Source organism: Streptomyces sp. NPDC053474, from assembly GCF_044544845.1.
GTDB lineage: Bacteria > Actinomycetota > Actinomycetes > Streptomycetales > Streptomycetaceae > Streptomyces.
In genome coordinates this window covers 1-57,426 of record NZ_JBITXV010000027.1, presented here as the reverse complement: position 1 = coordinate 57,426, position 57,426 = coordinate 1, and the positions used below count along the sequence as shown (strand labels likewise).

The 57,426-nt window shown below is 72.2% G+C and carries 46 protein-coding genes, 1 tRNA gene and 1 rRNA gene (1 of these 48 only partly in view); 18 read left to right on the top strand and 30 right to left on the bottom strand.

Annotated features, from left to right (window positions below):
- From ACIG3E_RS39205 to miaA, 4 genes are all read right to left on the bottom strand, one after another.
- On the bottom strand, positions 1–1,218 hold the 5' portion of the coding sequence (locus ACIG3E_RS39205) for a RelA/SpoT family protein (protein WP_399625629.1). Its footprint begins 951 nt before the window's first position; 1,218 of the gene's 2,169 nt are visible here — the first part of the coding sequence; it begins with the start codon at positions 1,216–1,218; its stop codon lies off the left edge, out of view.
- Positions 1,219–1,669: 451 nt separating this feature from the next.
- Positions 1,670–2,560, bottom strand: coding sequence for a diaminopimelate epimerase (dapF, locus tag ACIG3E_RS39200; RefSeq protein ID WP_399625627.1), 891 nt, complete (start codon positions 2,558–2,560; stop codon positions 1,670–1,672).
- A gap of 61 nt (positions 2,561–2,621) precedes the next feature.
- Positions 2,622–3,113: a hypothetical protein gene (locus tag ACIG3E_RS39195; protein WP_399625666.1), complete on the bottom strand. Its 492-nt coding sequence runs from the start codon at positions 3,111–3,113 to the stop codon at positions 2,622–2,624.
- A gap of 107 nt (positions 3,114–3,220) precedes the next feature.
- A complete protein-coding gene (gene miaA, locus ACIG3E_RS39190; protein ID WP_399625624.1) occupies positions 3,221–4,159 on the bottom strand; it encodes a tRNA (adenosine(37)-N6)-dimethylallyltransferase MiaA in 939 nt (312 codons plus the stop codon).
- A 181-nt stretch (positions 4,160–4,340) separates the two neighbouring features.
- On the opposite strand from miaA, the gene ACIG3E_RS39185 reads away from it, so the two are divergent.
- On the top strand, positions 4,341–4,646 hold the full coding sequence (locus tag ACIG3E_RS39185) for a hypothetical protein (RefSeq protein WP_399625623.1): 306 nt from the start codon (positions 4,341–4,343) through the stop codon (positions 4,644–4,646).
- A gap of 24 nt (positions 4,647–4,670) precedes the next feature.
- On the top strand, positions 4,671–4,946 hold the full coding sequence (locus ACIG3E_RS39180; protein WP_399625620.1) for an antitoxin: 276 nt from the start codon (positions 4,671–4,673) through the stop codon (positions 4,944–4,946).
- A gap of 432 nt (positions 4,947–5,378) precedes the next feature.
- Here the strand turns inward: ACIG3E_RS39180 and ACIG3E_RS39175 are convergent, their stop codons facing one another.
- The gene (locus tag ACIG3E_RS39175; RefSeq protein ID WP_399625618.1) at positions 5,379–6,104 is read right to left on the bottom strand and encodes a class III extradiol dioxygenase subunit B-like domain-containing protein; all 726 of its coding nucleotides are present in this window, start codon (positions 6,102–6,104) and stop codon (positions 5,379–5,381) included.
- A gap of 122 nt (positions 6,105–6,226) precedes the next feature.
- Positions 6,227–7,735, bottom strand: a complete 1,509-nt coding sequence (gene miaB / locus ACIG3E_RS39170) for a tRNA (N6-isopentenyl adenosine(37)-C2)-methylthiotransferase MiaB (RefSeq protein WP_399625664.1) — start codon at positions 7,733–7,735, stop codon at positions 6,227–6,229.
- Positions 7,736–8,039: 304 nt separating this feature from the next.
- On the opposite strand from miaB, the gene ACIG3E_RS39165 reads away from it, so the two are divergent.
- Positions 8,040–8,825 (top strand): SAM-dependent methyltransferase, encoded by a 786-nt coding sequence (locus ACIG3E_RS39165; RefSeq protein ID WP_399625662.1) that lies wholly within the window; start codon positions 8,040–8,042, stop codon positions 8,823–8,825.
- 64 nt (positions 8,826–8,889) lie between these two features.
- Here the strand turns inward: ACIG3E_RS39165 and ACIG3E_RS39160 are convergent, their stop codons facing one another.
- Complete coding sequence (locus ACIG3E_RS39160) at positions 8,890–9,822, bottom strand: MBL fold metallo-hydrolase (protein WP_399625616.1); 933 nt, start codon at positions 9,820–9,822, stop codon at positions 8,890–8,892.
- Between the two features lie 128 nt (positions 9,823–9,950).
- On the opposite strand from ACIG3E_RS39160, the gene ACIG3E_RS39155 reads away from it, so the two are divergent.
- Together ACIG3E_RS39155 and ACIG3E_RS39150 are read left to right on the top strand one after the other, a co-directional pair.
- The gene (locus tag ACIG3E_RS39155; RefSeq protein ID WP_399625613.1) at positions 9,951–10,448 is read left to right on the top strand and encodes a MarR family winged helix-turn-helix transcriptional regulator; all 498 of its coding nucleotides are present in this window, start codon (positions 9,951–9,953) and stop codon (positions 10,446–10,448) included.
- Between the two features lie 84 nt (positions 10,449–10,532).
- Positions 10,533–11,528 carry a TAXI family TRAP transporter solute-binding subunit gene (locus ACIG3E_RS39150; RefSeq protein ID WP_399625611.1) on the top strand — a complete coding sequence of 332 codons (996 nt, stop codon included), beginning with the start codon at positions 10,533–10,535 and terminating at the stop codon, positions 11,526–11,528.
- Here ACIG3E_RS39150 and ACIG3E_RS39145 read toward each other — a convergent pair.
- Positions 11,518–12,948, bottom strand: coding sequence for a sensor histidine kinase (locus ACIG3E_RS39145; protein WP_399625609.1), 1,431 nt, complete (start codon positions 12,946–12,948; stop codon positions 11,518–11,520). The genes ACIG3E_RS39150 and ACIG3E_RS39145 overlap by 11 nt on opposite strands.
- Positions 12,949–12,957: 9 nt before the next feature.
- Positions 12,958–13,650 carry a response regulator transcription factor gene (locus ACIG3E_RS39140; RefSeq protein ID WP_399625607.1) on the bottom strand — a complete coding sequence of 231 codons (693 nt, stop codon included), beginning with the start codon at positions 13,648–13,650 and terminating at the stop codon, positions 12,958–12,960.
- 382 nt (positions 13,651–14,032) lie between these two features.
- Between ACIG3E_RS39140 and ACIG3E_RS39135 the strand changes: the two genes are divergently transcribed.
- The 8 genes from ACIG3E_RS39135 to ACIG3E_RS39100 all read left to right on the top strand — a co-directional run bounded on the left by ACIG3E_RS39135 (position 14,033) and on the right by ACIG3E_RS39100 (position 20,731).
- Positions 14,033–14,809, top strand: coding sequence for an amino acid ABC transporter ATP-binding protein (locus tag ACIG3E_RS39135; protein ID WP_030680539.1), 777 nt, complete (start codon positions 14,033–14,035; stop codon positions 14,807–14,809).
- 96 nt (positions 14,810–14,905) lie between these two features.
- Complete coding sequence (locus tag ACIG3E_RS39130) at positions 14,906–15,745, top strand: glutamate ABC transporter substrate-binding protein (protein ID WP_399625603.1); 840 nt, start codon at positions 14,906–14,908, stop codon at positions 15,743–15,745.
- Positions 15,746–15,837: 92 nt separating this feature from the next.
- Entirely contained in the window at positions 15,838–16,503 is a 666-nt protein-coding gene (locus ACIG3E_RS39125; RefSeq protein ID WP_399625600.1) for an amino acid ABC transporter permease, read from the top strand.
- Positions 16,500–17,438, top strand: coding sequence for an amino acid ABC transporter permease (locus tag ACIG3E_RS39120; RefSeq protein WP_399625597.1), 939 nt, complete (start codon positions 16,500–16,502; stop codon positions 17,436–17,438). The genes ACIG3E_RS39125 and ACIG3E_RS39120 overlap by 4 nt, the downstream gene beginning before the upstream one ends.
- Positions 17,439–17,631: 193 nt before the next feature.
- Positions 17,632–19,416, top strand: coding sequence for an FAD-dependent monooxygenase (locus ACIG3E_RS39115; RefSeq protein ID WP_399625594.1), 1,785 nt, complete (start codon positions 17,632–17,634; stop codon positions 19,414–19,416).
- A gap of 139 nt (positions 19,417–19,555) precedes the next feature.
- Positions 19,556–19,642, top strand: a complete 87-nt coding sequence (locus tag ACIG3E_RS39110) for a putative leader peptide (RefSeq protein WP_361832679.1) — start codon at positions 19,556–19,558, stop codon at positions 19,640–19,642.
- 70 nt (positions 19,643–19,712) lie between these two features.
- Complete coding sequence (locus ACIG3E_RS39105; RefSeq protein ID WP_399625592.1) at positions 19,713–20,264, top strand: cysteine dioxygenase; 552 nt, start codon at positions 19,713–19,715, stop codon at positions 20,262–20,264.
- A 14-nt stretch (positions 20,265–20,278) separates the two neighbouring features.
- Positions 20,279–20,731: a rhodanese-like domain-containing protein gene (locus ACIG3E_RS39100; RefSeq protein WP_399625659.1), complete on the top strand. Its 453-nt coding sequence runs from the start codon at positions 20,279–20,281 to the stop codon at positions 20,729–20,731.
- A gap of 83 nt (positions 20,732–20,814) precedes the next feature.
- Here the strand turns inward: ACIG3E_RS39100 and ACIG3E_RS39095 are convergent, their stop codons facing one another.
- The 6 genes from ACIG3E_RS39095 to ACIG3E_RS39070 all read right to left on the bottom strand — a co-directional run bounded on the left by ACIG3E_RS39095 (position 20,815) and on the right by ACIG3E_RS39070 (position 28,149).
- The gene (locus tag ACIG3E_RS39095; RefSeq protein ID WP_399625590.1) at positions 20,815–23,361 is read right to left on the bottom strand and encodes an FtsX-like permease family protein; all 2,547 of its coding nucleotides are present in this window, start codon (positions 23,359–23,361) and stop codon (positions 20,815–20,817) included.
- A complete protein-coding gene (locus ACIG3E_RS39090; protein WP_399625587.1) occupies positions 23,358–24,149 on the bottom strand; it encodes an ArsR/SmtB family transcription factor in 792 nt (263 codons plus the stop codon). The genes ACIG3E_RS39095 and ACIG3E_RS39090 overlap by 4 nt, the downstream gene beginning before the upstream one ends.
- A gap of 243 nt (positions 24,150–24,392) precedes the next feature.
- Positions 24,393–25,115 (bottom strand): recombination regulator RecX, encoded by a 723-nt coding sequence (gene recX / locus ACIG3E_RS39085; RefSeq protein ID WP_399625584.1) that lies wholly within the window; start codon positions 25,113–25,115, stop codon positions 24,393–24,395.
- A gap of 3 nt (positions 25,116–25,118) precedes the next feature.
- A complete protein-coding gene (gene recA / locus ACIG3E_RS39080) occupies positions 25,119–26,243 on the bottom strand; it encodes a recombinase RecA (protein ID WP_399625581.1) in 1,125 nt (374 codons plus the stop codon).
- A 306-nt stretch (positions 26,244–26,549) separates the two neighbouring features.
- Entirely contained in the window at positions 26,550–27,740 is a 1,191-nt protein-coding gene (locus ACIG3E_RS39075) for an AI-2E family transporter (RefSeq protein WP_399625657.1), read from the bottom strand.
- A gap of 214 nt (positions 27,741–27,954) precedes the next feature.
- On the bottom strand, positions 27,955–28,149 hold the full coding sequence (locus tag ACIG3E_RS39070; protein WP_138962164.1) for a DUF3046 domain-containing protein: 195 nt from the start codon (positions 28,147–28,149) through the stop codon (positions 27,955–27,957).
- Between the two features lie 79 nt (positions 28,150–28,228).
- On the opposite strand from ACIG3E_RS39070, the gene ACIG3E_RS39065 reads away from it, so the two are divergent.
- Positions 28,229–29,185 (top strand): hypothetical protein, encoded by a 957-nt coding sequence (locus tag ACIG3E_RS39065; protein WP_399625578.1) that lies wholly within the window; start codon positions 28,229–28,231, stop codon positions 29,183–29,185.
- A 28-nt stretch (positions 29,186–29,213) separates the two neighbouring features.
- On the opposite strand, the gene ACIG3E_RS39060 is transcribed toward ACIG3E_RS39065, so the two are convergent.
- Genes ACIG3E_RS39060 through ACIG3E_RS39050 form a run of 3 tightly spaced genes read right to left on the bottom strand, consistent with a single transcriptional unit; the run spans position 29,214 to position 31,194 of the window.
- Complete coding sequence (locus ACIG3E_RS39060; RefSeq protein ID WP_138962162.1) at positions 29,214–29,522, bottom strand: AzlD domain-containing protein; 309 nt, start codon at positions 29,520–29,522, stop codon at positions 29,214–29,216.
- Positions 29,519–30,331: an AzlC family ABC transporter permease gene (locus tag ACIG3E_RS39055; protein WP_399625576.1), complete on the bottom strand. Its 813-nt coding sequence runs from the start codon at positions 30,329–30,331 to the stop codon at positions 29,519–29,521. Before ACIG3E_RS39055 ends, ACIG3E_RS39060 begins: the two co-directional genes overlap by 4 nt.
- A complete protein-coding gene (locus ACIG3E_RS39050; protein ID WP_399625573.1) occupies positions 30,286–31,194 on the bottom strand; it encodes an AraC family ligand binding domain-containing protein in 909 nt (302 codons plus the stop codon). The genes ACIG3E_RS39055 and ACIG3E_RS39050 overlap by 46 nt, the downstream gene beginning before the upstream one ends.
- A gap of 172 nt (positions 31,195–31,366) precedes the next feature.
- Between ACIG3E_RS39050 and ACIG3E_RS39045 the strand changes: the two genes are divergently transcribed.
- The 3 genes from ACIG3E_RS39045 (at position 31,367) to ACIG3E_RS39035 (ending at position 37,921) form a co-directional block, all read left to right on the top strand.
- A complete protein-coding gene (locus ACIG3E_RS39045) occupies positions 31,367–36,088 on the top strand; it encodes an ATP-dependent helicase (RefSeq protein ID WP_399625572.1) in 4,722 nt (1,573 codons plus the stop codon).
- Between the two features lie 194 nt (positions 36,089–36,282).
- Positions 36,283–37,113 carry a DNA-formamidopyrimidine glycosylase family protein gene (locus ACIG3E_RS39040; protein WP_399625569.1) on the top strand — a complete coding sequence of 277 codons (831 nt, stop codon included), beginning with the start codon at positions 36,283–36,285 and terminating at the stop codon, positions 37,111–37,113.
- Positions 37,114–37,144: 31 nt separating this feature from the next.
- Positions 37,145–37,921, top strand: coding sequence for an SDR family NAD(P)-dependent oxidoreductase (locus ACIG3E_RS39035; RefSeq protein ID WP_399625567.1), 777 nt, complete (start codon positions 37,145–37,147; stop codon positions 37,919–37,921).
- A 474-nt stretch (positions 37,922–38,395) separates the two neighbouring features.
- Here the strand turns inward: ACIG3E_RS39035 and ACIG3E_RS39030 are convergent, their stop codons facing one another.
- The 9 genes from ACIG3E_RS39030 to ACIG3E_RS38990 all read right to left on the bottom strand — a co-directional run bounded on the left by ACIG3E_RS39030 (position 38,396) and on the right by ACIG3E_RS38990 (position 53,383).
- Positions 38,396–38,866 (bottom strand): Dps family protein, encoded by a 471-nt coding sequence (locus ACIG3E_RS39030; protein WP_399625565.1) that lies wholly within the window; start codon positions 38,864–38,866, stop codon positions 38,396–38,398.
- A gap of 232 nt (positions 38,867–39,098) precedes the next feature.
- Positions 39,099–39,473 carry a helix-turn-helix domain-containing protein gene (locus tag ACIG3E_RS39025; RefSeq protein ID WP_030688912.1) on the bottom strand — a complete coding sequence of 125 codons (375 nt, stop codon included), beginning with the start codon at positions 39,471–39,473 and terminating at the stop codon, positions 39,099–39,101.
- Positions 39,474–39,582: 109 nt separating this feature from the next.
- Positions 39,583–40,197 carry a CinA family protein gene (locus ACIG3E_RS39020; protein WP_399625654.1) on the bottom strand — a complete coding sequence of 205 codons (615 nt, stop codon included), beginning with the start codon at positions 40,195–40,197 and terminating at the stop codon, positions 39,583–39,585.
- A 38-nt stretch (positions 40,198–40,235) separates the two neighbouring features.
- Complete coding sequence (gene pgsA, locus ACIG3E_RS39015; RefSeq protein ID WP_399625562.1) at positions 40,236–40,994, bottom strand: CDP-diacylglycerol--glycerol-3-phosphate 3-phosphatidyltransferase; 759 nt, start codon at positions 40,992–40,994, stop codon at positions 40,236–40,238.
- Complete coding sequence (rimO, locus tag ACIG3E_RS39010; protein WP_399625561.1) at positions 40,991–42,490, bottom strand: 30S ribosomal protein S12 methylthiotransferase RimO; 1,500 nt, start codon at positions 42,488–42,490, stop codon at positions 40,991–40,993. The genes pgsA and rimO overlap by 4 nt, the downstream gene beginning before the upstream one ends.
- Positions 42,491–42,583: 93 nt before the next feature.
- Positions 42,584–43,480 (bottom strand): helix-turn-helix domain-containing protein, encoded by an 897-nt coding sequence (locus ACIG3E_RS39005; protein ID WP_399625559.1) that lies wholly within the window; start codon positions 43,478–43,480, stop codon positions 42,584–42,586.
- A gap of 292 nt (positions 43,481–43,772) precedes the next feature.
- Entirely contained in the window at positions 43,773–46,541 is a 2,769-nt protein-coding gene (locus tag ACIG3E_RS39000; protein ID WP_399625556.1) for a DNA translocase FtsK, read from the bottom strand.
- A gap of 343 nt (positions 46,542–46,884) precedes the next feature.
- Complete coding sequence (locus ACIG3E_RS38995; protein ID WP_399625554.1) at positions 46,885–47,568, bottom strand: two-component system response regulator; 684 nt, start codon at positions 47,566–47,568, stop codon at positions 46,885–46,887.
- Between the two features lie 301 nt (positions 47,569–47,869).
- A complete protein-coding gene (locus ACIG3E_RS38990; RefSeq protein WP_399625551.1) occupies positions 47,870–53,383 on the bottom strand; it encodes a HAMP domain-containing protein in 5,514 nt (1,837 codons plus the stop codon).
- Between the two features lie 256 nt (positions 53,384–53,639).
- Between ACIG3E_RS38990 and ACIG3E_RS38985 the strand changes: the two genes are divergently transcribed.
- Positions 53,640–56,300, top strand: coding sequence for a SpoIIE family protein phosphatase (locus ACIG3E_RS38985; protein WP_399625548.1), 2,661 nt, complete (start codon positions 53,640–53,642; stop codon positions 56,298–56,300).
- Positions 56,301–56,393: 93 nt separating this feature from the next.
- Here ACIG3E_RS38985 and ACIG3E_RS38980 read toward each other — a convergent pair.
- From ACIG3E_RS38980 to rrf, 3 genes are all read right to left on the bottom strand, one after another.
- Positions 56,394–56,469, bottom strand: a tRNA-Thr gene (locus ACIG3E_RS38980).
- 87 nt (positions 56,470–56,556) lie between these two features.
- Entirely contained in the window at positions 56,557–57,234 is a 678-nt protein-coding gene (locus ACIG3E_RS38975) for a DegT/DnrJ/EryC1/StrS family aminotransferase (RefSeq protein WP_399625546.1), read from the bottom strand.
- Between the two features lie 100 nt (positions 57,235–57,334).
- Positions 57,335–57,426 (bottom strand): 5S ribosomal RNA (gene rrf / locus ACIG3E_RS38970); the annotation flags it as partial.

The following is a 57,426-nucleotide window of genomic DNA, read 5'->3' as shown; positions in this document are numbered from 1 at the left end:
CTCGCCGTCGGCGGGCTGGTCCTCCACGGGGGGCGCGTACGGGCTGCGCAGGGCGACGACGCCCGCCTCGGCGACGCGGTGCATCTTGTGGGTGCGGATGAGGACTTCGGCGACCTCGCCGTCCGGGCGCGCGACGGCCGTGTGCAACGACTGGTAGAGGTTGAACTTCGGTACGGCGATGAAGTCCTTGAACTCCGCGACGACCGGGGTGAAGTAGGTGTGCAGCTCGCCGAGCACCCCGTAGCAGTCGGCGTCCTCATTGACGAGGACGAGCAGGCGCCCGAAGTCGGCGGGGCGCAGCCCGCCGCGTTTGCGGTGCACGCGGTGCACGGAGACGAAGTGGCGCGGCCTGATGAGCACTTCGGCCGCGATCCCGGCCTCGCGCAGCACGCCGCGTACCTCTTCGGCGATGTCCGCGAGGGGGTCGGAGCCGTCGGCGTTCTTCGCGGCGATGAGGCCCTCGACCGCGGCGTACTCCTCGGGGTGGAGGATCGCGAAGACGAGGTCCTCCAGCTCGGTCTTGAGGGCCTGTACGCCGAGCCGCTCGGCGAGCGGGATGAGCACGTCGCGGGTGACCTTGGCGATGCGTGCCTGTTTCTCGGGGCGCATCACGCCGAGGGTGCGCATGTTGTGCAGGCGGTCGGCGAGTTTGATCGCCATCACGCGGACGTCGTTGCCGGTGGCGACGAGCATCTTGCGGAAGGTCTCGGGCTCGGCGGCCGCCCCGTAGTCCACCTTTTCCAGTTTGGTGACGCCGTCGACCAGATAGCACACGTCCTCGCCGAACTCGGCGCGCACCTGATCGAGCGTCACGTCCGTGTCCTCGACCGTGTCGTGGAGTAGGGACGCGGTCAGGGTGGTCGTCTCGGCGCCCAGTTGGGCCAGGATCAGGGTGACGGCGAGCGGGTGGGTGATGTACGGCTCGCCGCTCTTGCGCGTCTGGCCGCGGTGTGAGGACTCCGCGAGGACGTAGGCGCGGCGCAGCGGCTCCAGGTCGGCGTCCGGGTGGTGGCCGCGGTGGGCCTCGGCGACGTGGCTGATCGCGTCCGGGACGCGGCCGCGCGCGGCGGTTCCGAGGAGCGCGGCCCAGCCGAGTCTGCGCAGGTCGAGCCGGGGGCGGGCGCGGCGCCGCTGGCCCGTGGAGCCCGCTGTCGCCGGGATCGAGCCCGTGGGCGTTGTGGGGCCGGGCGTCGCGGGATTCGTGGCCTCCGCACTCATGGGCACCTCCGGCAGCTCCGACCGGCGGTGTACGAACGGCAGCCTGCTCCGTCCGGGCCGGTGCTTGATGCTACCGAGCCCATCACGCGGTGCTGACCCGCTCTCGCCGAGCGTGAAACGGATCACCCATTCGAGCGACAGTTCTGTGAAGTGCTGTTTCGAGTGATGATTCGACTGGGACGAGTACTGTTTCGACACCGAGGAGCGCCATCGTGACGGGGCAGGCCCCCGTTTCGACTGTTTCCACCGCCGGACAGGCGCCCGGCGGCGCCTGGAGGCGTTGCGCGAGGTGGGTGCGGCCACGTGGCGCACAGGTGGCGCCCTGACGCTCGTGCCGCGGGCTGGAGGGCCGACACGGCCCCCCTCAGGCGCCCGGGCCTCGGAGAGCCTGCCGCCCCGCGCGCGGCAGGCCCAGCGCTCCACCGGGCGGTCAGCGGCCCGCCCCTCGCCCTCAGCGCGTGACCGCGGCCAGCCACTCCGGGGCGATCTCGCCTTCGGCGACGATCACGGCGGGGCCCGTCATCTCGATCTCGCCGTCGGGCCGCTCGGTGATCACCAGGCTGCCGCCGAGCACGTCCACGGTGTACGTCACCGGGGTGCCGGTCGCCGCGGGGTCCAGGCCGTCCCTGCGGGCCGCCGCGACGGCGACGGCGCACGCGCCCGTGCCGCACGAGCGGGTCTCGCCGACGCCGCGCTCGTGCACGCGCATGGCGACGTGGCGGGGGGCGCGGTCGACCACGAACTCCACGTTCACCCCGTCCGGGTACGCGGTGGCAGGGGCGAACGGCGGCGGCTCGTAGAGGTTCCCCGCGTGCGCCAGGTCGGTGACGAAGGCGACGGCGTGGGGGTTGCCCATGTTCACGTTGCGCGCGGGCCAGTGGCGGTCGGCCACGGACACCGTGACGTCGCCTTCGGGGAGCACGGCCTTGCCCATGGCGACGGTGACGTCCCCGGCCGGGCCGCCGGGGGTGGCGGGCTTGGCGATGTGCACGCGCTTCACGCCGCCGCGGGTGGCCACGGCCAGGTCGCCCTCGGCGACGAGCCCTGCGCGCTGGAGGTAGCGCGCGAACACGCGCACGCCGTTGCCGCACATCTCGACGATCGAGCCATCCGCGTTGCGGTAGTCCATGAACCATTCGGCCTCGTCGGCCAGATGCCGCGCGTCCGGGTGCGCGGCGGAGCGCACGACGTGCAGCAGGCCGTCGCCACCGATGCCCGCGCGCCGGTCACACAGGGCCGCCACGGCGGCCGGGGACAGCTCGATGGTGTTGTCGGCGTCGGGGACGATCACGAAGTCGTTCTCGGTCCCGTGCCCCTTGAGGAAGGCGATCGGCGTGCTCATCCCTCGATCGTACGGGGTGGGTACGACACCGCCGGAAGAGCGGCCCCGCGCGGCCTCCGGCTCAGCGGAGCCGGGCCACCCGCCACACCGCGAGGACGGCGGCGGTGGCGACGACCAGGGTGTACGCGCCGACCACCCGCCAGTCCGGGCGCCGCCCCGAGCCGCGCTCCGGCAGACCCGGCCAGGTGTAGCCGACGCGGCGGGCGGCCATCATGCCCCAGCCCGCCGCGCAGGAGCTGATGAGCAGCCCGAGCATGGCGACCACGGCACCGCCGTCGCCGAACTCGAAGGCCAGCGGGAAGGCGAACATCAGGGAGCCGACGGCGGCGAGGATCACGATCGGCGCGAGCTGCCAGATGCGCAGCCGGCGCTGGGGGCGCAGTTCGACCTCGACCTCGGGCTCCGCGGCGAGCTCCGCCTCGGAGGGTCCGTCGTCGGTCACGCCGCCCGCGGTGACGTCCTGGCTGTCCGGGCCGTCGGGGCTGAGCCGCGCTCCGTCCGGAGCGGTGTGCCGCTCGCCGTCATGTGCGGTGTCACGAGGGCCGGCCTCCATCGCCACGCGCCCTCCCACTTCGGACTCCACTGGTCGATCGATGGTCGATGATGGCACGGCGTCAGGTGCCGCGATGACCGGCGGAGCGTCCCGATGCCATCACGTGATCAGGCTGTGACCGCTCGTTCGACCAACGCCGCTGCTCGCCCGGGGAGTTCCCCGCGGTCGACGGCGGCTCCGCTGAGCCAGTGCACCCGGGGATCACGGCGGAACCACGAGTCCTGACGGCGCGCGAAACGCTTGGTAGCGCGTACGGTTTCGGCGCGCGCCTCTTCCTCGGTGCACTCCCCCGCGAGCGCCGCGAGGATCTGCTGGTAGCCGAGCGCGCGGGACGCCGTGCGCCCCTCCCGCAAGCCCTGCGCCTCCAGCGCGCGCACCTCGTCGACGAGCCCCGCCTCCCACATGCGGTCCACGCGCACGGTGATGCGCTCGTCCAGCTCGGGACGGCCCACGTCGACGCCGATCTGCACGGTGTCGTACACGGACTCGTGGCTGGGCAGGTTGGCGGTGAAGGGCTTCCCCGTGATCTCGATGACCTCCAGGGCGCGGACGATACGGCGGCCGTTGCCGGGCAGGATCGCTCGGGCCGCTCCGGGGTCGGCGGCGGCGAGCCGGGCGTGCAGCACGCCGGGGCCGTGCTGCTCCAGCTCGTCCTCCAGGCGGGCGCGCACGGCGGGGTCGGTGCCGGGGAAGTCCAGGTGGTCCACGGCCCCCCTGACGTACAGGCCCGAGCCGCCGACGAGGATCGGCCAGCGGCCCTCGGCGAGCAGCCGGTCGATCTCGGCGCGCGCCAGCTTCTGGTACTCGGCGACGCTCGCGGCCTCGGTGACGTCCCAGATGTCCAGGAGGTGATGCGGGACGCCGGCGCGCTCGGCCACCGTCAGCTTGGCGGTACCGATGTCCATCCCTCGGTACAGCTGCATCGAGTCGGCGTTGACGACTTCGCCGCCGAGGCGCTGTGCCAGGAAGACTCCCAGATCGGACTTTCCGGCCGCTGTGGGCCCGACGACGGCGATGACCCGCGGGGCGGGGGCTGCACTACTCACCGCCCCAGTCTCGCAAACCACGCCGCGACTGCCCGAACGAGCTACGTGACGGCACGGCTGCGGGTTCGTTGCCTGTTGCGAGGTCCCGGCCGCCGGTTTCGAGGCCGGTAACCCGGGCGACGCAATCGGACGCACCGGGCGGCGCGGGATTTCGCCCACACGAGTAACGTATGGAGTAGTTATGGGTGTCTTTTCACGGTTCCGCCGCAAGAAGTCCGAGGCCTCGACCGAGGAGGCAGCGGCGGCGACGCTCACGGCGGAGCCGGAGGGTGCCGCCGGGTCTTCCGATGCCACGGAGACCGCCGAGGCCGAGGCAGCCGCCTCGGACGATGCCACGAGCGAGGCGAAGGCCGAGGACGGCAAGGACGATACGGGCGACAAGGCGGAGGCCACCGAGGCGGCCGCCGCGGAGAACGTGGAGATCCCCAAGCAGCAGTCCGCCCAGGAGGCGGCCGACAACGAGGCCGGTGAGGGCGCCCGCAAGTGACTCCCGGTGAGGCAAGGTGAACCGATGGGCTTCCTGCAGAACCTGAAAGCCAAGCTCGCCCCCGCGAAGGACAAGGTCTCCGGCCTCGCGCAGCAGCACGGGGACAAGATCGACCAAGGCCTGGACAAGGCCGCGAAGATGGTCGACAGCAAGACCAAGGGCAAGTACAGCGACAAGATCCAGACGGGGACGGGCAAGGCGAAGGACGCCCTGGATCGCCTCGCCGGGAGCCACGACGGCAAGGGCACGGGGGGCGGCACCACTCCCCCGTCGTCGCCGTCACCCCCGTCGGCCTCCTGAACACACCGACGGACGGCCGTGAAGCGCGCTGAGCTTCACGGCCGTCGGCGTGTGCGGTGGGCCGAGGGCGGCGGGTGGGGTCGCAGGGGGCGCCTCGCCACGTATGCCTCGTGAGGCGTGTCGTGTGCCGTGTGTCGATGCGTGTAGTCGACGTGTACGGAGACCGTCGTCGGCAGGTGCGGGGACCTCGTCGGGGTGTCCGCCGGGGGCCGTGACGGGCTTGCCGAAGCGGTCGGGTGTCGGCCAGATCCAGGTGGGCTCGCCGAAGCCGTCGGCGGGCCACCGAGGTCGCTCACGGCCCGCCACAGCTGCTTGACGCCCCACACGGACACAGCGCCTGCCTGGGCTGCTGACCGGCCCGCCCAGGGCACCGGCGACCTGCGGGCGCCGCGCCCTGAGCACCGCTCACAGCCTGGCGGCCGCCAGGCCCGCCTAGGACCAGGTCGCCACCAGATACCCCACCCCGTAGGGCGCGTCGTCGAAGAGCAGGGCTCCGCGCAGGCCCGCGCCCTCGGCGGCGCCCGCGAGCACCTGCCAGGGGGCGCGGCCCGCGGCCTTCAGCTCGTACGCGAGCTCGGCGTCCAGGGACTTGAGGGCCGCCACGTCCGCCGCGCCCAGCGCCTCGGCGACGCGCGCGTCGAAGCCCTCCGCCCGGTCGTCGAGATAGCCGGGCGCCTTCAGCGTGCGGCAGGCGCTGGAGTCGCCCATGACCAGCAGTGCCACCCGGTCCGCGCGGGCGGCGATCGCCTCCCCGCTCTGGATGCACCGCTCGGGCTCGAGCGGTTCCCCCACGCCGAGGCCCTCCACGGGCGCGGCCGACCACTTCGTGCGGCCGAGCAGCCACGCGCCGACGGCCAGGGACGTCGGGAGCTCGCGCTCCGGCGCCGTAGCGCCCTGCCCGGGGGACGCCTCGCCCAGTGTGACGTCGAGGTCCACACCGAAGCCGCGGAACGACCCGGGGGCGCCTTGCGCATGGGGGCCTCGGCCGCTCCGGTCGGCAGGGCCGACGACCACCAGGAGGTCCGGCCGGGAGGCCGCGAGGACGGCGATCGCGTCCGAGCAGGCCGCACGCGCGGCGTCGAGCTCGGGCGCGGCGCCCGCGGCCACCTCGGGCACGAGCAGCGGCGGGCAGGGGCAGACGGCAGCGGCGACAAGCATGATCCGCAGCGTAACGCTCCCCACGGACAGCGGGGAGGGCGACCGCCGGGGCGCGGTGGAGTCGGGCAGGCCGGGAGACAGGGCGGGCCGGGTGCCCGTGCGGGGCACCCGGCCGCGAACCGTCAGTCCAGGCTGCAGCCGCCGCCCGTGGCCACCGGCAGGGGCTCCGGGACACCCACCTTGGGGAGGCCGAGCAGGACACCGGCCGGCTTCGCGGCCTCGGTGGTGTTGCGCTTCTCCCAGGCGTCGCCCGCGCGCGTGCGGCGCACGTCGAGCACGGGTCCCTCGGCGAGCAAGTGGTGCGGCGCCGCGTACGTCACCTCGACGGTCACCACGTCGCCGGGGCGCACCTCGGTGTCCGGCTTGGTGAAGTGGACCAGGCGGTTGTCGGGGGCGCGGCCGGAGAGGCGGTGCGTGGCGCCGTCCTTGCGGCCCTCGCCCTCGGCGACCATGAGCTCCAGGGTGCGGCCGACCTGCTTCTTGTTCTCCTCCCAGGAGATCTCCTCCTGGAGGGCCACCAGGCGCTCGTAGCGCGCCTGCACGACCTCCTTGGGGATCTGGCCGTCCATCTCGGCGGCGGGGGTGCCGGGCCGCTTGGAGTACTGGAAGGTGAAGGCCTGGGCGAAGCGGGCCTCGCGGACCACGTGCAGGGTCTGCTCGAAGTCCTCCTCGGTCTCCCCGGGGAAGCCCACGATGATGTCCGTGGTGATGGCCGCGTGCGGGATGGCGGCGCGGACCTTCTCGATGATGCCCAGGTAGCGCTCCTGGCGGTAGGAGCGGCGCATCGCCTTCAGGACGGGGTCCGAGCCGGACTGCAGCGGCATGTGCAGCTGGGGCATCACGTTCGGCGTCTCGGCCATCGCGGCGATCACGTCGTCCGTGAAGTCGCGCGGGTGCGGCGAGGTGAAGCGGACCCGCTCCAGGCCTTCGATCGCGCCGCAGGCGCGCAGGAGCTTGCTGAAGGCCTCGCGGTCGCCGATGTCGGAGCCGTACGCGTTGACGTTCTGGCCGAGGAGCGTGATCTCGGAGACGCCCTCGGCGACGAGGGCCTCGATCTCGGCGAGGATGTCGCCGGTCCTGCGGTCCTTCTCCTTGCCGCGCAGGGCGGGCACGATGCAGAAGGTGCAGGTGTTGTTACAGCCGACGGAGATCGACACCCAGGCCGCGTACGCGCTCTCGCGGCGCGTGGGCAGCGTCGAGGGGAACGCCTCCAGGGACTCGGCGATCTCGATCTGCGCCTCTTCCTGGACGCGGGCGCGCTCCAGGAGGACCGGCAGCTTGCCGATGTTGTGCGTCCCGAAGACGACGTCGACCCAGGGGGCCTTCTTGACGATGGTGTCCCGGTCCTTCTGCGCCAGACAGCCGCCGACGGCGATCTGCATGCCGGGGCGCGAGGCCTTCCTCGGGGCGAGGCGGCCGAGGTTGCCGTACAGGCGGTTGTCGGCGTTCTCACGCACCGCGCACGTGTTGAAGACCACGACGTCGGCGTCGCCGTCGGAGCCTTCGGGGGCGCGCACGTACCCCGCGCCCTCCAGGAGCCCGGAGAGGCGCTCGGAGTCGTGGACGTTCATCTGGCACCCGTAGGTGCGCACCTCGTAGGTCTTCAATCCGTCCACTGCTCCACCAGCCACGTCGTCACCGCTCACCCGTCCAGGGTAAGGGCTTGGATCAGTACACCGTGCGGAGCGGCCCGGCGGCCCCGGCCGGGCGGCGACAGCCCTGCGGGGCGGCGCCCTCCCGGCCGGGCCGGGCGCCCCCTTGTGGCGGTCCGGTCCTGAGCACCCAACTCACCCCGCTAGATTGCGTGTTGGCAACCGCACCGGCCCACCCCTCGCGCCAGGAGGCGATCACGTGACCGGGAACCCTTCCCCTGAGGTTCCGCCGAGCACCCAGGAACCGTCCCCCAAGGACGCCGCCGACGCCGTACGGAGCCGGATCAACACCGCGCAGCCGCACACGGCGCGGATCTGGAACTACTGGCTCGGCGGCAAGGACAACTACGCGGTCGACCGGGAGGCGGGCGACCGCATCCGCGAGCTGCACCCCGGGATCGGTGACTACGCGCGCGCGGACCGCCTCTTCCTGGGCCGTGCGGTGCGCCACCTGGTGACGGACCTCGGAGTGCGCCAGTTCCTCGACGTCGGCACCGGCCTGCCGACGGCCGACAACACGCACGAGGTGGCCCAGCGGATCGCCCCGGAGTCACGCATCGTCTACGTAGACAACGATCCGCTGGTCCTCACGCACGCGCGTGCTCTGCTGACCAGCTCCCCGGAGGGGCGCACCGACTACCTGGACGCCGACATGAGGGACGTTGAGAGCGTCCTGAAGCACGCGGCGCGGACCCTGGACTTCAGTGAGCCGGTCGCACTGATGCTCCTGGGGGTCGTGATTTTCATCGACGACGACCAGGAGGCCTACGGTCTCGTGCGCCGCCTCATGGACGCCCTGCCCGCCGGGAGCCATCTGGTCCTTTCGCACACGATCACCAGCCCGGCGATGCCGGACGTGGACGCGGCGGTGGCCTTCTGGAACGAGCACGGCACTCCGAAGCTGACGCAGCGCACGCCCGACCAGGTGGCCCGGTTCTTCGAGGGTCTCGATCTGCTGGATCCCGGTGTGGTCTCGTGCTCGCGCTGGCGCCCGGAGGGGACCGACGGCGATCCGGCGGCACTGCCGGACGAGGTGGCCATGTACGCGGGCGTGGCCCGCAAGGGCTGAGCCGCACACACAAAGGCCCGCACGCACAACGGGCCGCCCGGACAATGGGCCCCCGCGCGGCCCGTCAGGGCAGCGGGACCCAGACCGTGCGCCCCCGGGAGTCCCGTTCCGCCCGGCCGAAGACCACGTCCGCGAAGTGGATGCCGAAGCCCAGCGTGTCGGGCTCGGTCAGCTCGTTCACGAGCCAGTGGCGGTACTCGGCCGCGACGCCGGGGTCGTGGTCGACGGCCGCCGACCACTCCGGGTGGGTGACCTGGACCGGCGAGTGCAGGGCGTCGCCGAAGGCCAGGAGCCGCTGCCCGCCCGAGGTGATCTCGAAGGTCACGTGCCCCACGGTGTGGCCCGGCCGCACGAGGGCGCGTACGCCGGGGAAGACCTCCTCGCCGTCCGTGACCGTGCGCACCTTGGGCGCGAGGACGGCCAGGACCTCCTCGGTCGCGCCGTGGCTCGCGGCCAGGTGGCGCTGGTCCCACTCAGGCCGCGCGAAGAGGTAGGCGGCGCGCGTGAAGGCGGGTTCGGTGCCGCCCGGGGCGGGGTTCCAGGCCCACCCCAGGTGGTCGCCGTGCAGGTGTGTGAAGGCGACCGCCTCGATCGTGCCGGGGTCGCGGCCCAGCTCGTCGAGGCTGTCGAGGAGCCTGCCGCTGCTCAGGGCGCCTATCAGGGGGTTGTCCGGGGCGTCCGCGAAGGCCTGCGGGCCGAATCCGGCGTCGATCAGCAGGGCACGGTCGCCGTGCTCGACGAGCAGCCCGCCGACGCTCGCCACGAGGTGTCCGTGCTCATCCAGGTGGTCCGCGTACGTCGCCCAGTCGCTGTCGGTCGCGGCGGGCAGCCAGCCACCGGGCTTGAGGCCCACGGCCCCGTCCGCCACATAGCTGACGCGCAGTTCGCCGAGGTGGAACGTGCGGGTGCGGGCGGGCCTGCGGAGCCGCTCGGCCTCCGCACGCGGCGGCGCGACGGCGTCGACGGGCGCGTCAGCGGTGTTCTCGGGCGTGGGCATGGGGCCTCCAGGGCGGTCGGTTCAGCCGTCGGTGCGACGGTCGCGCCGCCGCACCGAGAGAAACGTTAGAGCTAGAACCATTCGAGTTGCAACCATTCGAGTTGCATGGAGTGAGTAGGCTGGGAGCCATGGCGAACACGCGCGGGAACGCTCAGGAAGCCGACCAGGCGGGCCGTACGGCGGTCGCGAGCGCGGAGACGGACCCGGCGGCGCCTGCGGACCTCCCAGCGGCCGACTGGCGCGTCTGCGGCCTCGTGAACGCCCTCGCCCGGCGGATCGAGACGCACGTGCGCGAGCACGCCATCGCCCTCGGCCTGACCGCGCCGCAGGCGATCGCGCTGCGGGAGCTGACCGGGCCCCTGACCCTGCGCGAGCTGGCACAGCGGATGAGCTGCGAGCCGTCCAACGCCACGTTCGTCTCCGACCGCCTGGAGGAGCAGGGCCTCGTCGAGCGCCGCCCCCACCCCAGCGACCGCCGCGCCAAGCAACTCGTCCTCACTCCCCAAGGCACCGCCCTGCGCGAGCGTCTGATGGCGTCGCTCTCCAAGGAGTCCCCTCTCAGCCCCCTGTCGGACCGGGAGCAGGACACGCTCCGCGACCTCCTGACGCGGGCCGTGGTGCGCTGAGTCACCCCTCCGGAGAGGGCGCCTTTCCCGTCGGGCCGCTCGGGCCCTGGTCACCACGGCGAGGCGAATGGCAGGATCGCGCCCATGTTCGCGGCCCTGTCCCACCTCACCCGACGGCGCGCCCTCCAGGGCTCGGCCGCGGGCCTCGTGGTGTTCGGGCTGCTCCTGTGGTGGCTGCTCCCGGTGGGCGACGAGTCGCCCAAGGGGCAGATGAGCTTCAGCACGGGCGTCAAGGGCGCCGTCTACGAGACGTACGGGAACCTGCTGCGGAGCGCCGCCGCCAAGGACATGCCGGACGTCACCATCGACCTCCTGAACAGCCAGGGGTCGCAGCAGAACGTGCAGCGGGTGGCCACCGGGAAGGCCGACTTCACCATCGCGGCGGCCGACGCCGTGGAGAAGTACCGCCTGGACGGCGGCCCCGGAGCGGACCGGCTGCGGGGCTGCGCCCGGCTGTACGACGACTACGTACACATCGTCGTGCGCCGCTCGTCGGACATCATGTCGGCGCGGGACCTGCGCGGGAAGAAGGTCGCCGTCGGACAGCCGCGCTCCGGGGTGCAGCTGATCGCCGACCGCGTCCTCCAGGCCGCCGGGCTCGACCTGAAGAAGGACCTCACGGCGCTGCCCGCCGGCATAGACACCGCGCCCGAGCTGCTGCGGCGCGGCAAGATCGACGCCTTCTTCTGGTCCGGCGGACTGCCCACGACGTCCGTGCAGAAGCTCTCCGAGCGCATGAGCATCCGCCTCGTACCGCTCGGCGACCTCGTCGACGCCCTGCACCGACAGGGCCGCGAGTCGCGCTACTACCGTGCCGCCGTCATGCCCGCCGACGCCTATCCAGAGGCCCAGCAGAACGCGTCCGTGCGGACCCTGGCCGTGGCCAACCTCCTGGTGACCACCAACCGCGCCGACCCGAAGCTGACGGAGGGCCTGACCCGTACGGTCATCGACAGCCGCGACCGCATCGGCGCGCGCGTGCACGCCGCGCAACTGGTCGACCTGCGGACGGCCCTGTACACGCACCCCTTGGCGCTGCACGAGGGCGCGCGGCGCTACTACCGCTCGGTCAAGCCTTAGCCGCGGGCCTGCCCGCGGGAGCCTGCCGGGGCACCCCGAGCGTCGCCTTCAGACCGTGCGGCTCGTGGCGCGCGTACTCCAGGGAGCCGCCGCCCGCGGCGAGCAGCGCCCGGGAGATCGACAGGCCGAGGCCGGAGCCCTTCACGTTCTGGTGCCGGTTGCTGCGCCAGAAGCGGTCGCCGATGCGGGCCAGCTCGTCGTCGGTGAGGCCCGGGCCGCCGTCGGTGACGACGACCGTCGTCGTCGCGTCGGCCGAGGCGACCCGCACCTCGACCCGCTCCCCCTCCGGCGTGAACTTCAGGGCGTTGTCGATCACCGCGTCCAGGGCGCTGGACAGCGCGATCGGGTCCGCCCAGCCGGTGGTCGCCGGGCAGTGCCCCTCCAGGCGCACGCCCCGCTCCTCGGCGAGCGGGCGCCAGGACGCCACGCGCTCGGCCGCCAGCTCGCCGATGTCGGTGAGCTGGAGGTCCGCCGCGGCGTGCTCGGCGAGCGCCAGGTCCAGGAGGTCGTCGAGGACCTGGGCGAGACGCTTGCCCTCGGTGCGGACCGAGGCGATCTCCTCATTGCCCTCGGGCAGCTCCAGGGCGAGCAGCTCGATGCGCAGGAGGAGGGCGGACAGGGGGTTGCGCAGTTGGTGGGAGGCGTCGGCGACGAAGGCACGCTGCTGCTCCAGGACGTCCTCGACGTGGTCGGCCATCTCGTTGAACGAACGGGCCAGGCGCCGGAGTTCCGGCGGCCCGCCGGCCGCCGCGACCCGGGAGGCGAGGCGCCCGGTCGCGATGTCGTGCGTGGTCGCGTCCAGGACGCCCACCGGACGCAGGATCCAGCGGGTGAGGCGCAGCGCGGCGCCGACCGCGAGGAGCATCGCCGCCGACTCGCCCGCGACGATCAGGAGCCAGCCGTGCAGGGTCTTCGCACGCATGCGCCCGGTGGGCGAGTCGGTGACGACGACGGCGACCACGTCTCCGTCGCGGATCACCGGTGACGCCACGACGATGCGCCCGCCCTCCTGCCAGGGCCACACCTGGGGCGGGTCGTGGCTCCCCCGGGAGCGCAGCGCCTCTTCGAAGGCGTCGCTCACGGGGTGGCCCGCGCCGGGCAGGAACCACGCGGCCGGGGCGTGCGCCATGGGGTACCTGTCGCGGAAGAAGACACCCGCCTTGATGCCGTAGACCTCGTTGTAGTAGTCGAGTTCCTTCTGGAGGGTCTCGCGGCGCTCGTCCTTGTCGCGCAAGCGCGAACCGGCGGGCCGTTTCGTGACGAACTGCGCGAGCGAGGCGAAGCGCGCCGTGTCGTCGATGCGGTCGACGACGACCTTCTGCTGCTGGGCCGACGCCACGCTCACGGCGAGGGGGAAGCCCAGGGCCAGCAGGACGCCCGCCATCAGGACGATGAGCAGCGGCAGGAGGCGGGCGCGCACCTGGCCCCGCTACGACGCCGGGGCGACGAGCCGGTACCCGACTCCGCGCACGGTCTCGATCAGGGCGGGCATGTGCAGCTTGGCCCGCAGGGACGCGACGTGCACCTCCAGCGTGCGGCCCGTGCCCTCCCAACTGGTGCGCCACACCTCGCTAATGATCTGCTCCCGGCGGAAGACCACCCCGGGCCGCTGGGCGAGCAGCGCGAGCAAGTCGAACTCCTTGCGGGTCAGTTGCACCTTGGCACCGTCCACGCTGACCTGACGGGTGGGCAGTTCGATGCGTACGTTGCCGAGCCGCAGTTCCGTCTCGGCGGGGGCCGCGGCGGCCTCGGCCGCGGACGGGCGGCGGGTGACCGCGTGGATGCGTGCGATGAGCTCCCCAGTGTCGTACGGCTTCACTACGTAGTCATCGGCTCCGAGGTTCAGGCCGTGGATGCGGGAGCGCACGTCGGCGCGGGCCGTCACCATGATGACCGGGGTCCGCGTGCGCTTGCGGATCTTCCCGCAGACCTCATAGCCGTCCTGGTCGGGCAGGCCGAGGTCGAGGAGCACCACCCCGAAGGGTGCCGCGTCGCCCGGCAGCAGGGCCTGGAGGGCCTCCTCGCCGTTGCGCGCGTGGGTGACGGCGAAGCCGTGCCGGGCCAGGACCGCGGACAAGGCGGCGGCCACGTGGTCGTCGTCCTCGACGAGCAGCAGTCTCATGCGGCCCTCCTCCAGCCCATAGGCTCCCCTGTAGTTCATCGGTCGTACCGTCAGTTCATTGATCGTTCCGCTCCCGCTCGCGTGCGGGGTACGCCCTTTGTCGTAGGCGTCTCGTACGCGCGCGTGCGCGCGGATCCAGCGGTGTGCCGGACGCCGCGACGCGCCCCAAGGCATCCACGCCGATGGATAAGGACCGCGTCAAGGCCCTTCGGGTCACGGACACGTTCCGTTATGCACCCGGTACGCGCGCGGGGCGCCCTCTTCACACGGTGTGTCCGGTTGCGGCCGGATCGTTATGCTCAATTTCCCCTCAGATGTAATGACGCTGGTCGCACCGGGTTACTACTGTCCTCCCAACCCGAGGAGGATGGAGCAACAAGCCGTGACCGAAGTATCGGTGACCAAGGACGCCATACCCGCGGCGGACGACCTTGTCGTGTTGAAGAACGTCAACAAGCACTTCGGCGCACTGCACGTCCTCCAGGACATCGACCTGACCATCGCCCGCGGCGAAGTCGTCGTCGTGATCGGGCCCTCCGGGTCCGGCAAGTCGACGCTGTGCCGCACGATCAACCGCCTGGAGACCATCGACTCCGGCGCGATCACGATCGACGGCAAACCGCTGCCCCAGGAGGGCAAGGAGCTCGCCAGGCTCCGCGCCGACGTGGGCATGGTCTTCCAGTCCTTCAACCTCTTCGCGCACAAGACCGTGCTCGAGAACGTGATGCTGGGCCAGGTCAAAGTGCGCAGGACGGCCAAGGCGGAGGCGGAGGAGAAGGCACGCGGTCTGCTCGACCGCGTGGGCGTCGGCACCCAGGCCGACAAGTACCCGGCGCAGCTCTCCGGTGGCCAGCAGCAGCGTGTGGCGATCGCCCGGGCGCTCGCCATGGGGCCCAAGGTCATGCTCTTCGACGAGCCCACGTCCGCGCTCGACCCCGAGATGATCAATGAGGTCCTCGAGGTGATGCAGCAGCTCGCCCGGGACGGCATGACCATGGTCGTCGTCACCCACGAGATGGGCTTCGCCCGGTCGGCCGCCAACCGGGTCGTCTTCATGGCGGACGGCCGGATCGTCGAAGAGGCCACGCCGGACCAGTTCTTCAGCAACCCGCGCAGCGACCGTGCCAAGGACTTCCTGTCGAAGATCCTGCACCACTGACGCGCCGCACGCGCTCCCGCGCGCGGGACGCCTCATCGGACGCATGACGCTCGGCAGCGTCTCCCCCAACCTCCGCCGAAACGAAGGATGTTCACCATGAAGGTTCGCAAGGTCACCGCGGCAGCCTCCGTTCTGCTCGCACTCTCCCTCACGGCCACCGCGTGTGGCGGCGACGACGACAAGGACGACAAGGGCTCCGGCGGGGGCGGCAAGGTCACCATCGGCATCAAGTTCGACCAGCCCGGCCTCGGCCAGAAGACGCCGGACGGCAAGTACGAGGGCTTCGACGTCGACGTCGCCACCTACGTGGCCAAGAAGCTCGGCTACAAGGAGGGCGACATCGAGTGGAAGGAAGCCAAGAGCGCCGACCGCGAGACGATGCTCCAGCGCGGTGACGTCGACTTCATCGCGGCGACCTACTCGATCACGCCGGAGCGCGAGGAGAAGGTCGACTTCGCGGGTCCGTACCTGCTCGCCCACCAGGACGTCCTGGTCCGCGCCGACGACAAGTCGATCAAGTCGCCGAAGGACCTGAACAGCAAGAAGCTCTGCTCGGTGACCGGCTCGACCTCGGCGCAGAACGTCAAGGAGAAGCTGGCGCCCAAGGCCCAGCTCCAGAACTACGGCGCCTACTCCCAGTGCCTGACCGGCCTGCAGAGCAAGGCCATCGACGCGCTCACCACCGACGACTCGATCCTCGCCGGTTACGCCGCGCAGAAGAACTTCCAGGGCAAGTTCAAGCTCGGCGGCTTCAAGATGACCAACGAAAACTACGGGATCGGCGTCAAGAAGGGCTCCGACCTCAAGAAGAAGATCAACGACGCGCTGGCCGCGATGGTCAAGGACGGCTCGTGGGAGAAGGCCGTGAAGGCCAACTTCGGCCCGGCCAACTACAAGAACGAGCCCGCCCCGAAGATCGGCGACATCGTCAAGTAAGCAGGACGTGAGGGGCGTGCCGCTCGCCGTGGCGGCACGCCCCTTCGCCCTCTACGCGGAAGCTGTCCCTCTACGCGGAAGCGCGGGAGAACGTGTTCGACTTTCTTGAAGGCTATGACCTGTGGGGGGCCTTCTGGGAGACGGTGAAGCTCACCGGACTCTCAGCGGTCGGCTCCCTGATATGGGGAACCGTGCTGGCGGGCATGCGCGTCAGCCCCGTACCCCTGATGCGCGGCTTCGGAGCCGTCTACGTCAACGTCGTGCGGAACATTCCGCTGACCATCATCATCGTGTTCACGTCGCTCGGCCTGAACCAGACGCTGCTCATCGACCTGGGTGCGTCGACCATCGACGCGACCAACTTCCGCCTGGCGGTGCTCGGTCTGACCGCCTACACGGCCGCCTTCGTCTGTGAGGCGCTGCGCTCGGGCATCAACACCGTGCCGTTGGGCCAGGCCGAGGCCGCCCGCGCGATCGGCCTGAGCTTCACACAGGTCCTCACCCTGGTCGTGCTCCCGCAGGCCTTCCGCTCGGTGGTGGCTCCGCTCGCCAACGTCCTCATCGCGCTCACGAAGAACACCACCGTGGCCGCCGCGATCGGTGTCGCCGAGGCGGCCCTGCTGATGAAGGGCATGATCGAGAACGAGGCCCAGACGATCGCGATCGCCGCCGTCTTCGCGTTCGGCTTCATCTGCCTCACCCTTCCGACCGGTCTGATCCTCGGCTGGGTCAGCAAGAAGGTGGCGGTCAAGCGATGAACTCCGTCCTCTACGACGTCCCGGGCCCCCGCGCCAAACAGCGCAACATCATCTACTCAGTGGTCTTCCTGGTCGCCGTCGGCCTGGTGGGCTGGTGGGTCTACAACGCCCTGTCGGACAAGGGCCAGCTCGACTGGGAGAAGTGGAAGCCCTTCTTCACGGACAGCAGGTCCTGGACGACGTACATCTGGCCCGGCCTGGAGAACACGCTCAAGGCAGCTGCGTACTCCATGGTCATCGCACTGCCCCTGGGTGCGGTGCTCGGTATCGCGCGCCTCTCGGACCACCTGTGGGTGCGCATCGTGGCCGGCACGATCGTGGAGTTCTTCCGCGCGATCCCGGTCCTCATCCTGATGCTGTTCGCCAACGCGGCCTTCGCCGAGTACAGCGACGTCACCTCCGACGACCGGCCCATGTACGCGGTCGTGACCGGACTCGTCCTGTACAACGCCTCCGTGCTCGCGGAGATCGTGCGGGCGGGCATCCTCGCCCTGCCCAAGGGCCAGACCGAGGCGGCCAAGGCCATCGGCCTCCGCAAGGGCCAGACCATGCGGTCCGTGCTCCTTCCGCAGTCGGTCACGGCGATGCTGCCCGCGATCGTCAGCCAGCTCGTGGTCATCGTGAAGGACACCGCGCTCGGCGGCGCGATGCTGACCTTCCCCGAGCTCCTGTCGACCGTCAGCACGATGAGCGGCTACTACGGTGCCAACGTCATCGCCAGCTTCACGATCGTCGCGGTGATCTACATCGTGCTGAACTTCATCCTCACGTCGTTCGCCTCCTGGCTGGAGCGCAGGCTGCGGCGCGGGAAGAAGTCCACCGGCGCGATGGTGCCTCCGGCGGCCGTGGCGGGAACGTTCGCGACGGGAGACGGCGGTGGCGCCCTGGGCGCCCTCGGTGGCGGCACGGGCGACACCGGTGGCAGCACCAACTGAGCCGACCGCCCCGGCGCTCACCCGATGATCTGCAAGAACGAAGGCAGTGGCGATCACGCCACTGCCTTCGTCGCTTGACGCAGGAACCAGCAGTGGGTTGCATACGTTCTGTGATCGTGCACCGGGTTTCAACTGCCATTTCCTGTACGTACGTCCAGCGCTCGCGGGCAGTCCTGGCAGGAGGCGGCGCGCCGTGGACCCGGTGATCGTCGTCGGCGCGGGCCCCGTGGGGCTCACGCTCGCCCTGGCTCTCGCCCGTCACTCGGTGCCCACCGTGGTCCTGGACGAAGGGCCCGGCAAGGACGAGCAGCGCCCCGCGCGGACCGTCATCCTGCGGGAGGACACGGCGGCACTCGTCGAGCGTCTCTGCGGGGCGTCCTTCGGGGGCCCGGACACGGGGGCGCGCTGGGGCGGCTGGCGGTCGATGCGGCGCAAGCAGGTGATGCGGCAGCTCACGTTCAGTGACGAGATGCCCTCGCCGTTGCACGTGCCGCAGCACGTGCTGACCGGTGCGCTGCGGGACGCCATCGTCGACGAGCGGCTCGTGAAGATCGCGGTGGAGAGCAAGCTGGACACCCTGGAGCAGGACGCCTCGGGGCTCACGGCCCACACGCGCGGGCCCAAGGACACCTGGTGGCGCGGCAGCTATCTCGTCGGCTGCGACGGGCCCCGGTCGACCGTCCGCAAGCTGCTCGACATCCGCTTCCCGGGGCGCACCGCGGTCGAGCGACACGCGGTTGCCGCCCTGCGGACGGAACTTCCCTGGCCCGGCGAAGCGTTGCTGCACCGGAGCCCGCCGTGGCCCGGCGGCGGCCCCGAGGTGACGGCGCGTCCACTGCCGGGCGGCGTCTGGCGGATCGACTGGCTGCTGCCGCCGCGCGGCGACCTGGTGACGCCCGACGCCCTCGTCTCCCGCGTCCGGGAGACCCTCTCGGGCTGGTGCGGCGCCACCCCGCCGTACGACCTGCTCGACACCGGGGTCCACACGGTCCACCACCGGCTCGCCCGCCGCTGGCGCTCCGGGCGCTGCTTCCTGGCCGGGGACGCCGCCCACCTCCTCGGCGCCGTCGGCACCCAGGGCCTGGACGAAGGCCTCCGGGACGCCGACAACCTCGCCTGGAAGCTGGCGCTCGCCTGGCACCACGGCGCGAGCGGCGCGCTGCTCGACAGCTACCAGACCGAGCGGCGCGCAGCCGTGGCCGCGCGTCTGCGCGCCGCCGACCAGTCGCTGCCCGTGGTCCGCGGCGGCGGTGGGCTGCGCTCGTACGTGCCGGGGGCCGCGCGCGGTCAGGACGCGTTGCTCACGGACGGCCATGTGGGGCGCGGCCAGCTGGGCGCGCCGGGGGCGTACACCGATTCGCCGCTGTCCCCCGGAAGTTCGGACTCCACGGTCCTCGTGGCCACGGAGCCGGGCGCCCCGGTCACCGACGTCGCCGTGACGGCCCCCGACGGTTCCGTCGTACGACTGCGGGACCGGTTCGGCCTCAGCCAGCTCCTCGTGGTGCTCGTGGCGCCCGGAACCGTCGTGTGGGACCGGCGGCACTGGATGAAGGCCGGGATCATGCCCCGCCTCGCCGCCGCGGTGACCGCGCTGCCGGCCCCCGCCGAGCTCCTCGTCGCGGAGAGCTACCCGGGCGCCGCGGCGCACACGGTCCTGCTCGTACGCCCGGACGGCCATCTGGTCACCGCGCTGAACGGCGTACGCCCCGCGGAGCTGTACGCGGCCGCCGAGGCGGCCCTGGGCAAGGCGGTGCGGGAAACGCCGGAGAAGGGGCGGGCGAGGGGCGCGCCGAGGAAGAACGGCGGCCCGAAGGACGCCGGGGCCGCCCCCGGGAAGCCGGGCAGCGAGCCTGTCGACGCCCGAGCAGCCGACCGAACAGCCCACGAGACGCCCGGGTCCGATACGAAGGGTGGCCGAGCAGCCGGGGGGAAGTCCTCCACCGGGCCATCGAGCGAACCGAAGAAGCCATCCCCGTAGGCCCCCGATCCAGGCCCCCCAGCCAGGTCAGCGGCTGTCCCGGGCCCCGTAGACAGCTGCTGTTGAACCAGAAACGACCGTCCGACCGTATGCTGAGCGCGAGTTGACCACTCCCCACGGTCATGGTCTACTCCGGACCATGACCGACACCGCTGTCCGCTTGTGGCGGAGGGTCCACATGGACCTCGTCCGCTATGCGGGCTGCGTGTGTCAGCCGTCCTGCTGAATTCGCCATCACCACCCTTCTCGCGCGCCCGTCGTCGGCGTGCCGTTCCGCGAACTCCCAGGACGGTCCCATGTCAGCGTCTGTCTCCAGCCCTGCCCCCCTGCCCTCCCCCGCCGGTTCCCGTGTGGCCCCGCCCACGTCGGCCGACCTCCTCCACTTCGTGCGCCGCACCGCCGCGGACACCGACCTCATCGCCTCGCTCCCCCTCGACCCCGAGGGCCGCACCTGGGTGCGCCTCGACGGGCCCGGCGGCAGCGAGGCCTGGCTGATCGGGTGGCCGCCCGGCACCGGCACCGGCTGGCACGACCACGCCGAGTCGGTCGGCGCCTTCACCACCGCGTCGGGCGCCCTCAAGGAGAACTCCCTCGCCGCCCGGCTGCCCACCGACGGCTGGAAGACCCTGGAACTCACCGAGGGCATCGACCGCGAGCGGCGGCTGCCCGCCGGACAGGGACGGGCGTTCGGCCGCAACCACGTGCACGAGGTGCTCAACGAGTCCCCTACGGAGCACGCCGTCTCCGTGCACGCGTACTATCCGCCACTTCCACGGATCCGCCGCTACAGCCGCACCGGTGACGTGCTACGCCTTGAGCACGTCGAGCGTCCGGAGGACTGGCAGTGAGTGCGGGCCTTGAGTTGAACGGAATCCCGGGTGTACCGACGGCCTCGGCGATCGCCGACGAGCCGCTCGCACCCGTGGGCATAGACGAGTTCCTCGAACGCGTACGGCGCGGCCTCGACCGGGTCACGCCCCGCCAGGCGCACGAGATCGACCGGTCCGGTGGCCTCCTTGTCGACATCCGGTACGCGGCGCTGCGCGAGCGCGACGGCCTGATCCCGGGGGCGCTGGTCGTCGAACGCAACGAACTGGAGTGGCGCCTCGACCCCCAGGGCAGCCACCGCGCCCCCCAGGCCGTCAGCCACGACCTGGAGATCGTCGTCGTCTGCAACGAGGGCTACGCGTCGAGCCTCGCGGCCCACTCCCTGCGCCAGCTCGGGTTGCGGTACGCGACCGACCTCGTCGGTGGCTTCCAGGCCTGGAAGGCGGCCGGGCTCCCCGTCACCGAGGAACTGCACTCTTCCGCGTAGGGGTTCCCGGGCACGCGTGGACGCCCCATACTGCGCTCCCGTAGGAGCGTGAGTAAGGGGCGCCCACCATTGCGTACCGCCCCTTACTCCTTGGCGGACGCGACCGTGACCGGCAGCGGCTTCAGAGCGGCGCGGCCCGGCAGCGCCGTGGCCATCAGGGCGAGCAGCCCCGCCACGGCGACCACGGCGACGTACAGCAGCGGCAGGACCACGGGGGCGGCGGAACCGGTCATGCCGACGCTGAACGCGGTCAGGACGGCGAGGGCGATCCCGCTGCCCAGGGCGGTCGCGATGAGCAGGACCGACAGCGCCTCGGTGCGCAGCATGCCCCGGACCTGGCGGCCCGTGGCGCCCGCGAGGCGCAGCAGCGCGAACTCCCGGACCCGCTCCGACACCGACATCGCGAGCGTGTTGACGACGGCGATCGCGGTGAAGGCCAGCACGAGCCCCATGGCGAGGAGGTTCACGTCGGCGCTCGACTGGCCGCGCTCGGCCTGGAGGCGGTCGACGGCGTCCGGGGAATCCACCCGCACGGCCGGGAACTCTCGCAGGGTCGCCGCGAGTTGATCCTTCGTACGGTCGCTCCTGACGAGGACCGTGGCGGCGAGCGGGTTGTCGACGTGGCGGGCGACCAGGTCGTGCGCCAGGGTCAGGTCGCCGAAGCCGAGCCCGCGCGAGTAGACGGCGCCGACCTTCAGGGTGGTCGGTGTGCCGTCGCCCAGGGTGAGCTTGAGGCTGCTGCCCGGCTTCAGGCCGAGTCGGTCGGCGGCGAGTTCGCTGACGGCGACGTCACCCGCGCCGAAGGACGCCAGCGAGCCCGCCGTGACGTCCGGGTCCCAGGTGCGGGTGAGGCCCGCCGGAGTCACGCCCTGCGCCGGGTACTTGTCGAGCCCGACGCGCACGGTCGTGCGGACGACCTCGGTGACGGCCTCGACGCCTTCGGCCGCCCGCAGCCGCCGCGCTGCCGCCGCCGGTACGCCGGGGCCCTGCGCGGCAAGCGACCAGTCCGCTCGGACACCGTCGCGCGCCTCGGCACGGGCGGCGGCCGTGAGGGTGGGCTGCGTGAAGAGGACCGTGCACGTCATGCCGATGAGCAGCACCAGCGGGGTGACGGCGGCGGCCATCCGGGCGGCGTTGCCCCGGAGGTTGGCGTGCGCGAGCCGCCCGACCGGGCCGGTGAGCCGCAGCACGCGGCCGAGGACGGCGGCCGACGCCCTGACGACGAGCGGGCCGAGCAGGGCGACGGCCGAGGCGAGCACCACAACGGCCAGGAACGTGACGGGAGTCGACGCGGGCTCGGTCCGCAGCACGCTGAGCACCAGCACGAGGACGACACCGCCCGCGAGGAGGAGCAGACCGGCGGCGATGCGCACCCAGGAGAGCCTCGTGCGCTCCACGCTCGCCTCGGCCAGGGCCTCCCCGGGCCGGATGCGGGCGATGCGGCGGGCGGAGACACGCGCGGCCGCCCAGGCGCCGAACAGCGTCGCGGCGACGGCCACCAGCGGCGGGAAGAAGCTGACGACCCGGTCGAGCGTCGCCGGAACCACTCCCTCGTCGATGAACTTCCCGTACAGCAGCCCGCCGAGCGGGATGCCCGCCAGCGAGCCGAGCGCTCCGGCGGCCGCTCCGACGAGGAGCGCCTCACGGCCGAGGAGCTTGCGGAGCTGCTTCGGGCTGGCGGCGATGGCCCGCAGCAGGGCGAGTTCGCGGTAGCGCTGCTGGATGGACAGGGCGAAGGTGCCGACGACCACGAGCACGGCGACGAGCAGCGACGTGCCGCCCATCGCGCCGCCCATGCTGACGAGCTTCACCCGCGCGCCCGCCGCGTCGAGGAACTCGACGGAGCCACGGCCGTCACCGCTGGTGACCTGCGCGGTCGTACCGTCGAGGGCCTTCTTGACCGCCGCCTTCAGCGCCTGCGCGGACGTGCCGTCGGCCGGCAGGACGCCGAGGGCGGTGACCCGGCCGGGGTGGGCGGCGAGCCGCGCGGCCTCGCGGTCGGAGAAGAACAGGGAGGTCTGGTGCGCCAGGGCCTGCCCGCCGCCGTCCGGAGCGGCGATGCCCGAGACGCGGTACGTGCGCGGAGCCCGCGTCGACTGGACGGTGAGCCGGTCACCGGGCTTGAGGCGGGCGCGCTCGGCGAGGCCGCGGTCGACGACCAGGTCCGCCGCGGCGCGCGGAGCGCGGCCGTCGACGATCCGGAAGGGCGCGAGGGAGGCCGACGACCAGGCGTGCCCGTACGCGGGACGCTCCGGGTCACTGACCTCGGGCGTCAACGGCTGCGCCAGGAAGGTCAGTTCGGGTACGACCGTGCCGACGCCCGGCACCCCTTCGAGCCGCTCGGTGACCTCGCGCGGCAGCCAGGCCCGTTCGGCGATCGGCTTCGCCTTGTGCTTGACCTTCGTCTTGCCCTTCTTGTGCTTGACGGTGGTCTGGTGCACGTTCTGATCGGCGGAGACGAGCACGGGGGCGGCGGCGTAGCGCTCGGGGCGGATGGTGCCGCGCAGGCCCGTCTCCAGGAGCGTGCCGCAGGCCGTGATGAGCGCGGCAGCGCACATCAACGCGACGAAGGCCCCCAGGAATCCGCCCTTCCGGTCGCGGATCGTCTGGAGTGCGTAGCGCAGCATCATGAGGTCTCGGTCTCTCTTCTGTTGTCATCGGGGGTGCCCGGAGGGACGGCTGCCCCGGCGTCCATAGGCGCGGCTGCCGGTCCGGCCGCCGGTGCGGGGAAGGCCAGGAGGCGGGTGAGGACGGTGCGGGCCCCGGGCGGGGTGTCGGCGTCGGAGCGCTTGTAGCGGTTGAGGAGGGCGATGTACTCCTCGAAGAAGTCGCGCAGCTCGGCCGCCGTCAGCCGCATCGTGCCGCGCGAGTACGGGTAGGCGTCGGCCCACTCGTCGGCCTCGGCGCCGCCGCTCTCGCGCTGGAGCCGCTCGAAGAGCTCCAGGTCGGCGGCGTACGACAGGTGGTTCAGCTCGTCCATGACGAGCCGCGTCTCGGCGTTCTGCCTGCTGCGCGGCGGAAAGCGCCGGTCCCCGGGCACCGCGCGCCACCAGCGCTCGCGCCCGTGCCCGGTGCCGTCCGTCTCTTCGACGAAGCCGTACCGGGCGAGTTCGCGCAGGTGGTAGCTCGTCGCCCCGGTGTTGAGGCCCAGGGCCCGGGCCAGGGTCGCGGACGTGGCGGGTCCGTGCACGGTGAGGTGCTGGAGCATCTGCTGCCGCCGGGGCTGCGCCAGCGCCTTGAGGACCTTCAGGTCACTCAGCTCTTCGGGACCGGGCACGGCGCCGTCGGCCCGGGCGGGACCGGTCTCGTCGGTCCCGGCGCCGCCGGACCCGATAGAGGCACCGGACTCCGCGGCCGGACCGGCTTGCGCGGCCCCGCTGGGGGCTCGCCCCTCGCTTCTGCCCTGGTGGTGAACCATGCGTACACAGTCGCCTGTGCACAGGTTCCTGTGCACGGTGGCGACCAGGCGTCTTGCATGGGGGGTTAACCCCCCTACGAGGCCCCGCTCCGGGGCCCGCCCGGAACCTCGGCCGGGGCTCGCCCGGGGCCTCGGGCCGGGAGCCGCCCGGATCCTCGGGCCGAGGGCCGCATCCGGTGGCCCGTCGGTCCTCACCCCTTGAGGTCCTCCCGAGGCCACAACCCCGATGGGTCCGGCAACCGCTCAGAGGCCCTCGTATCCGAGGTCCTCCGTGCCCTCCCCCTCCTGCTCCAGCGCCTCGCGGACCACGCGCAGCGCCATGCCCTCCGGATATCCCTTGCGGGCGAGCATGCCCGCGAGGCGGCGCAGCCGCTTGTCGCGGTCGAGGCCGCGGGTGGAGCGCAGCTTGCGGGCCACGAGCTCGCGGGCGGTGGCCTCCTCCTGCTCCGCGTCGAGCTGGCCGACGGCCTCGTCGATCAGGGTCGCGTCCACGCCCTTGGTCCGCAGCTCGCGTGCCAGGGCCCGGCGGGCAAGGCCCCGGCCGTGGTGCCGGGACTCCACCCAGGCGTCCGCGAAGGCCTCGTCATTGATCAGGCCGACCTCTTCGAAGCGGGACAGCACCTCGTCCGCCACGTCGTCGGGGATGTCCCGCTTGCGCAGGGCGTCGGCCAGCTGCTTGCGCGTGCGGGGCGTCCCGGTGAGCAGGCGCAAGCAGATGCCCCGCGCCCGCTCGGCGGGATCCCCCGAGGGCGGTTCCCCGTTCTCGGCCCTCGACGAGGACGGGGAACCGCTGTCCTGATGGCCGCCGAAGCCGCCGCGCCGCCGACGGCGACGGCCGCCCCGGCCCTCCTGGCCGCCGCTCCACGGGCCGTCGGCGTCGGCACCCGCCCCCTCCGGTCCGCCGCCACTCCAGTGGCCGCCTCCCGGGGGGGCCGTGTGCTCCGCCCAGTCGGTACGTCGCGTCACGGCCTAGCTCTTGGCCGCCGCGGTCTTGGACTTTGTGGCCTTCGCCGCCGGAGCGGGCACCGTCTTGGCGGCGTCGGCCGCCGGTGCCTCGGCCGCCGGGTCCGCGGCGGGCTCGCTCTCGGTGCTCTCCGGCCGGACGCCGACGCCCAGCTTCAGCTTGATCTTCTTCTCGATCTCGTTGGCGAGGTCGGGGTTGTCCTTCAGGAAGTTGCGGGCGTTCTCCTTGCCCTGGCCGAGCTGGTCGCCCTCGTACGTGTACCAGGCGCCGGCCTTGCGGACGAAGCCGTGCTCCACGCCCATGTCGATCAGGCCGCCCTCGCGGGAGATGCCCTGGCCGTAGAGGATGTCGAACTCGGCCTGCTTGAAGGGGGGCGCGACCTTGTTCTTGACGACCTTGACGCGGGTGCGGTTGCCGACCGCGTCCGTGCCGTCCTTCAGGGTCTCGATGCGGCGGATGTCCATGCGCACCGAGGCGTAGAACTTCAGCGCGCGGCCACCGGTCGTGGTCTCCGGGGAGCCGAACATCACGCCGATCTTCTCGCGCAGCTGGTTGATGAAGATCGCGGTGGTCTTCGACTGGTTGAGCGCGCTGGTGATCTTCCGCAGGGCCTGGCTCATCAGACGGGCCTGCAGACCCACGTGCGAGTCGCCCATCTCGCCCTCGATCTCGGCGCGGGGCACCAGGGCCGCCACGGAGTCGATGACGATCAGGTCGAGCGCGCCGGAGCGGACCAGCATGTCGACGATCTCGAGGGCCTGCTCGCCGTTGTCCGGCTGGGACAGGATGAGGTTGTCGATGTCGACGCCGAGCTTCTTCGCGTACTCCGGGTCGAGGGCGTGCTCCGCGTCCACGAAGGCGACGGCGCCGCCGGCCCGCTGCGCGTTGGCCACGGCGTGCAGCGTGAGGGTCGTCTTACCGGAGGACTCCGGGCCGTAGATCTCCACCACACGGCCGCGCGGGATGCCGCCGACGCCGAGCGCGACGTCGAGCGCGGTCGAGCCGGTCGGGATGACCTCAATGGGCTCCTGGGACCGCTCGCCCATGCGCATGACCGCGCCCTTGCCGAATTGCCGTTCAATCTGTGCGAGCGCGGCGTCGAGCGCCTTCTCGCGGTCGGTTCCTGCCATGGGTTCCACCCGGTTTGCTTGAGTCGATCGCTTCACGTCAAAGACGCTAACGCCTGCCACTGACAATGCGCCCCGACGCCCGTCCGGCCTGTGGATAACTCAGGTCCCTCGGCCCGCCGAAACCCACCGGCGCGCCCGGGAATCCCCCCGCGAACCCCCGGTACGACGCCGCCGGAGCCCCCATAAGAATGGATGTTCGATTTTACTGTCAAGCGCACCACGCCAGGCGCGCCCGACGGGTCGACCCTTGAGCGGAACCCCTGCTTCAGCCGCCGGGGTCCGGCGGAACGCGGCCCGGCGGAGCCCTCAGCCCTCGCGCCCCGGGGGCGTCAGCGCGCGCCGCAGCCGGTCGAGCAGGGGCGTGCCGTCGCGGCGGCGGTGCCCGTGCACCCGCGGGTCGTCCGTGACGTCGTACCGCTTCACGTACGCCCCCAGGAACGCCTGGAGCGTCGCCACCGCCGGGATGGCGATCAGGGCGCCGACCGCGCCGAGCAGCGCCGTGCCCGCGATGACCGACCCGAAGGCGACCGCCGGGTGGATGTCCACGCTCTTGGCGGTGAGCTTGGGTTGCAGCACGTAGTTCTCGAACTGCTGGTAGATGACCACGAAGCCCAGCACCCACACCGCGTACCAGGGGTCGACGGTGAAGGCGATCAGCATCGGCAGGGCGCCCGCCAGATACGTGCCGATCGTCGGGATGAACTGCGACACCAGGCCCACCCACACCGCGAGGGCGGGGGCGTAGGGCACTTCGAGGATCTGCAGCAGGATGTAATGCGCGATCCCGGAGATCAGTGCCATCAGGCCGCGCGAGTAGAGGTAGCCGCCGGTCTTGTTGACCGCGATCTCCCAGGCGCGCAGCACCTCCGCCTGCTTGGCGGGCGGGAGCACGGAGCACAGCGCGCGCCGCAGCCGGGGCCCGTCGGCGGCGAAGTAGAACGAGAACAGCAGGATCGTCAGGAGCTGGAAGAGGCCCCCGAGCACCTGCGCGGAGACGTCCAGGACGCCGCTCGCGCTGTTCTGCACGTACTTCCGCAGCCAGTCGGAGTGGACCAGGCTGTCCTGGACCTCGACGCGGGACAGGTCCGTGTCGAAGGTCTGGTTGATCCAGCGGATGACCTTGTCCAGGTAGTCCGGGAAGTCCTCGACCATGTCGACGATCTGGCCCGCGAGCATCGAACCCATCATCGTGATGAAGCCCGCGGTGGCGATGATCACGCCGAGGAAGACGATGCCCGTGGCCAGGCCCCGGCGCAGCCCGCGCGCGGCCATCCAGCTCACGGCGGGCTCGACGGCGAGCGCCAGGAAGAACGCGATCAGGATGTTGATCAGCAGTCCGGTCAGCTGGTGGAAGGCCCAGCTGCCGAGCTGGAAACAGGCGACCAGGGCGAGCGCGAGCACCATGGCACGCGGCAGCCAGCGCGGCATGCCCGCGCCACGCCCCTGCTCGGCCCCGGCGGGGGGCTGGGCGGGCGGCGTGGTGCCGGGCGGCGTCATGGCCTCGGAGGTGATCTGCGCGGTGTCGTCTGTGGGTGCCACCGTGCCAGTCTCGCCCACGGGGGCGGCGATCGGCCGTCGCCCCCGCCTGTTCGCGGCGCTCCTCACATCCCGCACGCGGCGCCGCGGACCCCGCGCGCCCGCGCGGGGCTCCGTGTGCTCGCCCCGGGGACACCTCCCGGCCCCTGGAGGGACATCTCGTCGCCTCCGTGGATCAGCGTTTTTCAGCCGGTACGTCCACAGCCTTGCACACCGCCCGCCAGACCTCCTTCGCCTCCCAGCCAGCGTCCAGTGCTTCGTGCACCGTCCGTCCGCCCAGCTCGGACATCACGTGGTCGCGTGCGAAGGAGTCCGCGTACCCCGCGCCGAAGTGGGCTGCCATTCGCTGCCAGAAGACCGTCAACCGCATGCGTCCAGTATCGCGCCCCTGAGAGTGCAGCCGGGCCCGGAGGGCTTGTCGGCGGCGCATTCCGCCCTACCGTCGGAACATGGCCGAAAACGGAGCGTCCCCGCACGCCGCGTCCTCCCCGCTCGCGCGCGCCGAACAGTTCGTCTGGCTCACCGCGCGCGTCCTCGAACAGCGACGCTTCGCGTATCACTTCCTGAACGCCGCAGACGGCACGGACAGCGGCGACGGCGCCGACGCGGTGGAAACGGCGCTGGCCGCGTACGGCAACGCGGACGGCGGGTACGGCCACGCGCTCGAACCCGATCTGCGCGGACCCGTCAGCCAGCCGCTGCACACCGGTCACGCGCTGCGGGTCCTGGACTCCATCGGCCGCTGCGGCGGGCTGCGGGTGGAGCGCGTGTGCCGCTATCTGACCTCGGTGTCGACGGCAGACGGCGCCCTGCCAGCGATCCATCCGAGCCAGCGCGGCTACCCCCTGGCGCCGTTCGTGCCCGTGGTGGACGACCCGCCGAGCGAGCTGCTCGCCACCGGGCCCGTGGTGGGCCTGCTGCACCGCAACGAGGTCTGGCACGCCTGGCTGTTCCGGGCCACCGACTTCTGCTGGCAGGCCGTGGAGTCCCTGGAGGAGTCGCATCCGTACGAGGTCCAGGCGGCGGTCGCCTTCCTGGACGGCGCGCCGGACCGCCCGCGCGCGGAGGCGGCGGCCGACCGGCTGGGCCGTCTGGTGCGCGAGCAGCACCTCGTGGCCCTGGAGCCGGAGCGGGCCGCCGCGTATCCGGTGCCCGAGGGGTACGCGCCGGGTGAGCACCACTTCGCCCACGACTTCGCGAAGTCCCCGGACTCGCTCGCCCGCGCCTGGTTCACGGACGAGGAGATGGCACGCTCCCTGGACTTCCTCGTGAACGACCAGCAAGAAGACGGCGGTTGGCCGATCCGGTGGCGTCAGTGGGCTCCGGGCACCGCTCTGGAGTGGCGGCCGATCGTGACGATCGAGGCCCTGCGCACGCTCGCCGCGCACGGGCGGCCGATCGGCTGAGCCGGTCCCCGGGGTGGCGGCCCGGCCGTCACCCCGTGAGTGCCCGCACGCCCGCCGTGACGGCGACGGCGGCGGCGATGACGACCAGGAACGGCGCGCGCAGCAGCAGCGCCACGACGGCCGCCGCGAGCCCCGCGGCCTTGGCGTCCAACACCAGGGTCCGGCCGTCGGCGAAGGCCTGCTGGGCGGTGAGGGCGGCGAGCAGCGCGACCGGCAGCAGGGCGGCCATGCGCTTCACGAGCGGCCGCTCCAGGGCCCCGGCGGGCACCAGGAGCCCCGCGAGCTTGACCGCGTAGCAGCTGACGGCGGTCACGGCGATGGCTGTCCAGATGTTCAACGGTCGCCCCTTTGGGTCGTGCGCTGGGCGCGGCGGCCCTCTCCGTAGAGGACGATCGGCACGGCGAGCGCGGCCACCAGGACCGGTACGCCCGCGGGCAGCACGGGCAGCAGTCCGAGCCCCAGGAGGACCGCGACGGCGGCGACCGTGCGCTCTTGGGCGGTCCGGACCATCGGCGCGAGCAGGGCGAGGAAGACCGCGGGGCCCGCGGCGTCGAGGCCCCAGGCGTCGGTGTCCCCGATCGCCTCGGCGCCGACCGCGCCCACGAGGGTGGTCAGGTTCCACAGCGCGTAGAGGCTGAGCCCCGTCACGGTGAAACCGATGCGGGCACTCCGCCGTCCGCGCTGCGCGAGCGACACGGCCGCCGTCTCGTCGATCACCCAGTGGGCCGCGAACGGCCGCACCGCGCGCGGGAGGGCCAGCAACTGGGAGAGCCGCAGCCCGTAGAACGCGTTGCGCACACCAAGGAAGAACGCGCCCGCCGCCGCGGTGAACGGGTTCCCGCCCCCGGCGAGCGCGCCCACCAGGGCGAACTGGGAGGCCCCCGTGAACACCAGGAGGCTCAGCGCACAGGTCTGCAACACGGTGAGGCCGCTGCCCGCCGAGGTCACGCCGAAGGCGAATCCGGAGAGGCCGACGGCGATGCCGACGCCCAGAGCGTCACGGACGACGGCGGAGTCGGGACGGTCCGAGACGGCCTCCGCATCGGCTACGGGTACTGCCGCCCCGTCCGCGGGGGCGTCGGAAGGGTCGACGCGGCTGGCTATGTCCGCACGGGTGATGTCTGCGGGTGATGTTCGTTCTGCCACGCCGAGGACGCTACGAGGGGCCCGCCCGGACGGTCTTGTACGTTCTTGCGCTCCCTCTGGTACGCGCCCGGGGGCACGCCCACGATGCGGGTGAAGTGGCGGTTGAGGTGCGGCTGGTCGGTGAAGCCGACGGCCACGGCCGCGTCGGCGGGCGTCGTACCGGCGTCCAGGAGGTGACGGGCGCGACGCACGCGCGCGTCGGTGAGCCAGGCGTGCGGCGGCATGCCGTACGCGTCGCGGAAGGCGCGCAGCAGGGCGAAGGGCCCGACGCCGAGGTCGGCGGCCAGCCGGTCCAGGCCCGGCGGGTCGGTGAGGCGCTCTTCGAGGACGGCACGCGCGCGTGCGGCGACGCGGTGGCCCGCCGACCGCACGGTCCGCTCGGGCAGGGCACCGCCGTTGAGCCGCAGCATCCGGGTCACGGTGATCCGCAGGAACGTGTCGGCGGCCAGGGCGTTGCCCTCCTCGGCGGCGCGCAGCACCTGGTGGACGAGGGCCACCGCGTACGCGTCCTCGAACACGGGCTGGACGAAGCCGGGCGTGCCGCGGATGGCCGTCGTCTCCGCGGCGATGGCCGCGACCAGCTCCGGCGCCGGGTACACCGCTCCGTACCGCCAGCCCTCGGGCCCTCCGCCCCGCCCGGTGTGCGGGGTGTCGGGGTTGATCAGGGCGAGCATGCCGGGGCCCGCGTGCCGGTCGGCGCCGGTGTGGTGGAAGACGTCGACGCCTTCGGTGACCGCGGCCAGCACGAAGTGCTCGTGGGTGTGCCGCGCGAAGGTCTTGCGGACGTAGCGGGCCCGCAGCAGGTCGACGCCGGGCAGCTCGGCGTAGGTCCAGTGCCGCGCCCGCTCAGCCGAACCTGTCATGCCGCCATTCTGCGCCAGTGGCGCAAACCATTTCCCGGCCCGCGGCACCGGCTCGGCGCCCGGGCCCCGGCGCACCGGGCACGGCCGGGCGACAAGCGCCGTCCGCGCCGCGCAGGGCATGTCGTTCACGCAGGTCAGGGCCATTGTCAGTGGCGGGGTGCACGATGGGTCCATGGCTCGGTCAGCGCGCAGCGCCCCCGGCGCCCCCGGCGCCCTCGACGGATTCTCCCCCGCGACCCGCGGCTGGTTCACGGGGGCCTTCTCCGCGCCCACGTCCGCCCAGGCCGGAGCCTGGCGGGCGATCGCGGAGGGCTCGGACGTGCTCGTGGTCGCCCCGACCGGCTCCGGCAAGACCCTGGCCGCGTTCCTCGCCGCGCTGGACCAGCTCGCCTCGTCCCCGCCCCCGGCGGACCCGAAGAAGCGCTGCCGGGTGCTGTACGTGTCGCCGCTCAAGGCCCTCGCGGTCGACGTGGAGCGCAATCTGCGCAGCCCGCTCACCGGCATCCGGCAGGAGTCCGTGCGCCTGGGCCTGCCCGAGCCCGAGGTGCGGGTGGGCATCCGCTCCGGTGACACCCCGGCGGCCGAGCGCCGCGCCCTGGCCACCCGGCCGCCGGACATCCTGATCACGACCCCGGAGTCGCTGTTCCTGATGCTCACGTCCGCCACGCGGGACGCGCTGACGGGCATCGAGACGGTGATCCTGGACGAGGTGCACGCGGTCGCGGGCACCAAGCGCGGCGCGCATCTCGCGCTGACCCTGGAGCGGCTCGACGCGCTCCTGAAGCGCCCCGCCCGCCGGATCGGCCTGTCCGCCACGGTCCGCCCGGTGGACGAGGTGGCGCGCTATCTCTCGCCGCAGCGCAGGGTGGAGGTCGTCCAGCCAGCGTCGGGCAAGGAGTTCGACCTGTCGGTCGTCGTCCCGGTAGAGGATCTAGGCGAGCTGGGCGGCTCCCCGGCGGCGGACGCCGATCAGGGAGCGGAGCGCCCGTCCATCTGGCCGCACGTCGAGGAGCGCATCACCGACCTCGTCCAGGCCCACCGCTCCACGATCGTCTTCGCCAACTCCCGCCGCCTGGCCGAGCGCCTGTGCAACCGCCTCAACGAGATCGCGTACGAGCGGGCCACGGGCGAGCCCCTCCCCGAGGACCACTCCCCGGCCGAGCTGATGGCGGAGTCGGGCGCCGCCAAGGGCGCGCCCCCCGTCCTCGCCCGCGCCCACCACGGCTCGGTCTCCAAGGAGCAGCGCGCCCAGGTCGAGGAGGACCTGAAGGCGGGCCGCCTTCCCGCCGTGGTCGCCACCTCCAGCCTGGAGCTGGGCATCGACATGGGCGCCGTCGACCTGGTGGTGCAGGTCGAGTCGCCGCCGTCCGTGGCCTCCGGGCTCCAGCGCGTGGGCCGCGCGGGGCACCAGGTGGGCGCGGTCTCCACCGGGGTCGTCTTCCCGAAGTACCGGGGCGACCTGGTCCAGGCCGCCGTCGTCACGGAGCGGATGCGCCAGGGCGCCATCGAGTCCCTGCGCGTCCCGGCGAACCCGCTGGACGTCCTGGCCCAGCAGCTCGTCGCGATAGTGGCCCTGGACGCCTGGCAGGCGGACGACCTCCTGGCCCTGGTCCGCCGTGCCGCGCCGTTCAGCGCGCTGCCCGAGTCGGCGTTCATCTCGGTCCTGGACATGCTCGCCGGGCGGTATCCCTCCGACGCGTTCGCGGAGCTGCGCCCGCGCGTGGTGTGGGACCGGGTCGCGGGCACGGTCACCGGCCGCCCCGGGGCACAGCGCCTCGCGGTGACCTCCGGGGGCACGATTCCCGACCGGGGCCTCTTCGGGGTCTTCCTCGCGGGCGCCGACCCTAAGAAGGGCGGCGGCCGCGTCGGTGAGCTCGACGAGGAGATGGTCTACGAATCGCGCGTGGGCGACGTCTTCACGCTGGGCACCAGCTCCTGGCGCATCGAGGACATCACGCGCGACCGCGTCCTCGTGTCCCCCGCGCCCGGCGTCCCCGGCCGACTGCCGTTCTGGAAGGGCGACCAGCTGGGCCGCCCGCTCGAACTGGGGCGCGCCCTGGGGGCGTTCATGCGCGAGGTCGGCTCGCTGCCGCAGGAGGACGCGCGCGAGCGCCTCCGGGCGGCGGGCCTCGACACCTGGGCCGCGGACAACGTACTGGCGTACCTCGCCGAGCAGCGCGAGGCCTGCGGGCACATCCCGGACGACCGCACGATCGTGGTCGAGCGGTTCCGCGACGAGCTGGGCGACTGGCGGGTCGTCGTGCACTCGCCATTTGGCGCGCAGGTGCACGCGCCCTGGGCCCTCGCGCTCGGCGCCCGCCTCACCGAGCGGTTCGGCATGGACGCCCAGGTGATGCACGCCGACGACGGCATCGTGCTGCGCCTGCCGGACGCCGATCTGATGGGCCTCGAGCTGCTCGACCAGGAGCCGGTGGACGTCACCGCGGACTCGGCGTTCGACCCCGAGCAGGCCCCTGTCGGCGCGGCGGACGTCATCTTCGACAAGGGCGAGGTCAGCCAGGTCGTCACCGATCAGGTGGGCGGCTCGGCGCTGTTCGCGGCGCGCTTCCGCGAGTGCGCCGCCCGCGCGCTGCTGCTGCCACGCCGCAACCCCGGCAAGCGCACGCCGCTGTGGCAGCAGCGGCAGCGCGCCGCCCAGCTCCTGGAGGTCGCCAGCGAGTTCGGCTCCTTCCCGATCGTCCTGGAGGCGGTCAGGGAGTGCCTCCAGGACGTCTTCGACGTCCCGGGCCTCACGGAGCTGATGGGCGACATCGAGTCCCGCCGCGTCCGGCTCGTGGAGGTCACCACCCCGGAGCCGTCGCCGTTCGCCCGCTCCCTGCTGTTCGGGTACGTCGCCCAGTTCCTGTACGAGGGCGACTCGCCCCTCGCCGAGCGCCGCGCGGCCGCCCTGTCCCTCGACTCCCGTCTCCTCGCCGAGCTCCTGGGCCAGGCCGAGCTGCGCGAACTGCTCGACCCGGACGTGCTCACCGAGCTGGAGCGCGAGCTCCAGTGGCGCACGGAGGACCGCCGCGTCAAGGACGCCGAGGGCGTCGCCGACCTGCTGCGCCTGCTCGGCCCGCTCACGGACGCCGAGCTCGCCGAGCGGGGCGCGGAGCCCGCCTGGGCCAAGGACCTCGCGGCGGCCCGCCGCGCCATCCGGGTCCGGATCGCCGGGGCCGACCACTGGGCTGCCATCGAGGACGCGGGCCGCCTGCGCGACGCCCTGGGGACGGCCTTGCCGGTCGGTGTCCCCGAGGCCTTCACGGAGCCCGTGAAGGACCCCCTCGGCGACCTCCTCGGGCGCTATGCCCGCACCCACGGCCCGTTCACGTCCGCCGGGGCCGCCGCCCGCTTCGGCCTCGGCGTCGCCGTGACGGAGGGCGCGCTGCACCGCCTCGCGGCGAACGGCCGCGTGGTCCAGGGCGAGTTCCGCCCACCCGTCGCCCACGACCAGCCTTCTAACGATGCGCTTCGCGCAGCCTCCCCCGATCTGGGCATCGGCCAGGAGTGGTGCGACGCGGCCGTGCTGCGCCGTCTGCGCCGCCGCTCCCTCGCCGCGCTCCGCCAGGAGCTGGAGCCGGTGCCCCCGGCCGCGCTCGCCCAGTTCCTGCCGCAGTGGCAGCACCTGAGCGGCCACGGCCTGCGGGGCGTCGACGGCCTCGTACGGGCGATCGAGCAGCTCCAGGGCGCGTCCGTGCCCGCTTCGGCCCTGGAGAAGCTCGTCCTGCCCTCCCGAGTGGCGGGATACGCCCCGGCGATGCTCGACGAGCTCACCGCCGCCGGAGAGGTGCTGTGGGCCGGAGCGGGGTCCCTGCCGGGCAAGGACGGCTGGGTCTCGCTCTATCTGGCCGACGCCGCGCCGCTCCTGCTGCCGCCCGCGCACCCCCTGGAGCTCACGGCGCTCCACCAGTCCGTCCTGGACACGCTCTCCGGGGGGTACGGCCTGTTCTTCCGGCAGATCGCCGACCAGGTCCGCGCCACCACGCACCCGGACGCCACCGACCCGCAGCTGGCCGACGCGGTGTGGGACCTGGCCTGGTCGGGTCGGCTCACGAACGACACGCTCGCCCCCATGCGCTCCCTCCTCGGCTCGGGCCGCACGGCGGGATCCACGGCCCACCGTGCGAAGCGCGCCGTCCCGCGCGGGCGCTACGGCAGCCTGACCGCCGCCGCCCGCCCCGTCTCCCGTACCGGCCCGCCGACCGTCGCGGGCCGCTGGTCGCTGCTGCCCGCCCGTGAGCCCGACCCGACCCTGCGCGCCCATGCCCTGGCCCGCACGCTGCTCGACCGGCATGGCGTGGTGACCCGTGGCGCGGTCGCCGCCGAGGGCGTCGAGGGCGGCTTCTCGGCGACGTACCGGATCCTGTCGGCCTTCGAGGACAACGGCCAGGCCCGCCGCGGGTACGTGGTGGAGGGGCTCGGCGCGGCCCAGTTCGCCATGGACGGCGCCGTGGACCGGTTGCGCGCCACGGCCACCGCGCGGGAGCGCGCGGGCGCCGGGCACACCAGCGACCCCCAGGCGGTCGTCCTGGCGGCCGCCGACCCGGCGAACGCGTACGGGGCCGCCCTGCCCTGGCCCGACCCCCCGGCCGAAGCCGGTCACAAGCCGGGCCGCAAGGCGGGCTCCCTGGTCGTCCTGGTCGACGGCGAGCTGACGCTGTACGTGGAGCGCGGCGGCAAGTCCGTCCTGGCCTGGGCGTCGTCCGAGGCCGATCAGGACCCCAGGCTCCTCGCGGCCGCGAGCGCGCTGGCCTCGGCCGCCAAGGCGGGCGCGCTCGGCACGGTCACCGTGGAGCGCGTCAACGGCTCCCCTGCCCTGACCTCCCCCTTGGCCCCCCTCCTGGAGCACACCGGCTTCCACGCCACCCCAAGAGGCCTCCGCGTGCGCGCCTGACCCCGCCTGGCCCCGGGACGACCCGCAGGCCCGGGGCCCGCACCGGGGCGCCCCTCCAACCCGCCGTAGCGGCCCGACCAGTCCAGGCCCGTGGCGACTCCAGCCCAACACCAGGGAGGCCGTCCGGCGCCGGGGCAAGCCCCACCCCAGCCCAAGCCAACCCCCGCCCCACCCCAAAGTGACACCCTGGTCCCATGCCCGAAGGAGACACAGTCCACCAGACGGCCCGCCGCCTCCACCGCGCCCTGGCCGGTCGCACCCTCACGCGCTCCGACCTCCGCGTCCCCAAGCTGGCCACGGCCGACCTGACCGGCCGCGCCGTCCTGGACGTCACCCCTCGCGGCAAGCACCTGCTCACCCGCCTGGAGGGCGGCCTCACCCTCCACTCGCACCTGCGCATGGACGGCTCCTGGAAGGTCTACGCCCCGGACGAACGCTGGCGCGGCGGGCCCGCCCACCAGATCCGGGCCATCCTCGCCACCGCCGACCACACGGCCGTGGGGTACCGCCTGCCCGTCCTCGAACTGCTCCGCACCGCCGACGAACAGCGCGCCGTCGGTCACCTTGGCCCTGACCTCCTCGGCCCCGACTGGGACCCCGACCAGGCCCTGCGCAACCTCCTCACGGCCCCCGAGCGCGCCCTCGGCGAGGCCCTGCTCGACCAGCGCAACCTCGCGGGGATCGGCAACATCTACAAGAGCGAGCTGTGCTTCCTGCTCGGCGTCACCCCCTGGCTGCCGATCGGCGAGCTCCCCGCCGACACGGCGAACCGGCTGCCCGCCCTCGCCAAGAAGCTCCTGGAAGCCAACCGCGACCGCCCCGACCGCACGACCACGGGCGTCCCCCGCCCCGGCCGACGGCTGTACGTGTACGGCCGAGCGCCGCGCCCCTGTCTGCGCTGCGGCACCCCCGTACGGACGGCGGACCAGGGCGACGGCTCCCGCCAGCGCCCGACGTACTGGTGCCCGACCTGTCAGCGAGGGCCAACGCCCCAGCCCGGAAGCCGCCCCACCCCCACCAATTGACGGACCGTCAGCTCTTGCCTACGGTCCCGTCATGCCCCTCAAGGCGTACGACCTCACCGGCCGCACCGCGTTCGTCACCGGCGCGGCGAGCGGCATCGGCCGTGCCAGTGCCGTCCTGCTCGCGCGGGCGGGAGCCGCGGTGCACTGCGCCGACCGGGACGCGCCGGGCCTGCACGAGACGGCCGACCTCATCAAGGAGACCGGCGGCACCGCCCACCCGCACCTCCTGGACGTCACCGACCGGGCGCGGGTGGAGCAGGCCGTGGCGGACGCGGCCGCCGCGACGGGCCGCGTCGACGTCCTGGCCGCCATCGCCGGGATCATGCACAGCAGCACGGTTCTGGAGACCCGCGAGGAGGACCTCGACCGGGTCCTGGGCGTGAACTTCAAGGGAGTCCTGTACGCCTGCCGGGCGGCGGCCCGCGTGATGATCGAGGCGGGGGCGGGCGGCAGCATCGTCACGATGGCCTCGGGCGCCGTGGACACGGGCGGGCCCGGCCTGCTCTGCTACGGCGCTTCGAAGGCCGCGGTGGTGCAGCTGACGAAGACGCTGGCCACCGAGGTCGGACCGCACGGCATCCGCGTCAACGCCGTGGCGCCGGGCTGGATCCGTACGCCGATGACCGACCGCCACGACGCCGCGGCGCGGGCCCACACCGAGGACCTCATGGCCCGGAGGTCGCCGCTCGGCCGCGTCGGCGAGCCGGAGGACGTCGCCCATGCCGTGCTGTACCTGGCCTCGGACGCGGCGACGTTCACGACCGGCCAGATCCTCCGCCCCAACGGCGGCGTGGCGATGCCTTGGTAGCGGAGCCGCACCCCGACCGGCCACGCCCCCACGCCCGGGCAGCCACGCGCCCCCCTCCCCCGACCCGCTCCGTCCCCGCAGCCACGCGCCCCCTTACCCCGGCCCGCCCCGCCCCCGCGCGCCCCCGCGCCCCAGTGCCGCGCCGACGCGGCCCCGCCACGCCCAGCGCCCGCTCCTTGGGCACGCAGTGCACGGGCAGCAGGCTCAGCCCCCAGCCCCCGGCGGCGATCGTGCCCTCCAGGGCCCCCGCGTCGGGCGTCACCGCGAGCCGCAGCACCGCCCACCACCACAGCGCGGCGAGACCGAGAGCCGAGGTCCACCGCAGGACGCGCCCCGCCACGGCTGTCACCTCCCGCCAGACGACGCTAGACCCGGCCCGCCCCCGGCGGCAGGGCGCACCGGGCGCACCGAAGGTGCGCGAGCGCCGTCGACCGGCCGATCCACCGCGGCGGGCGCCCCGCCAGTACGGAGCCGCTATCCGTTCTCGGCCTGGAACATCCAGTGGTGCTTCTCCAGGTCGGCCGTGATGCCGATGAAGATGTCCTGGCTCACCGGGTCGGCGTCACCGGTGGCGTTCACCCGCTCGCGCATGCGCGTGATCACCGCGCCGAGGGCCGCCACGAGCGTGCCCACCGCGTCCGTGTCCTTGACCCAGCCTTCGGGGACGGCGCCGATGCCGCTGCTGCCCGCCACGGTGGCGGCGCGGCCGTCGGGCGAGACGCCGAGCGTGGAGGCCCGCTCCGCGACCGTGTCGGAGTGCAGCCGTGCGGTGTCGACGACCTCGTCGAGCTGGAGGTGGATGGAGCGGAAGCGCGGCCCGACCACATTCCAGTGGATCTGCTTGGCGATCAGGGACAGGTCGACGAGGTCGACGAGCGCGCCCTGCAGGGCCTCGGACACCGTCTTCAAATCATCGTCGGGCAGCGGACTCTTGACGACGTACATCGGTCACCTCCGGCTACACGGGGTCATCCAGGCGTGTTCGACCACGCGGCTACCCGCGCCCGGGGCCGAACACCCATCAACCATCGCGCACCGGCACTACTACGGCCACTTCGGAAAGCGGGCCGCCCCACGGGCAGCGGCGCGCGGGCTGCCCCCGTACCGTCGCAGGGACAGCGAAGGCCCCGGCCGGAACACCCGGCCAGGGCCTTCACCACGTCTGGTCACCCGGAGGTCACGCGGCGACGACGTCGACCGCCTCCGCGGGTGCCTTGATCGTGACCCGTTCCGGTGGCACGCCGGTCACCGAGACGGAATTGAGCATCGGGCGGACCGGTGCCCGCACCGGTTCCGTGGCCGCTGCCGACTCGGCCAGCTCGGCGAGCGAGAGCTCGTCGCTCACTTCTCGCATGAGCTCGGACATCCGTACGTCAAGCGCGTCGCAGATCGCGGAAAGCAGCTCGGAGGAAGCCTCCTTCTGCCCCCGCTCCACCTCGGAGAGATAGCCGAGTGAGACTCGGGCGGACGAGGAGACTTCGCGCAGAGTACGGCCCTGGCGCTGGCGCTGCCGACGCAGCACGTCACCCAGCAGGCGACGGAGCAGAATCATCGGTGGCTCCCTCCTCGGACCGCGTAGCCGCATCCTTCACGCCCCACCGTACCGCCTCGCGCGGCGGCCGTGCGGGGAGCGATGTCGTGTTCACTCAGGGCTGCAAACATCAAGTCCCCCCGTTCTGTTCCGTATCCTGTGCGCGCTCGTTCCCTGCGCGTTCGCCGGAGAGCTGCTCTAGGAGCAGGCTTAGCACGCCGCGGACGCTCTCCATACGGATTTCCGTACGGTTTCCGTTCAACCGCAGAGTCGCTACTTTCCCCTCAGAGCGAAGCGGGGAACCAGCGTCCGCAACGCCCGGAGCGACCTCGGCAGAGCCGGTCGCACCGCCCGCACCTGCGGAAACCGCCACGTGCACCGTACCCACCGGCTGACCGTCCTGCGGTTCGGGCCCAGCGACGCCCGTGGTCGCGATCCCCCAGTCCGTCCCGAGGAGCCGCCGCACCCCGGCCGCCATCTGGAGGGCGACCTCGGCGTCCACGGCCCCGCGGGCGGCGAGCAGATCGCCGTCGACCCCGAGGAGCTCCCGCTTGAGCTCCGTCGCGTACGCGGTCACGGACCCCCGGAAGACCCGTGAGGCCCCCGGTACGGCCGTCACCTCGGCGGCCACGAGGCCTCCGGTCAGCGACTCGGCGACCCCCAGGGTCTCACCCCGCTCGCCGAGCAGCCGCAGCACCTCGGCCACGGCCCCTGCGGCGGCCTCCGCGGCAGCGGTGTCTTCCATCTCGGCGGCCGCCGCCCTTCCGGAAGAGGCGGAGGACCTCACTTGGCCGCCCCCGGCTCCCCTGCCTCCGCCGTCGTCTCGGCGGCCTCGGAAGCCTCAGGCGCCCCAGCAGCCTCAGAGGTCCCAACAGCCTCAGACGTCCCGGCAGCCTCGGCCATGCCCCGCCGCCGCAGCACCACGGCCTGTTTCACATAGTCGAGCCCGGTCACCACGGTCAGCACCACGGCGACCGCCATCACCCAGAACCGCAGCGTGGCCAGCGGCCCGGTCAGCGCCAGGACGTACATCCCGACGGCCGTGCCCTGGGCGAGCGTCTTCATCTTGCCGCCGCGGCTGGCCGGAATGACGCCGTAGCGGATCACCCAGAACCGCAGCAGCGTGATCCCCAGCTCGCGCCCGAGGATCACGAGGGTCACCCACCACGGCAGGTCCCCGAGCCAGGACAGACAGATCAGGGCGGCGCCCATGATCGCCTTGTCCGCGATGGGGTCGGCGATCTTGCCGAAGTCCGTGACCAGGTTGTACGTACGCGCCAGATGCCCGTCGAACAGGTCCGTGATCATGGCGATGGCGAAGGCGGCCCAGGCGAAGGAGCGCCACGCCGGGTCGTACCCGCCGTTGGCGAGCAGCAGCATCACGAATCCGGGCACGAGCAGCAGCCGGATCATGGTCAGCAGGTTCGCGACGTTCCACAGACTGGCCTGGTCCATCGCGGCGGCGCCGAGCTTCCCGCCGCGCACCGGCTTCGCGCCGGGCGCGCCGGAGCCGCCCGCCGCGGATGCCGGGACCTGGGTCATCTGCCCGTCCCTTCACCGGCTCCATGGGGTCGGTCGGAAGCCTCCAGGACCTCGCACCGCTCAGCCAACAGATCCACGCCCTCCGTGCCGACGACCTTTGCCACGACCATACGGCCGATCTCCAGGCCGTCCCCCGGGGCGGAGTCCACGAAACGGATCTGTCCGTCGGTCTCGGGCGCCTGGTGCGCGGCCCGGCCGATGGCGCCCTCCTCGTCGTCGACGGCCTCAATGAGGACCTCGACGCGCTCGCCGACGCGCTCCTCCGCACGCTGGGACGTCAGCTCCTCGGCGAGCCGCGCCACGCGCGCGAGCCGCTCGTCGACGACGTCCTGGTCGAGCTTGTGCTCGTAGGTCGCCGCCTCGGTGCCCTCCTCGTCGGAGTAGCCGAAGACGCCGATGGCGTCCAGGCGGGCGCCAGTGAGGAAGCGCTCGAGCTCCGCCACGTCGGCCTCGGTCTCGCCGGGGAAGCCCACGATGAAGTTGGAGCGCACACCGGCCTGCGGCGCCTTGCCGCGGATCGTGTCGAGCAGCTCCAGGAAGCGGTCGGTGTCACCGAAGCGCCGCATGGCCCGCAGCACGCCGGGCGCGGAGTGCTGGAAGGACAGGTCGAAGTACGGCACGACCTTCTCCGTCGACGTCAGGACGTCGATCAGGCCGGGGCGCATCTCGGCGGGCTGGAGGTAGCTCACCCGCACCCGCTCGATGCCGTCGACGGCCGCGAGCTCGGGCAGCAGCGTCTCCAGGAGGCGGATGTCGCCGAGGTCCTTGCCGTACGAGGTGTTGTTCTCGGAGACCAGCATGATCTCCTTCACGCCCTGCTCGGCGAGCCAGCGCGTCTCGCCGAGCACGTCCGAGGGGCGACGCGAGATGAACGAGCCGCGGAAGGACGGGATGGCGCAGAACGAGCATCTGCGGTCGCAGCCGGAGGCCAGCTTCACGGAGGCCACGGGGCTCGCGCCGAGGCGGCGGCGCAGCGGCGCGCGCGGCCCGGACGCGGGCGCGACGCCGTCCGGCAGGTCGACGGGGGCGTGCCCGGGCAGGGCGACCTCCGTGCCTGCCTCCTGGCGCTCGGCCGGGCTGATCGGCAGGAGCTTGCGGCGGTCACGCGGGGTGTGCGCCTCGACACTGCCGCCGCCGAGGATGACCTGGAGGCGGTTGGAGATGTCGGCGTAGTCGTCGAAGCCGAGGACGCCGTCGGCTTCGGGCAGCGCGTCGGCCAGCTCCTTGCCGTAGCGCTCGGCCATGCAGCCGACGGCCACGACGGCCTGGGTGCGGCCGTGACCCTTCAGGTCATTGGCTTCGAGCAGGGCGTCGACGGAGTCCTTCTTGGCGGCTTCGACGAAGCCACAGGTGTTGACGACGGCGACATCCGCTTCCTCGGCGTCCTCCACGAGGGCCCAGCCGTCCGCCTCCAAGCGGCCTGCGAGCTCCTCCGAGTCCACCTCGTTACGGGCGCAGCCGAGCGTGACAAGGGCGACAGTGCGGCGTTCGGGCATGGTCTCAAGACTACTTCGTCCATGCGTCGGCGCCCGCCGCCAGGGTTCCTGGGCTCGCGACGGGCGCTGCGAAGGGTCCTCGGTCGCCGCTGGTCAGCCGACCTCCGGGTCGCCCTTCGTGTAGGTGAGGCGCTCCACCTGGCCCGGCTCGAACTCGTTCTCGACCTGCTTGCCGTTCACGAAGAGGCTGATCGCACCGGCGTCGCCGAGCACGAGGTCGATCTTCTGCTTGTCCTGGAAGGTCTTGGACTCGCCCTGCTGAAGCAGGCCGTCGTAGAGCAGCCGACCGTTGTGGTCCTTGGCCGAGATCCAGCTGCGCCCGTCGGAGGCGTCGACCTTGACGGTCACCTTGTCCCGGGGCACACCGGCGATGGCGCTGTCCGAGGGGTCCGGCTTGGGGTCGGCGGGCTTGGAGGGGCTCGGCTTCTCGGCGGGCTTGCCGCTGGTGGGCGTGGATCCCTCGGCGACCTGCTGCGACGAGCCGTCGTCGTCCCCGCCGCTGAACGCGGTGTACGCGACGAAGCCGATCACGGCGACGATCGCGGCGACCATGGCCGCCGTCCAGTTCGGCCGACGCGGCTCGGAGCGGATCCGCTCGGCCTCGAACAGCGGCGCGGCCGGGGTCGGCGCCGGGGGCCGCCCGCCGCGCCCCTCGTCGTACTGGGCGAGCAGCGGGGCGGGGTCGATGTGGACGGCGCGGGCGAGCGTACGGATGTGCCCGCGCGCGTAGACGTCGCCGCCGCAGCGGGAGAAGTCGTCCTGTTCGATCGCGTGCACGATCGGGATGCGCACCCGGGTGGTCGTACTGACCTCGTCGACGGTCAGGCCCGCGTCGATGCGCGCCTGCCGGAGCACGCGGCCGATCGGGGGACGGTCCTCCGCGGGACGCTCCTGGGCAGGGCCTTCCGCGGGCCCGTCCGCGACGGCGCGGTCGTCTACGGGGCGGTCGTCTGAAGGGCGGTCGTCTTCGGGGGAGTTGCCGATGGACACGGGTGCGCCTTTCGAGCGTGTAGCCACCTGCCGGACATTCAGTCTAGGGGGGCTGAGAAAGGGTGGGGCAACCGGGCGGACGGACTTTGTACGCCATCAGAATGGCCGGACATCCTGACGGGGGGACACGGTCTTGCGCTTCCCTCAACTTGACGTACGCCGAGGGGAAACGGTTGCCTGCGTTCCCGTACGGGTGAGCTCGGCCCCCGTACGGGCCAGACGGTCCCCGCACGCGGCGCTCCCGGCCGTCGTACGAGGTCAGACCCTGTGCTTGTGCGGTGCTTCCGGACCTTTAAGAAGCCTCCCCGCGGAGTACGGCGAGCACTCCATCCAGCTCATCAGGTTTCACGAGAACATCACGAGCCTTCGACCCCTCGCTCGGACCCACGATGTTGCGCGACTCCATGAGGTCCATGAGGCGGCCGGCCTTGGCGAAGCCGACGCGCAGTTTGCGCTGGAGCATCGACGTGGACCCGAACTGGGTGGAGACGACCAGCTCCGCCGCCTGGCACAGCAGGTCGAGGTCGTCGCCGATGTCCTCGTCGATCTCCTTCTTCTGCTTGGTGCCCACCGTGACGTCGTCGCGGAAGACCGGCGCCATCTGGTCCTTGCAGTGCTGGACGACCGCCGCGATCTCGTCCTCGGTCACGAAGGCGCCCTGCATGCGGACCGGCTTGTTCGCCCCCATCGGCAGGAAGAGGCCGTCGCCCTTGCCGATGAGCTTCTCCGCGCCGGGCTGGTCGAGGATGACGCGGCTGTCGGCGAGCGAGGAGGTGGCGAAGGCGAGCCGGGAGGGCACATTCGCCTTGATCAGACCGGTCACGACGTCCACGGACGGCCGCTGGGTGGCGAGCACCAGGTGGATCCCGGCCGCGCGCGCGAGCTGGGTAATGCGCACGATCGAGTCCTCGACGTCCCGCGGCGCGACCATCATCAGGTCGGCGAGCTCGTCGACGATCACCAGGAGGTACGGGTACGGCTTGAGCTCGCGCTCGCTGCCCTCGGGCGTCTTGAGCTTGCCGTCGCGCACGGCCTTGTTGAAGTCGTCGATGTGGCGGTACCCGAACGCCGCGAGGTCGTCGTAGCGCAGGTCCATCTCGCGCACGACCCACTGGAGCGCCTCGGCGGCCCGCTTGGGGTTGGTGATGATCGGCGTGATCAGGTGCGGGATGCCCTCGTACGCGGTGAGCTCCACGCGCTTGGGGTCGACGAGGACCATCCGGACGTCCTCGGGCGTCGCTCTTATCATGATCGAAGTGATCAGGCAGTTGATGCAGGACGACTTGCCGGAACCGGTGGCTCCGGCCACCAGGATGTGCGGCATCTTCGCCATGTTGGCCATGACGTAGCCGCCCTCGACGTCCTTGCCGAGCGCGACGAGCATGGGGTGGTCGTCCTCGGCCGCGTCCGCGAGGCGCAGCACGTCGCCGACGTTGACCATCTCGCGGTCGGTGTTCGGGATCTCGATGCCGACCGCGGACTTGCCGGGGATCGGCGAGATGATCCGGACGTCCGGGGACGCGACGGCGTACGCGATGTTCTTGGCGAGCGCCGTGATCTTCTCGACCTTCACGGCGGGGCCGAGCTCGATCTCGTAGCGCGTGACCGTCGGGCCGCGCGTGAAGCCCGTGACGACGGCGTCGACCTTGAACTCTGTGAAGACGTTCGACAGCGAGTCCACGACCGCGTCGTTGGCGGCGCTGCGGGACTTGCCGGGGCCGCCGCGCTCCAGGAGGTCGAGCGACGGCAGCGCGTACGTGATGTCCCCGGAGAGCTGGAGCTGCTCCGCGCGCGGGGGCAGGTCGCGCGGCTCGTCCGGCGCGGCCTTGGTCAGGTCGGGGACGCCGGCGCGCGCGGGCTCCTCGGCCCCGGCCCTGCGGCCCGGCACGACGTCCGCGCCGCGCGCGGGCGGCACCGGCCCGGACGGGGCCTGCGGGGCGCGCTCCACGGAGACGCCCTGGGTGAGGTCCGCGACCAGCGGCGACGGCGGCATGCCGTGCAGCACGGCGCCGTCCAGCGCGGCGGCCGCGGCGGCGGCCACGTCCACCGCGTCCATGGGGCGGTCCGCGGCGGGCTGCACGGAGGCCCGGCGGGGCCTGCGGCGCTTGGAGAGGGCCTCTTCCTCGGCCTGCTCCGGGGAGGGCTCCTGCGGGCCGTCAGCGGGACGCCTGCGGCCCCGGGAGCGGGGGCGCGCGGGCAGCGCCTCGCGCCACTGGTCGTCGTACCGCTCGTCGTCCTCGGTGTACTCGGCGTACTCCTCGGACGTGGCGGGCTCCTCGATGACGCCGAGGCGCACGCCGAGCGCGCGCAGGCGCTGCGGGATGGCGTTCACCGGGGTCGCGGTGACGACGAGCAGGCCGAAGACCGTCAGCAGGACCAGCATCGGTACGGCGAGGACCTCGCCCATGGCCTTGGTCAGGGGGGTCGAGGCGCCCCAGCCGACGAGGCCGCCCGCGTCCCTTATGGCCTGCATGCCGTCCCCGCGCGCGGGCGAGCCGCAGGCGATGTGCACCTGCCCGAGCACGCCGAGGACGAGCGCGGACAGGCCGATGACGATGCGGCCGTTGGCGTCGACCTTCTCGGGGTGGCGGATGAGGCGCATGGCCATGCCCGCGACCAGCAGGGGCACGAGCAGGTCGAGCCGTCCGAAGGCGCCGGTCACCAGTATCTCGACGAGGTCGCCGACGGGGCCGCGCAGATGGGACCAGGTGCCCGCCGCGACGATCAGGGCGATGCCGAGGAGGAGCAGCGCGAGGCCGTCCTTGCGGTGCGCGGGGTCCAGTCCTTTGGCGCCGCGGCCCACGCCGCGGAACATCGCGCCCACGGCGTGCGCGATGCCGAGCCAGATGGCGCGAACCAGGCGGTAGAGGCCGTTGGTGGGGCCCGGCGTCGGCTTCGGGGCGGGCTTCTTGGGCGCCGCCGCCTTCTTGGCGGGCGCCTTCTTCGCCGCGGCCTTCTTGGCGGGCGGCTTCTTGGCGGCGGCCTTCTTCGCCGGAGCCTTGGTCGGCGCGGCCGCCTTCTTCGCGGGCGTCTTCTTGGCTGCGGGCTGACGTGAGGCCATGGGTGTGAGATTACCGGGGGAGGCGACGGTGGACACGTGTGCCTACTGCTTCACCCGTTTGTGTCGCCCTGGTGCGGGCGGCGAACTGACGAGGCTCCACAGGACGGCTGACGACGGCTCACGGCGGACACCGAGAACCATCGACCGAAGGCTCCCGGCAGCTGCCGGGAGCCACCGACGCATCGTACGGAACCCTTGCTTCCGGCGCCTGTGCGGCCACTCCCGGTGCCTGTGCGGCAGGTTCCGGCGCCTGTGCGGCAGCTCCCGGCACCGTGGTGCGGCAGCGCCGGGAACCGTGGCGCGACAGCCGCGGGCACCGCGCGGACGGCCGCCCGGGCCGCCGTCAGTTCTGCGAGGGCACCGACGGCGCGCCGCTGCCGGTGCCCGGCTCCAGGGCGTCAAGAGCCCTGCGCAAACCGGTGAGTTTGCGTTCGAGATGGGCTGCCGTGGCGACGGCCGCCGCGTCGGCGGAGTCGTCGTCGAGCTGTTTGGACAGGGCCTCGGCCTGCTCCTCGACGGCGGCGAGCCGCGCGGACAGTTCGGCCAGGAGACCGGCGGGCTCCTTGGTGTTCTCGGCCGCCGCCTTGCCGCCGCCCTCCAGCTGGAGGCGCAGCAGGGCCGCCTGCTCGCGCAGTTGGCAGTTCTTCATGTACAGCTCGACGAACACCGAGACCTTCGCGCGCAGGACCCACGGGTCGAAGGGCTTGGAGATGTAGTCCACGGCGCCGGCCGCGTACCCCCGGAAGGTGTGGTGCGGGCCGTGGTTGATCGCCGTGAGGAAGATGATCGGGATGTCCCGGGTCCGCTCCCGCCGCTTGATGTGCGCCGCGGTCTCGAAGCCGTCCATGCCTGGCATCTGGACGTCCAGGAGAATGACCGCGAAGTCGTCCGTCAGCAGCGCTTTGAGCGCTTCCTCCCCGGACGATGCCCGCACCAGCGTCTGATCGAGCGCAGAGAGGATGGCCTCCAGCGCCAGCAGATTCTCCGGCCGGTCATCGACCAGGAGGATCTTGGCCTTCTGCACCATGGCCCGCCCTCCTCGCCCCGGCGGTACACCGGGCGCCGCCCCAGGGGACGACTTTCTTGCGTCGTCCGTCCTTGTGCCGGTCATGGTAGCCGCACCCCGCCCGTCGCCACACCCTGTCACCGCGATGTCACTGTGCACGTAGCAGAAACGCAGTGGCGGACCAGAAGGTTCCCCGTATACCGCGGTTCTACACGGCGTCGGCCACACTCTGTCAGCAACTCCGCGTAGCGGTGCGGCTTCTCCGGACGCCTCACCGACGGTCCGCGAGAACGGCCGGGGGTGGGGCGGCGGCCACGCTCCGTCACTCCGTCCGCATCCACTGCTCCATCACCGACAACAGGTGATCGGGATCGACCGGCTTCGTCACGTAGTCGGAGGCCCCGGAGTCGATGGCCTTCTCCCGGTCGCCCTTCATCGCCTTCGCGGTGAGCGCGATGATCGGCAGCCCGGCGAACTGAGGCATCCTGCGGATCGCCGTCGTCGTCGCGTAGCCGTCCATCTCCGGCATCATGATGTCCATCAGAACGACCGTCACGTCGTCGTGCTGCTCCAGGACCTCGATGCCCTCGCGGCCGTTCTCGGCGTACAGCACCGACAGGCCGTGCTGCTCCAGGACGCTGGTGAGCGCGAACACGTTGCGGATGTCGTCGTCGACGATGAGGACCTTCTCGCCGTCGAACTGGAACCCCGCGCGCGTGGCCGTCGCGTCCTGCGCGGCGCCCTCCTGCCACTGCTCCTGCGCTCCCGCGCCGCCCCTGGGGCCGGGCTGCGGAACCCCGTCGGCGGGCTCCGCGGGCAGCGCGGCCCGGCGGCGGCGCCGGAACAGGGCGGCGGGCCCGGCGTGCCGCTCCGCGGCCTCCGCGGGCGCCGTCCCGGGAGCCGCGGTGTCCTCGACCGCGTTCCCCACGGCCTCGGTCAGGCCCTCCAGGGCGGGCAGCGCGGGGGCCGCGGGCGACGCGAGCTGGGCGTACCCCTGCGGCGGCAGTTCGCTCGGGTGCAGGGGCAAATACAGCGTGAAGGTGGAGCCTCGGCCCGGTTCGCTGGCCGCGTGGATCTCGCCGCCGAGCAGCCGGGCGATCTCCCGGCTGATGGACAGGCCCAGACCAGTGCCGCCGTACTTGCGGCTGGTCGTCCCGTCCGCCTGCTTGAACGCCTCGAAGATCACCCGCATCTTGCTGGCCGCGATGCCGATGCCGGTGTCCGCCACGGAGAAGGCGATCAGATCGCCGTCCGGGTCGCGCAGCGAACCGGCCTCCAGGAGCTGCTCGCGGATCTCGTTCGGCACGTCGTTGCTGGCGAGCCGGATGACGAGTTCCACCGCACCGGTGTCGGTGAACTTGACCGCGTTGGCCAGCAGATTGCGCAGTACCTGAAGGAGACGTTGTTCGTCCGTGTGCAGCGTCGCGGGCAGCTCCGGCGATACGCGTACGGAGAAGTCGAGCCCCTTCTCGGCGGTCAGTGGACGGAAAGTGGCCTCTACGTAGTCCACGAGTTGGACGAGCGCGATGCGCGTCGGGCTGACGTCCATCTTGCCCGCCTCGACCTTTGACAGGTCCAGGATGTCGTTGATCAGCTGGAGCAGGTCCGAGCCCGCGCCGTGGATCGTTTCGGCGAACTCCACCTGCTTGGGGGTGAGGTTCGCGTCGGCGTTGTCCGCGAGCAGCTTGGCGAGGATCAGCAGCGAGTTGAGCGGCGTCCGCAGCTCGTGCGACATGTTCGCCAGGAACTCGGACTTGTAGCGCATCGACACCGCGAGCTGCTCGGCCCGCTCCTCGAGGACCTGCCGGGCCTCCTCGATCTCGGTGTTCTTCACCTCGATGTCGCGGTTCTGCTGGGCGAGCAGCGCCGCCTTCTCCTCCAGCTCGGCGTTGGAGTCCTGGAGCGCCTTCTGCCGGTTCTCCAACTCCTCGGAGCGGTCGCGCAGTTGCTCGGTGAGCTCCTGCGACTGCTTGAGCAGCATCTCCGTCTTCGTATTGACGCTGATGGTGTTGACGCTCGTCGCGATCATCTCGGCGATCTGGCTCAGGAAGTCCTTCTGGATCTGCGTGAACGGCTGGAACGACGCCAGCTCGATCACCCCGAGCACCTTGCCCTCGAAGAGCACCGGCAACACGATGACCTGCGCCGGGGGCGCCTCCCCGAGCCCGGAGGCGATGCGCAGATAGCCCGAGGGCGTGTTGTCCACGAGGATCGTGCGGCGCTCCTTGGCTGCCGTGCCGATCAGCGTCTCACCGGGCCGGAACGACGTGGGCATCGACCCCATCGAGTAGCCGTAGCTGCCCAGCATCCGCAGTTCGTACGCGTCCTCGTCGCGCCCCGGGTCGTTCGCGTCGTCGGTGGCCATCGCGAGGAAGAACGCGCCGTGCTGCGCCGAGACCACCGGCGTCAGCTCGCTCATGATCAGCGAGGCGACGTCCTCCAGGTCGCGGCGGCCCTGCATCAGACCGGAGATGCGGGCCAGGTTGCCCTTGAGCCAGTCCTGCTCCTTGTTGGCGAGCGTGGTGTCGCGGAGGTTCGCGATCATCGTGTTGATGTTGTCCTGGAGGACCTGGATCTCGCCCGCCGCGTCCACGTCGATCTTCAGATTGAGGTCGCCGCGGGTCACCGCGGTGGCCACGGCCGCGATCGCGCGCACCTGCCGGGTGAGGTTCCCGGCCATCTCGTTCACGGACTCCGTGAGGTCGCGCCAGGTGCCGTCGATGTCCCGTACCCGCGCCTGGCCGCCCAGCTGGCCCTCGGTGCCCACCTCGCGGGCGACGCGGGTGACCTCCTCGGCGAAGGACGACAGCTGGTCGACCATCGTGTTGATGGTCGTCTTGAGCTCCAGGATCTCACCGCGCGCGTCGATGTCGATCTTCTTGGTGAGGTCGCCCTTGGCGATGGCCGTCGTGACCATCGCGATGTTGCGGACCTGACCGGTCAGGTTGGACGCCATGCCGTTGACGGACTCGGTGAGGTCCTTCCACGTGCCCGAGACGCCCGGGACGCGGGCCTGGCCGCCGAGGATGCCGTCCGTGCCCACCTCGCGCGCCACCTTGGTGACCTGTTCGGCGAACGAACTCAGCGTCTTCACCATGGTGTTGAAGGTGTCGGCGAGCTGCGCGACCTCGCCGCGCGCCTCGATCGTCACCGTCTTCGTCAGATCGCCGTTGGCGACGGCCGCGGCGACCTGGGAGATGTTGCGCACCTGCATGGTCAGGTTGTTGGCCATCAGGTTGACGTTGTCGCTGAGGTCCTTCCAGATGCCCGTGACGCCCGGGACGCGGGACTGTCCGCCCAGCTTGCCCTCGGTGCCCACCTCACGGGCGACCCGCGTGACCTGCTCGGCGAACGACGACAGCTGGTCGACCATCGTGTTCACGGTCGTGACGAGTTCGAGGATCTCGCCCTTGGCGTCGACGGTGATCTTCTTGGACAGGTCGCCGCGGGCGACGGCGGTCGTGACCTCCGCGATGTTGCGCACCTGGAGCGTCAGGTTGTTCGCCATGCCGTTCACGGACTGCGTCAGGTCCTTCCACGTACCCGACACGCCCTGCACCTCGGCCTGACCGCCCAGGATGCCGTCCGTACCCACCTCGCGGGCGACGCGCGTCACCTGCTCCGCGAAGGCCGAGAGCTGGTCCACCATCGTGTTGAGGGTGTTCTTCAGCTCCTGGATCTCGCCGCGCGCGTCCACGTCGATCTTCTGGGAGAGGTCGCCGCGCGCCACCGCCGTGGCGACCTGCGCGATGTTGCGGACCTGCGCGGTGAGGTTCCCCGCCATGCCGTTCACGGAGTCCGTGAGGTCGCGCCACACCCCGGCGACGCCGGGGACCTGCGCCTGGCCGCCGAGCCGGCCCTCCGTGCCCACCTCCCGGGCGACGCGCGTCACCTGGTCGGCGAAGGCGGAGAGCTGGTCGACCATGGTGTTGATGGTGTTCTTGAGCTCCAGGATCTCGCCGCGCGCGTCCACGTCGATCTTCTGGGAGAGGTCGCCGCGCGCCACCGCCGTCGTCACCTGGGCGATCTGGCGGACCTGGGAGGTCAGATTGCCCGCCATGAAGTTGACGGAGTCCGTCAGCTCCTTCCAGGTGCCGCTCACGCCGTCCACGCGCGCCTGACCGCCCAGACGGCCCTCGGTGCCCACGTCCCGGGCCATCCGCGTGACCTGGTCGGCCATCGAGGACAGCTGGTCCACCATCGTGTTCACGGTGTTCTTCAGCTGGAGCATCTCGCCGGAGACGTCCACGGTGACCTTCTGCGACAGGTCGCCGTTGGCCACCGCCGTCGTCACCTGCGCGATGTTGCGGACCTGGCCCGTGAGGTTGCGGAAGGCGGTGTTCACCGAGTCGGTGAGGTCCTTCCAGGTGCCCGCCGCGCCCGGCACCTGCGCCTGGCCGCCGAGCTGGCCCTCGGCGCCGACCTCGCGCGCCACCCGGGTCACCTCGTCACCGAAGGACGACAGCTGGTCCACCATCGTGTTCACGGTGTTCTTCAGTTCGAGCATCTCGCCCGCGACGTCGACCGTGACCTTCTGCGACAGGTCGCCGTTCGCCACCGCCGTCGTCACCGTGGCGATGTCACGGACCTGCGTCGTCAGATTCCGGAAGACCGTGTTGACGGAGTCCGTCAGGTCCTTCCAGGTACCGGCCGCGCCCGGCACGTTGGCCTGACCGCCGAGCTGCCCCTCCGCGCCGACCTCGTTGGCCACGCGCGTGACCTCGTCGGCGAACGTCCGCAGCGTCTCGGTCATCTGGTTGATGGTCCCGGCGAGCTGCGCCACCTCGCCGCGCGCGCTCACCCGCACCTTCTGCGACAGATCGCCGTTGGCGACGGCGGTCGTGACCTGGGCGATGCCGCGCACCTGCGCCGTCAGGTTCCCGGCCATCAGATTGACCGAATCCGTGAGGTCCTTCCACACGCCCGCGACGCCCGGCACCTGCGCCTGCCCGCCGAGCTCGCCCTCCGTACCGACCTCGCGCGCGACGCGGGTGACCTCCGAGGAGAACGAGGACAGCTGGTCCACCATCGTGTTGACGGTGTTCTTCAGCTCCAGCATCTCGCCGGCCACGTGCACCGTGACCTTCCGGGACAGATCGCCCTTCGCCACGGCGGTCGTCACCAGCGCGATGTCCCGCACCTGCGCCGTCAGGCGGTACGCCATCGTGTTGACCGAGTCCGTGAGGTCCTTCCACGAACCGGACATGCCGCGCACCCGGGCCTGCCCGCCCAGCTTGCCCTCCGTGCCCACCTCGCTGGCCACGCGCGTGACCTCGTCGGTGAACGTGGACAGCTGGTCCACCAGGTTGTTGACCGTGCGCCCGACCTTCAGGAACTCGCCGCGCAGCGGATGGCCGTTGCCGTCCGCCACGTGCGCGCGCAGCTCCATGCGCTGCTCCAGATCGCCGTCGGCGACCGCCGAGAGCACCCGGCCGACCTCGGAGACCGGACGTACGAGATCGTCGACCAGGTCGTTCGCCGCGTCGATGGCGGCCGCCCAGGAGCCCTCCATCGCCCCGGCCTGGAGCCGCTCTGTGAGCTTGCCCTCACGCCCCACCGTGCGCCGCACCCGCGACAGCTCTCCGGTGAGGTGCAGATTACGGTCCGCGACCTCGTTGAAAACGGCGGCGATCTCCGACATCGGGTCGTCGCCCGTGACCGTGAGCCGCTTGCGGAAATTCCCGTCCCGCATGGCCACGAGGGCGGTCAGCAGCCTGTTCAGGGCCGCCGCCTCCACCGTGACCGTCGTCCCGTTCCGCGGCTTGCGCTGACCGTTCAGGGACCGTCCGTCTTTCGCGCGCGTCTTACTGCCCCGCGTCGCAGCGCCAGACTCCACTGTGTCCCTCCCGCAAGGGTCGACCGTACTGCTCGTCTCAAGCCTGTCCAGTGTTTCACCACGGCCGAACCAGGCCATAACAGTTCGGCAGCTTCGCACACCGTCCGCACACCCTCCGGGCGGAAACACAGGCGACCGGCATCAGCATGGACGGCGAAGGTAAGTAACCTGGCATCCGGCTGTCCAACCACCCCGGTCCTGCCCGGCCAGGGCGGTGGCACACATATTCGGCGGGCATCGGAGGGGCGGCCGCACCATGGGACTGCAGATTCCCGGGGGACAACGGACGAGGAGCTCTGTGATCACCGCGCGCGCGGCTGCGACTTTCGAACCCGTCGGGCGTTCCGTCGCGACGGCCCGCTCGTTCGTCAGGGACACCCTTCAGGGGTGGGGGTTTTCGGACATCGTCGACGACGCGGTCGTCCTGACCAGCGAGCTGGTCACGAACGCCGTCGTGCACGCGGGCACCGCCGCCGACGTCCAGTGCCTGCGCACCGACGACACCGTCCGCATCGAGGTCTCCGACCGCTATCCCGAGCGCGAGATTCCCCTGCAGAACTCCCCCGCGACCATGGGCAGCCCCGACCGCGAGGGCGGCCGCGGCCTCCAGCTCTGCGCCGCGCTCGCCACCCGCTGGGGCGTCGACTACACCCCCACGCACAAACAGGTCTGGTTCCAACTCGACCTGCCCGACCGCCCCGTGGGCACCCGCACCGCCGGACCCACGCTGCCGCCCGACCTGCTGCCGATCACCGACGGCCGGGTCCGCGTCGCCGTCGTCCAGATCGACCGCGCGGGCGCCATCTCCGCCTGGAACGAGGACGCGGAGGAACTCTTCGGGTACGTCGCCGAGCAGGTCACGGGCAAGCCCCTCACGGACTTCGCCGCCTGGCCACACACCCCGGGGACCAGCACCGGCATCGCCGACGCCCTCCAGCTCTCGCGCTGGGAGGGCAGCTACGGCATCCGCGACGCCGACGGCCGCGTCACCCCCGTCTACGCCTCCCACCTGCGCGTCCGCGACTCCGACGGCGAGCCGTCCACGGTCTGTCTGCTCGTACGCGACGACGAGCGCGCCGTCCTGCAGACCCCGCTGCGCGGCCCGTCGCCGGAGTCCGGCGCCCTCAGCGAGCCGCACGCCGCCGACCCCTTCGAGGTCTTCATCGGCACCCCCACGCCCGAGGACCTGGACGGCCTGCTCCAGCGCACCGTCGAGCGCGCCCGCGACATGCTCGACGGCGACGCGGCCTTCCTGCTCCTGGCCACGGACGACGAGACGGAACTGGAGGTACGAGCCTCCACCGGCCTGCCCTCCGCCCGTCAGCGCTTCGCCCGCGTGCCCGTGGAGGCGGGCACCGGACGCTACGGCTCCGCCCGCATGCCCGCCGTCCACGAGGACCTCACGGTCGTCCCGGACGCGGTGCCCCTCCTGAAGGGCACGGGCATGCGCTCGGTCGTCACGGTTCCCCTGAAGGTCGAGGGCCGTCTCACGGGCTCCCTCGGCGTCGCCGCCGAGGCGCCGAACCGGTACTCGAACGAGGAGGCCCTGCGCCTGCAGTTCGCCGCCGACCGCATCGCCCTCGGCATCGAGTCGGCCCGGCTCGGCGATCTGCAGCGGCTGCGCCGCGGCTCCCTTTCCTTCCTCGTCGAGGCCTCCGACCTGCTCGCGGGCACCCTCGACCGGGACCAGACCCTGGCGCTCATGGCCCAGATGACGGTCCCCACGCTCGCCACCTGGTGCGCCGTCTACACCATCGCCGACCAGGCCTCGGAGCCGTACCTCTCGTACGTCCTGCACGAGGACGAGGAGCGCATCGACGGCTTGAAGGCGCTCCTCAAGAAGGTCGACCCGCCGGAGCCGGTGCCCACCCCGGGCGCCCGCGTCTGGAAGGCCCCGTCCGAGGCCGCCCACCAGTCGGCCCTGCGCACCTCCATGCGCAACCTCGGCCTCGGCGAGCCCATGTCGTCCCTGGGCGGCATCGGCACCTCTCTGTCCACGGCGTCCGCGGTGGGCGGCGAGACGGTCGTCCTGCCCCTGGTCGCCCGCAACCGCGTCATCGGCATGCTCACGCTCGGCAAGCCCGCCGACGAGCACTTCCGCCAGGAGATCCTGGAGCTCGCCGAGGACCTGTCCCGCCGGGCCGCCCTCGCCCTGGACAACGCCCGGCTGTACTCGGAGCGCACGGCCATCAGCCAGTCCCTCCAGCGCAGCCTGCTCCCGCCCGGCCTGCCCCAGGTCCCCGGCGTGGAGGTCGACGTCATCTACCGCGCGGCGGGCGAGGGCAACGAGGTCGGCGGCGACTTCTACGACCTGTTCCCCATCCGCGACGGCGCCTACGGCTTCGCCATCGGCGACGTGTGCGGCACCGGCCCCGAGGCCGCCGCCGTGACCGGCCTGGCCCGGCACGCGCTGCGCCTCCTCGCCCGCGAGGGCTTCGGCGGCCCCGCGGTCCTGGAGCGCCTGAACGCGGCGATCCTCGACGAGGGCGCCCGCAGCCGCTTCCTCACCCTCCTGTACGGCGAGTTGTGGCCCCAGGAGGACGGCTCGGCGGTCCTGAAGGTCGTCTGCGCGGGCCATCCGCTGCCGCTGCGCCTGCGCCAGGACGGCACGGTCGAGCCGTACGCGGAGCCGCAGCCGCTCCTCGGCGTCATGGAGGACCTCGAACTGTACGAGCAGACGATGACGCTCGACCCGGGCGACGTCCTGCTCTGCGTCACCGACGGCGTCACCGAGCGCCGCGAGGGCACCCGCATGCTGGGCGACGACGGCCTCGCGGACGTCCTGACGACCTGTACGGGTCTCACGGCGGGCGCGGTGGCGGCGCGCATCATGCGCGCGGTGGAGCGCTTCGCGACGGACGCGCCGTCGGACGACATGGCGATCCTGGCGATGCGCGTCCCGGAACTCCACAGCTGAACTCCCGGGCCGGTCCCCGTGCCCTTTCGCGGCGCGGGGACCGGCCCGGGAAACGAAGAAGGCCACCGCCTACGAGGCGGTGGCCTTTTCGAATGGAGCCCCCAAGCGGAATCGAACCGCTGACCTTCTCCTTACCATGGAGACGCTCTACCGACTGAGCTATAGGGGCCAGTTGCGCCTTTCGCGGTTTTCCGCGCGGCAACGAAATAAATCATACCCGAACATCCGGCGGTCTCGAACCACCCTGCTCCAGCGGCTAGAACGCCGGTTGGAGCAATCCTCCGAGCGCGTTGCACGCCGATACGATCCGCTGGAGGTCGCGCCGGGACAGCCAGGCGTCGACGGGCAGCGCCAGCGCCTCGTCCGCGGCCCGCTCCGTCTCCGGCAGCTCCACGTCCCGCCAGAACTGCGGGGTGCGGTGCAACGGCGTCTTCACGGGCACCCGGCAGTCGACTCCCTTGGCCCGCAGGACCCGCGCGAAGGCGTCCCGGTCCGGCCGCCCGTTGCCGGGCACGCGGACGACGTACTGCTGGTAGCTGTGGTTCTCGCCGTCGGCGGGGGTGTGCACGCCCTTCAGCCGGGCGGTGAGGTACGCGGCGTGCGTCCGCCGCCGCGCGACGTCGTCGTACGTCGCGCCCTGTTCACCTTCTTCGAGCACCAGCAGGCCGTGCCGCTGCCCGAGCACGTGCATCCGCGGCATGTCGGCCTGGCCCCCGAAGCGCCGTACGACGACGACAGCCGCCGTGCGCTCGGTGCGGACCGCGTCGACCGCGTCGACGCCGAGGCAGTACGTGGCCGGGTCGATGTCCGCGAACACCGGCATGGCTCCCGCGGAGATCACCGCTTCGGCGACCGAGGAACTCCCGTACGCGGGTACGACGACCTCGTCGCCGCTGCCTACGCCTGCCGCTCTGAGCAACGCTTCTGTCCCCATGTGACGGATGCTGATCGCGCAACGTGAACGGCAAGTAACGCAAAACAAAAAAGAGCTGGTCCCCGAACCGAAGTTCAGGGACCAGCTCTTATCAAATTTTGTTCGGCGGCGTCCTACTCTCCCACAGGGTCCCCCCTGCAGTACCATCGGCGCTGTAAGGCTTAGCTTCCGGGTTCGGAATGTAACCGGGCG

Coding starts and splice junctions, on each gene's coding strand:
- ACIG3E_RS39075 (WP_399625657.1), bottom strand. CDS start 27,740: ATGACGCCGCCCGGCACCACGCCGCCCGCCCAGCCCCCCGCCGGGGCC.
- dapF (WP_399625627.1), bottom strand. CDS start 2,560: ATGAGCACGCCGATCGCCTTCCTCAAGGGGCACGGGACCGAGAACGAC.
- ACIG3E_RS39160 (WP_399625616.1), bottom strand. CDS start 9,822: ATGCCCACGCCCGAGAACACCGCTGACGCGCCCGTCGACGCCGTCGCG.
- ACIG3E_RS39035 (WP_399625567.1), top strand. CDS start 37,145: ATGCCCCTCAAGGCGTACGACCTCACCGGCCGCACCGCGTTCGTCACC.
- ACIG3E_RS39175 (WP_399625618.1), bottom strand. CDS start 6,104: ATGCTTGTCGCCGCTGCCGTCTGCCCCTGCCCGCCGCTGCTCGTGCCC.
- ACIG3E_RS39150 (WP_399625611.1), top strand. CDS start 10,533: ATGTTCGCGGCCCTGTCCCACCTCACCCGACGGCGCGCCCTCCAGGGC.
- ACIG3E_RS39180 (WP_399625620.1), top strand. CDS start 4,671: ATGGGCTTCCTGCAGAACCTGAAAGCCAAGCTCGCCCCCGCGAAGGAC.
- ACIG3E_RS39090 (WP_399625587.1), bottom strand. CDS start 24,149: ATGGTTCACCACCAGGGCAGAAGCGAGGGGCGAGCCCCCAGCGGGGCC.
- recA (WP_399625581.1), bottom strand. CDS start 26,243: ATGGCAGGAACCGACCGCGAGAAGGCGCTCGACGCCGCGCTCGCACAG.
- ACIG3E_RS39050 (WP_399625573.1), bottom strand. CDS start 31,194: ATGACAGGTTCGGCTGAGCGGGCGCGGCACTGGACCTACGCCGAGCTG.
- ACIG3E_RS39130 (WP_399625603.1), top strand. CDS start 14,906: ATGAAGGTTCGCAAGGTCACCGCGGCAGCCTCCGTTCTGCTCGCACTC.
- ACIG3E_RS38985 (WP_399625548.1), top strand. CDS start 53,640: ATGGGACTGCAGATTCCCGGGGGACAACGGACGAGGAGCTCTGTGATC.
- ACIG3E_RS39025 (WP_030688912.1), bottom strand. CDS start 39,473: ATGATTCTGCTCCGTCGCCTGCTGGGTGACGTGCTGCGTCGGCAGCGC.
- ACIG3E_RS39045 (WP_399625572.1), top strand. CDS start 31,367: ATGGCTCGGTCAGCGCGCAGCGCCCCCGGCGCCCCCGGCGCCCTCGAC.
- ACIG3E_RS39020 (WP_399625654.1), bottom strand. CDS start 40,197: ATGGAAGACACCGCTGCCGCGGAGGCCGCCGCAGGGGCCGTGGCCGAG.
- ACIG3E_RS39155 (WP_399625613.1), top strand. CDS start 9,951: ATGGCGAACACGCGCGGGAACGCTCAGGAAGCCGACCAGGCGGGCCGT.
- ACIG3E_RS39185 (WP_399625623.1), top strand. CDS start 4,341: ATGGGTGTCTTTTCACGGTTCCGCCGCAAGAAGTCCGAGGCCTCGACC.
- ACIG3E_RS39110 (WP_361832679.1), top strand. CDS start 19,556: ATGACCGACACCGCTGTCCGCTTGTGGCGGAGGGTCCACATGGACCTC.
- ACIG3E_RS39120 (WP_399625597.1), top strand. CDS start 16,500: ATGAACTCCGTCCTCTACGACGTCCCGGGCCCCCGCGCCAAACAGCGC.
- pgsA (WP_399625562.1), bottom strand. CDS start 40,994: ATGACCCAGGTCCCGGCATCCGCGGCGGGCGGCTCCGGCGCGCCCGGC.
- ACIG3E_RS39000 (WP_399625556.1), bottom strand. CDS start 46,541: ATGGCCTCACGTCAGCCCGCAGCCAAGAAGACGCCCGCGAAGAAGGCG.
- ACIG3E_RS39040 (WP_399625569.1), top strand. CDS start 36,283: ATGCCCGAAGGAGACACAGTCCACCAGACGGCCCGCCGCCTCCACCGC.
- rimO (WP_399625561.1), bottom strand. CDS start 42,490: ATGCCCGAACGCCGCACTGTCGCCCTTGTCACGCTCGGCTGCGCCCGT.
- ACIG3E_RS39095 (WP_399625590.1), bottom strand. CDS start 23,361: ATGATGCTGCGCTACGCACTCCAGACGATCCGCGACCGGAAGGGCGGA.
- ACIG3E_RS39140 (WP_399625607.1), bottom strand. CDS start 13,650: ATGAGACTGCTGCTCGTCGAGGACGACGACCACGTGGCCGCCGCCTTG.
- ACIG3E_RS39030 (WP_399625565.1), bottom strand. CDS start 38,866: ATGTACGTCGTCAAGAGTCCGCTGCCCGACGATGATTTGAAGACGGTG.
- ACIG3E_RS38975 (WP_399625546.1), bottom strand. CDS start 57,234: ATGGGGACAGAAGCGTTGCTCAGAGCGGCAGGCGTAGGCAGCGGCGAC.
- ACIG3E_RS39105 (WP_399625592.1), top strand. CDS start 19,713: ATGTCAGCGTCTGTCTCCAGCCCTGCCCCCCTGCCCTCCCCCGCCGGT.
- ACIG3E_RS38995 (WP_399625554.1), bottom strand. CDS start 47,568: ATGGTGCAGAAGGCCAAGATCCTCCTGGTCGATGACCGGCCGGAGAAT.
- ACIG3E_RS39195 (WP_399625666.1), bottom strand. CDS start 3,113: ATGGAGGCCGGCCCTCGTGACACCGCACATGACGGCGAGCGGCACACC.
- ACIG3E_RS39070 (WP_138962164.1), bottom strand. CDS start 28,149: ATGCGGTTGACGGTCTTCTGGCAGCGAATGGCAGCCCACTTCGGCGCG.
- ACIG3E_RS39065 (WP_399625578.1), top strand. CDS start 28,229: ATGGCCGAAAACGGAGCGTCCCCGCACGCCGCGTCCTCCCCGCTCGCG.